General features: G+C 74.1%; 55 protein-coding genes (2 of these 55 cut by a window edge). 26 read left to right on the forward strand and 29 right to left on the reverse strand.

Features of this window, described 5'->3' with window-relative positions; translation table 11 throughout:
* A protein-coding gene (locus tag MF672_RS00260; protein WP_242371734.1) for a PP2C family protein-serine/threonine phosphatase crosses the window boundary here: on the reverse strand, positions 1-129 show its 5' end (the start). Its footprint begins 1,083 nt before the window's first position; only the first 129 of its 1,212 coding nucleotides appear in the window; it begins with the start codon at positions 127-129; its stop codon lies off the left edge, out of view.
* Positions 126-632, reverse strand: coding sequence for an alpha/beta fold hydrolase (locus tag MF672_RS00265; RefSeq protein WP_242371732.1), 507 nt, complete (start codon positions 630-632; stop codon positions 126-128). Before MF672_RS00265 ends, MF672_RS00260 begins: the two co-directional genes overlap by 4 nt.
* A 265-nt stretch (positions 633-897) precedes the next feature.
* On the opposite strand from MF672_RS00265, the gene MF672_RS00270 reads away from it, so the two are divergent.
* Together MF672_RS00270 and MF672_RS00275 are read left to right on the forward strand one after the other, a co-directional pair.
* Complete coding sequence (locus MF672_RS00270; protein ID WP_242371730.1) at positions 898-3,168, forward strand: catalase; 2,271 nt, start codon at positions 898-900, stop codon at positions 3,166-3,168.
* Between the two features lie 93 nt (positions 3,169-3,261).
* The gene (locus MF672_RS00275) at positions 3,262-3,624 is read left to right on the forward strand and encodes an STAS domain-containing protein (RefSeq protein ID WP_242371728.1); all 363 of its coding nucleotides are present in this window, start codon (positions 3,262-3,264) and stop codon (positions 3,622-3,624) included.
* Between the two features lie 13 nt (positions 3,625-3,637).
* On the opposite strand, the gene MF672_RS00280 is transcribed toward MF672_RS00275, so the two are convergent.
* On the reverse strand, positions 3,638-4,672 hold the full coding sequence (locus MF672_RS00280) for a cobalamin B12-binding domain-containing protein (protein WP_242371726.1): 1,035 nt from the start codon (positions 4,670-4,672) through the stop codon (positions 3,638-3,640).
* 90 nt (positions 4,673-4,762) lie between these two features.
* Complete coding sequence (locus MF672_RS00285; RefSeq protein ID WP_242371725.1) at positions 4,763-5,344, reverse strand: TetR/AcrR family transcriptional regulator; 582 nt, start codon at positions 5,342-5,344, stop codon at positions 4,763-4,765.
* Between the two features lie 108 nt (positions 5,345-5,452).
* Between MF672_RS00285 and MF672_RS00290 the strand changes: the two genes are divergently transcribed.
* The gene (locus MF672_RS00290; protein ID WP_242371724.1) at positions 5,453-6,526 is read left to right on the forward strand and encodes a Gfo/Idh/MocA family protein; all 1,074 of its coding nucleotides are present in this window, start codon (positions 5,453-5,455) and stop codon (positions 6,524-6,526) included.
* Positions 6,527-6,652: 126 nt separating this feature from the next.
* A complete protein-coding gene (locus MF672_RS00295) occupies positions 6,653-7,351 on the forward strand; it encodes a Rossmann-fold NAD(P)-binding domain-containing protein (protein ID WP_247815115.1) in 699 nt (232 codons plus the stop codon).
* Here the strand turns inward: MF672_RS00295 and MF672_RS00300 are convergent.
* Both MF672_RS00300 and MF672_RS00305 read right to left on the reverse strand, forming a co-directional pair.
* On the reverse strand, positions 7,327-8,532 hold the full coding sequence (locus tag MF672_RS00300; RefSeq protein WP_242371722.1) for a cytochrome P450: 1,206 nt from the start codon (positions 8,530-8,532) through the stop codon (positions 7,327-7,329). The two genes, MF672_RS00295 and MF672_RS00300, sit on opposite strands and share 25 nt — an antisense overlap.
* Complete coding sequence (locus MF672_RS00305) at positions 8,529-10,112, reverse strand: FAD-dependent oxidoreductase (protein WP_242371721.1); 1,584 nt, start codon at positions 10,110-10,112, stop codon at positions 8,529-8,531. The genes MF672_RS00300 and MF672_RS00305 overlap by 4 nt, the downstream gene beginning before the upstream one ends.
* Positions 10,113-10,242: 130 nt before the next feature.
* Here MF672_RS00305 and MF672_RS51180 point away from each other — a divergent pair, with 130 nt between their 5' ends.
* From MF672_RS51180 to MF672_RS00330, 4 genes are read left to right on the forward strand one after another with little or no spacing between them, the layout of a single operon-like run.
* Complete coding sequence (locus tag MF672_RS51180; RefSeq protein ID WP_302893135.1) at positions 10,243-11,718, forward strand: aminotransferase class I/II-fold pyridoxal phosphate-dependent enzyme; 1,476 nt, start codon at positions 10,243-10,245, stop codon at positions 11,716-11,718.
* 38 nt (positions 11,719-11,756) lie between these two features.
* Positions 11,757-12,326, forward strand: a complete 570-nt coding sequence (locus MF672_RS00320) for a DUF5709 domain-containing protein (RefSeq protein WP_242371720.1) — start codon at positions 11,757-11,759, stop codon at positions 12,324-12,326.
* A 10-nt stretch (positions 12,327-12,336) separates the two neighbouring features.
* Complete coding sequence (locus tag MF672_RS00325; protein WP_242371719.1) at positions 12,337-12,930, forward strand: hypothetical protein; 594 nt, start codon at positions 12,337-12,339, stop codon at positions 12,928-12,930.
* A 12-nt stretch (positions 12,931-12,942) separates the two neighbouring features.
* Complete coding sequence (locus MF672_RS00330) at positions 12,943-14,118, forward strand: acyl-CoA dehydrogenase family protein (protein ID WP_242371717.1); 1,176 nt, start codon at positions 12,943-12,945, stop codon at positions 14,116-14,118.
* On the opposite strand, the gene MF672_RS00335 is transcribed toward MF672_RS00330, so the two are convergent.
* The 5 genes from MF672_RS00335 to MF672_RS00355 form a co-directional block, all read right to left on the reverse strand.
* Entirely contained in the window at positions 14,046-14,354 is a 309-nt protein-coding gene (locus tag MF672_RS00335) for a DUF3040 domain-containing protein (RefSeq protein WP_242371714.1), read from the reverse strand. The two genes, MF672_RS00330 and MF672_RS00335, sit on opposite strands and share 73 nt — an antisense overlap.
* On the reverse strand, positions 14,351-16,051 hold the full coding sequence (ctaD, locus tag MF672_RS00340; protein ID WP_242371712.1) for an aa3-type cytochrome oxidase subunit I: 1,701 nt from the start codon (positions 16,049-16,051) through the stop codon (positions 14,351-14,353). Before ctaD ends, MF672_RS00335 begins: the two co-directional genes overlap by 4 nt.
* A gap of 72 nt (positions 16,052-16,123) precedes the next feature.
* Positions 16,124-18,004 (reverse strand): S9 family peptidase, encoded by a 1,881-nt coding sequence (locus MF672_RS00345; RefSeq protein ID WP_242371710.1) that lies wholly within the window; start codon positions 18,002-18,004, stop codon positions 16,124-16,126.
* An 8-nt stretch (positions 18,005-18,012) separates the two neighbouring features.
* Positions 18,013-19,800 carry an N-acetylglutaminylglutamine amidotransferase gene (locus MF672_RS00350; RefSeq protein WP_242371707.1) on the reverse strand — a complete coding sequence of 596 codons (1,788 nt, stop codon included), beginning with the start codon at positions 19,798-19,800 and terminating at the stop codon, positions 18,013-18,015.
* A gap of 67 nt (positions 19,801-19,867) precedes the next feature.
* Positions 19,868-21,010 (reverse strand): carboxylate-amine ligase, encoded by a 1,143-nt coding sequence (locus tag MF672_RS00355; RefSeq protein ID WP_247815116.1) that lies wholly within the window; start codon positions 21,008-21,010, stop codon positions 19,868-19,870.
* A 91-nt stretch (positions 21,011-21,101) separates the two neighbouring features.
* Between MF672_RS00355 and MF672_RS00360 the strand changes: the two genes are divergently transcribed.
* Genes MF672_RS00360 through MF672_RS00370 form a run of 3 tightly spaced genes read left to right on the forward strand, consistent with a single transcriptional unit; the run spans position 21,102 to position 24,339 of the window.
* Entirely contained in the window at positions 21,102-22,229 is a 1,128-nt protein-coding gene (locus tag MF672_RS00360; protein ID WP_242371703.1) for an acyltransferase family protein, read from the forward strand.
* A gap of 17 nt (positions 22,230-22,246) precedes the next feature.
* Complete coding sequence (locus MF672_RS00365) at positions 22,247-23,377, forward strand: winged helix DNA-binding domain-containing protein (RefSeq protein ID WP_242371701.1); 1,131 nt, start codon at positions 22,247-22,249, stop codon at positions 23,375-23,377.
* A 53-nt stretch (positions 23,378-23,430) separates the two neighbouring features.
* Complete coding sequence (locus MF672_RS00370) at positions 23,431-24,339, forward strand: diacylglycerol/lipid kinase family protein (protein WP_242371699.1); 909 nt, start codon at positions 23,431-23,433, stop codon at positions 24,337-24,339.
* 96 nt (positions 24,340-24,435) lie between these two features.
* Here MF672_RS00370 and MF672_RS00375 read toward each other — a convergent pair whose 3' ends face one another.
* Positions 24,436-25,647, reverse strand: a complete 1,212-nt coding sequence (locus MF672_RS00375; RefSeq protein ID WP_242371697.1) for a low temperature requirement protein A — start codon at positions 25,645-25,647, stop codon at positions 24,436-24,438.
* Positions 25,648-25,850: 203 nt separating this feature from the next.
* Between MF672_RS00375 and MF672_RS00380 the strand changes: the two genes are divergently transcribed.
* Positions 25,851-27,026 (forward strand): cytochrome P450, encoded by a 1,176-nt coding sequence (locus MF672_RS00380; protein WP_242371695.1) that lies wholly within the window; start codon positions 25,851-25,853, stop codon positions 27,024-27,026.
* A 116-nt stretch (positions 27,027-27,142) separates the two neighbouring features.
* Here MF672_RS00380 and MF672_RS00385 read toward each other — a convergent pair whose 3' ends face one another.
* Positions 27,143-27,931 (reverse strand): SDR family NAD(P)-dependent oxidoreductase, encoded by a 789-nt coding sequence (locus MF672_RS00385; RefSeq protein WP_242371694.1) that lies wholly within the window; start codon positions 27,929-27,931, stop codon positions 27,143-27,145.
* A 113-nt stretch (positions 27,932-28,044) separates the two neighbouring features.
* Between MF672_RS00385 and MF672_RS00390 the strand changes: the two genes are divergently transcribed.
* The 3 genes from MF672_RS00390 to MF672_RS00400 all read left to right on the forward strand — a co-directional run bounded on the left by MF672_RS00390 (position 28,045) and on the right by MF672_RS00400 (position 30,549).
* Positions 28,045-28,626: a TetR/AcrR family transcriptional regulator gene (locus MF672_RS00390; RefSeq protein ID WP_242371693.1), complete on the forward strand. Its 582-nt coding sequence runs from the start codon at positions 28,045-28,047 to the stop codon at positions 28,624-28,626.
* A gap of 399 nt (positions 28,627-29,025) precedes the next feature.
* Positions 29,026-29,895, forward strand: a complete 870-nt coding sequence (locus tag MF672_RS00395; RefSeq protein ID WP_302893136.1) for an SAM-dependent methyltransferase — start codon at positions 29,026-29,028, stop codon at positions 29,893-29,895.
* A gap of 60 nt (positions 29,896-29,955) precedes the next feature.
* A complete protein-coding gene (locus tag MF672_RS00400; RefSeq protein ID WP_242371691.1) occupies positions 29,956-30,549 on the forward strand; it encodes an XRE family transcriptional regulator in 594 nt (197 codons plus the stop codon).
* 15 nt (positions 30,550-30,564) lie between these two features.
* On the opposite strand, the gene MF672_RS00405 is transcribed toward MF672_RS00400, so the two are convergent.
* From MF672_RS00405 to MF672_RS00425, 5 genes are read right to left on the reverse strand one after another with little or no spacing between them, the layout of a single operon-like run.
* A complete protein-coding gene (locus tag MF672_RS00405; RefSeq protein ID WP_242371690.1) occupies positions 30,565-32,364 on the reverse strand; it encodes an ABC transporter ATP-binding protein in 1,800 nt (599 codons plus the stop codon).
* Between the two features lies 1 nt (position 32,365).
* Positions 32,366-33,253: an ABC transporter permease gene (locus MF672_RS00410; RefSeq protein WP_242371689.1), complete on the reverse strand. Its 888-nt coding sequence runs from the start codon at positions 33,251-33,253 to the stop codon at positions 32,366-32,368.
* Positions 33,250-34,227 (reverse strand): ABC transporter permease, encoded by a 978-nt coding sequence (locus MF672_RS00415; protein ID WP_242371688.1) that lies wholly within the window; start codon positions 34,225-34,227, stop codon positions 33,250-33,252. The genes MF672_RS00410 and MF672_RS00415 overlap by 4 nt, the downstream gene beginning before the upstream one ends.
* Complete coding sequence (locus MF672_RS00420; RefSeq protein ID WP_242371686.1) at positions 34,224-36,188, reverse strand: alpha/beta hydrolase family protein; 1,965 nt, start codon at positions 36,186-36,188, stop codon at positions 34,224-34,226. Before MF672_RS00420 ends, MF672_RS00415 begins: the two co-directional genes overlap by 4 nt.
* On the reverse strand, positions 36,161-37,780 hold the full coding sequence (locus MF672_RS00425) for an ABC transporter substrate-binding protein (protein WP_242371684.1): 1,620 nt from the start codon (positions 37,778-37,780) through the stop codon (positions 36,161-36,163). Before MF672_RS00425 ends, MF672_RS00420 begins: the two co-directional genes overlap by 28 nt.
* Positions 37,781-37,936: 156 nt before the next feature.
* Here MF672_RS00425 and MF672_RS51185 point away from each other — a divergent pair, with 156 nt between their 5' ends.
* The 5 genes from MF672_RS51185 to MF672_RS00445 all read left to right on the forward strand — a co-directional run bounded on the left by MF672_RS51185 (position 37,937) and on the right by MF672_RS00445 (position 41,904).
* Positions 37,937-38,071, forward strand: coding sequence for a thioredoxin domain-containing protein (locus MF672_RS51185; RefSeq protein ID WP_302893137.1), 135 nt, complete (start codon positions 37,937-37,939; stop codon positions 38,069-38,071).
* 60 nt (positions 38,072-38,131) lie between these two features.
* Positions 38,132-38,932, forward strand: a complete 801-nt coding sequence (locus tag MF672_RS00430; protein WP_242371682.1) for an N-acyl homoserine lactonase family protein — start codon at positions 38,132-38,134, stop codon at positions 38,930-38,932.
* Between the two features lie 10 nt (positions 38,933-38,942).
* Positions 38,943-40,226, forward strand: a complete 1,284-nt coding sequence (locus tag MF672_RS00435; RefSeq protein ID WP_242371680.1) for a hydroxyacid-oxoacid transhydrogenase — start codon at positions 38,943-38,945, stop codon at positions 40,224-40,226.
* Positions 40,227-40,236: 10 nt separating this feature from the next.
* Positions 40,237-40,596, forward strand: a complete 360-nt coding sequence (locus MF672_RS00440; RefSeq protein ID WP_242371678.1) for an FmdB family zinc ribbon protein — start codon at positions 40,237-40,239, stop codon at positions 40,594-40,596.
* Between the two features lie 108 nt (positions 40,597-40,704).
* Positions 40,705-41,904, forward strand: coding sequence for a hydroxymethylglutaryl-CoA reductase (locus tag MF672_RS00445; protein ID WP_242371676.1), 1,200 nt, complete (start codon positions 40,705-40,707; stop codon positions 41,902-41,904).
* Between the two features lie 62 nt (positions 41,905-41,966).
* Here MF672_RS00445 and MF672_RS00450 read toward each other — a convergent pair whose 3' ends face one another.
* Positions 41,967-42,356, reverse strand: a complete 390-nt coding sequence (locus MF672_RS00450; protein WP_242371675.1) for a hypothetical protein — start codon at positions 42,354-42,356, stop codon at positions 41,967-41,969.
* Positions 42,357-42,643: 287 nt separating this feature from the next.
* On the reverse strand, positions 42,644-43,054 hold the full coding sequence (locus MF672_RS00455) for a hypothetical protein (RefSeq protein ID WP_242371672.1): 411 nt from the start codon (positions 43,052-43,054) through the stop codon (positions 42,644-42,646).
* A gap of 149 nt (positions 43,055-43,203) precedes the next feature.
* Here MF672_RS00455 and MF672_RS00460 point away from each other — a divergent pair, with 149 nt between their 5' ends.
* On the forward strand, positions 43,204-44,424 hold the full coding sequence (locus tag MF672_RS00460; RefSeq protein ID WP_242371670.1) for an FAD-dependent monooxygenase: 1,221 nt from the start codon (positions 43,204-43,206) through the stop codon (positions 44,422-44,424).
* 72 nt (positions 44,425-44,496) lie between these two features.
* On the forward strand, positions 44,497-44,970 hold the full coding sequence (locus tag MF672_RS00465; RefSeq protein ID WP_242371668.1) for a proteasome activator: 474 nt from the start codon (positions 44,497-44,499) through the stop codon (positions 44,968-44,970).
* Positions 44,971-44,983: 13 nt separating this feature from the next.
* Here the strand turns inward: MF672_RS00465 and MF672_RS00470 are convergent, their stop codons facing one another.
* Together MF672_RS00470 and MF672_RS00475 are read right to left on the reverse strand one after the other, a co-directional pair.
* Positions 44,984-45,409, reverse strand: a complete 426-nt coding sequence (locus tag MF672_RS00470; protein ID WP_242371666.1) for a nuclear transport factor 2 family protein — start codon at positions 45,407-45,409, stop codon at positions 44,984-44,986.
* A 124-nt stretch (positions 45,410-45,533) separates the two neighbouring features.
* Positions 45,534-45,947, reverse strand: coding sequence for a peptidase inhibitor family I36 protein (locus MF672_RS00475; RefSeq protein WP_242371664.1), 414 nt, complete (start codon positions 45,945-45,947; stop codon positions 45,534-45,536).
* Positions 45,948-46,093: 146 nt separating this feature from the next.
* Between MF672_RS00475 and MF672_RS00480 the strand changes: the two genes are divergently transcribed.
* Positions 46,094-46,561: a hypothetical protein gene (locus MF672_RS00480; protein WP_242371662.1), complete on the forward strand. Its 468-nt coding sequence runs from the start codon at positions 46,094-46,096 to the stop codon at positions 46,559-46,561.
* Between the two features lie 8 nt (positions 46,562-46,569).
* Here MF672_RS00480 and MF672_RS00485 read toward each other — a convergent pair whose 3' ends face one another.
* The 4 genes from MF672_RS00485 to MF672_RS00500 all read right to left on the reverse strand — a co-directional run bounded on the left by MF672_RS00485 (position 46,570) and on the right by MF672_RS00500 (position 49,439).
* On the reverse strand, positions 46,570-47,775 hold the full coding sequence (locus tag MF672_RS00485) for a S8 family peptidase (protein WP_242371660.1): 1,206 nt from the start codon (positions 47,773-47,775) through the stop codon (positions 46,570-46,572).
* A gap of 75 nt (positions 47,776-47,850) precedes the next feature.
* Positions 47,851-48,183, reverse strand: coding sequence for a chorismate mutase (locus MF672_RS00490; protein ID WP_242371658.1), 333 nt, complete (start codon positions 48,181-48,183; stop codon positions 47,851-47,853).
* Between the two features lie 49 nt (positions 48,184-48,232).
* The gene (locus MF672_RS00495) at positions 48,233-48,415 is read right to left on the reverse strand and encodes a hypothetical protein (RefSeq protein WP_242371656.1); all 183 of its coding nucleotides are present in this window, start codon (positions 48,413-48,415) and stop codon (positions 48,233-48,235) included.
* Between the two features lie 184 nt (positions 48,416-48,599).
* Positions 48,600-49,439, reverse strand: a complete 840-nt coding sequence (locus MF672_RS00500) for an oxidoreductase (protein ID WP_242371654.1) — start codon at positions 49,437-49,439, stop codon at positions 48,600-48,602.
* A gap of 101 nt (positions 49,440-49,540) precedes the next feature.
* Between MF672_RS00500 and MF672_RS00505 the strand changes: the two genes are divergently transcribed.
* Positions 49,541-50,125 (forward strand): TetR/AcrR family transcriptional regulator, encoded by a 585-nt coding sequence (locus MF672_RS00505; RefSeq protein ID WP_242371653.1) that lies wholly within the window; start codon positions 49,541-49,543, stop codon positions 50,123-50,125.
* A 35-nt stretch (positions 50,126-50,160) separates the two neighbouring features.
* Here the strand turns inward: MF672_RS00505 and MF672_RS00510 are convergent, their stop codons facing one another.
* The gene (locus MF672_RS00510) at positions 50,161-51,702 is read right to left on the reverse strand and encodes a glycoside hydrolase family 43 protein (protein ID WP_242371652.1); all 1,542 of its coding nucleotides are present in this window, start codon (positions 51,700-51,702) and stop codon (positions 50,161-50,163) included.
* Positions 51,703-51,986: 284 nt separating this feature from the next.
* Between MF672_RS00510 and MF672_RS00515 the strand changes: the two genes are divergently transcribed.
* The gene (locus tag MF672_RS00515) at positions 51,987-52,271 is read left to right on the forward strand and encodes a WGxxGxxG family protein (RefSeq protein WP_242371651.1); all 285 of its coding nucleotides are present in this window, start codon (positions 51,987-51,989) and stop codon (positions 52,269-52,271) included.
* Between the two features lie 230 nt (positions 52,272-52,501).
* Entirely contained in the window at positions 52,502-53,446 is a 945-nt protein-coding gene (locus MF672_RS00520; protein ID WP_242371650.1) for a DUF2382 domain-containing protein, read from the forward strand.
* 72 nt (positions 53,447-53,518) lie between these two features.
* On the opposite strand, the gene MF672_RS00525 is transcribed toward MF672_RS00520, so the two are convergent.
* Complete coding sequence (locus MF672_RS00525) at positions 53,519-54,790, reverse strand: glycosyltransferase (protein WP_242371649.1); 1,272 nt, start codon at positions 54,788-54,790, stop codon at positions 53,519-53,521.
* 4 nt (positions 54,791-54,794) lie between these two features.
* Positions 54,795-55,598, reverse strand: partial view of a GH92 family glycosyl hydrolase gene (locus MF672_RS00530; protein ID WP_308210524.1) — the 3' portion only. Its footprint extends 1,437 nt past the window's final position; 804 of the gene's 2,241 nt are visible here — the last part of the coding sequence; its start codon lies off the right edge, out of view — the gene reads right to left on this strand; the stop codon is at positions 54,795-54,797.

Consider the following 55,598-nt stretch of genomic DNA (forward strand, 5'->3'; position numbering starts at 1 on the left):
GGCCCTGAGGACGGAGCCGTCGAGGAGGGTGGACAGGTAGCCGCAGGGGGCGTGCTCGTAGAGGTCCTCGGCGCTGTCCTCCAGCAGCGACGGGTACGTGAGGTCCGCCGGCCGGCGCTCGTCCGTCATCGCCCGGCGAAGGCCGCGATCGCCACGGCCGTGGCGTCGGGGGCGCTGAGCTGCGGGCAGTGGCCGCTCGCGGGCAGCGTGACCAGGCGGCTGCCGGGGATGGCGGCCCGCACGTACGCCCCCACCTCGCGTGGCGCGATCATGTCGCGCTCGCACTCCAGGATGAGGGTCGGGACGGCGACCGTGCCGAGCTCGCCCCGGCTGTCGGACAGGAACGTGACCCGGGCGAAGGCGCGGGCGATCGCCGGGTCGGTGCGGCAGAAGGCGTTGGTCAGCTCCGCGGCCAGCTCGGGCCGCTCCGGGTTGCCCATGATGGCCGGGGCCATGGCGGCCGACCAGCCGAGGTAGTTGTCCTCCAGCGACTCCAGCAGCTCGTCGATGTCGGCCGCGGTGAAGCCGCCGCGGTAGCCGTCCTCGTCGTCGATGTAGCGGGGCGAGGGCACCAGCAGCACCAGCTTGGCGAACCGCTCGGGCGCGCGAGCGGCGGCCAGCACGCCGACCATGGCGCGCCAGCATGATCACGGGCGCGCCGTCCGGGCCGAGGACCTGGACGTTGTTGCGCTGCCGCACGTCCCCCATAGGGAACAGTGTCGCACTTGACCGGCAAAGCCCAGGCAAGGCCGAGTGACCGGGATCACCCTTATGGGGAGGACTGGACCGACTGGCGTCCTCTGACCTGGGTAGCGGGCGACGCCTGACAGTAGTCGCACATGTCATGCCGCATATCTCATGCCGCCTGTGTCACGGCGGGTGCCGAGGAGTTTCACCATGAGCGAGCCCAACCCGATCAAGTCCGCGGTCGACAAGGTCGTGGACGCCGTCACCGAGCACGGCCACCCGCCGAAGGCCGAGATCCCCGGCGTGCCGAACAGCGAGCCGCCGTCCCTCGATCAGCCCACGGAGCCGCGCGAGCCCCTGCCGCCCAAGCCCGACCAGACGGGCCCGGACACCTTCTCCCCGACCGGTCAGCCGACCGGCGCGGACCAGGCCGCGATGGCGCAGGGCGGAGCGTTCCTGACCAGCGCCCAGGGCGTGCGGCTGCGCGACACCGACCACTCGCTCAAGGCCGGCCCGCGCGGGCCGGTGCTCCTGCAGGACTTCCACCTGCGCGAGAAGATCATGCACTTCGACCACGAGCGCATCCCCGAGCGCGTGGTGCACGCCCGCGGCGCCGCCGCCCACGGCGTCTTCCGCTCCTACGGCACGGCCGCGAACATCACCAGGGCCGCGTTCCTCGCCGAAGGGGTCGAGACGCCGGTCTTCGTGCGCTTCTCCACGGTGCTGGGCTCGCGCGGCTCGGCCGACACCGTACGCGACACGCGCGGGTTCGCGACCAAGTTCTACACCAGCGAAGGCGTGTACGACCTGGTCGGCAACAACATCCCGGTCTTCTTCATCCAGGACGGCATCAAGTTCCCCGACGTCATCCACGCCGGCAAGCCGCACCCGGACCGGGAGATCCCGCAGGCCCAGAGCGCCCACGACACGTTCTGGGACTTCGTCTCCCTGCACACCGAGGCCACCCACCACACGCTGTGGAACATGTCGGACCGGGGCATCCCCCGCTCCTACCGGATGATGGAGGGCTTCGGCGTCCACACCTTCCGCCTGGTGAACGCCGAGGGCGCGACCACGCTGGTGAAGTTCCACTGGAAGCCCAAGCTCGGCGTGCACTCCCTGACGTGGGAGGAGGCGCAGATGATCAGCGGCGTGGACCCGGACTACCACCGCCGCGACCTCGCCGACGCGATCGAGGCGGGCGCGTACCCGCAGTGGGAGCTGGGCGTCCAGGTCTTCCCCGACACCCCTGACCAGATGTTCGAGGGCATCGACCTGCTGGACCCGACGAAGATCGTCCCCGAGGAGCTGGCGCCGGTCCAGCCCATCGGCCTGATGGAGCTCAACCGCAACCCCTCCAACTACTTCGCCGAGACCGAGCAGGTCGCCTTCCACGCCGGGCACCTGGTGCCGGGCATCGACGTCACCGACGACCCGCTGCTGGCCGCCCGGCTGTTCTCCTACCTCGACACCCAGCTCACCCGGCTGGGCGGGCCCAACTTCCCGCAGATCCCCATCAACCGGCCGCACGCCCCGGTCAACGACATGTTGCGGGACGGCTTCCACCAGGACGCGGTGCACCGGGGGGTGGCGCCGTACAAGCCGAACTCGCTGGACGGCGGCTGCCCGTTCCACGCGGGCGCGGGCGAGGGCGCCTACGTCGAGGTGCCGGCGGAGGTGGCGGGGCGCAAGGTGCGCGAGGCGCCCGCCTCCTACGCCGACCACTTCAGCCAGGCGCGGCTGTTCTGGCTGAGCATGTCGCCCGTCGAGCGCGAGCACATCATCGACGCCTACACCTTCGAGCTGGGCAAGTGCTACGAGCAGGCGGTCAAGGAACGGCAGCTCCGGGTGCTGGCCAACATCGACCCGGTGTTGTGCCGGGAGGTGGCCCAAGGGCTCGGGCTGCCCGCGCCTGAGCCGTCCGAGCCGCTGGCCGAGCCGATGCCGAGCCGGGCGCTGTCGCAGGTCGGCCGGGAGTGGCCCGGCGACGGGCGCATCATCGGCATCGTCGCCGACGACTCGTGCGACCTCGCCTCCGTGGGCGCGGTGCGGCAGGCGGTGCTGGCCGCCGGCATGGTGCCGCTGATCATCGCGCCGAAGGGCGGCATGCTGGGGACGCTGCCGGTGCAGCGGACGTTCCTGACCGCCCGCTCGGTCGAGTTCGACGCCCTGCTGCTGGCGGGCGCGCCGATGCCGGGCAAGGACGCCTACGGCGCGCGCGACGCCAAGGCCGGCAACCGCCTGGCGGACGAGGTCGTGGACCCGCGCGTGGTGCTCATGGTCATGGAGGTCTACCGGCACGCCAAGGCCATCGGCGGCTGGGGGACGGCCGTGCGGGCGCTCGCCCAGGCGGGCGTGCCCGAGCAGGCCCCCGGCGTGGTCGTCGGCGACGACGGCGAGGGCGTCCTGCGGGGGGTGATGGGGCTGATGTCCCTGCACCGCGCCTGGGACCGGTTCCCGCCGGCCGCCGACGTGGCCTGACCGCCGCCGGTTCGTCACCATGCGAGGGGCCGCGTGATCCACGCGGCCCCTCGTCGCGCGATTAAGGATCACTGGGGCCGGTAGTCACAGGGCGTGGCGTCGCAAGGAGGTGTTCCGGACTTCTCCCGGGTCTGGGCGATCATCGCTCTGCACGAGAGCTTCGACGAGGCCACGGTGGCCGATCTCGAACGGGAGATCCGGCTCCTCTCCGGGCAGCGGGGGGCACGGCTGATCATCGAGGTGAGCGGGCTGCACTTCCTCGACGGCTACGGCATCGACGTGTTAGTGCTGCTGGCGCACCACATGCGGCGGCAGGGCGGGCTGATGGCCGTGGTCGACGGCCGCGGCCACGCCCGGCACGTGCTGGGCGAGGCCGGCCTGGAGGACCTGCTGCCGCTGTTCCCCAGCGTGTCCGAGGCCATGCTCGCGCTGAGCGGCGGCGAGCCTCCCGCCTGAGCACGGGGCGCGCTCACCCGGCCAGCGCCCGCCTGCCGTACTCCAGCGTGGCCAGCGCCTGAGGGACGTCGCCGAGCTGCCCGGCGAGCAGGTCCAGGGCCGGCAGGAGGGTGGCGGCGGGGACTCCGCGGGCGCTCAGCACGCCCGCCGTCCAGCGCAGGAAGCGGGCGAACAGCTCGGGGTCGCGCACGTACAGCGACATCGCGAGGAAGTCGATGATGTACCCGATGTCCTCCTTGGTGTGCTGGAGCTGCTTCTGGCTGTAGGCGGCCAGCTCGGGGATGCGCTCCCCGAGCTTCCACATCACCGCGCCGGCGAGCTCCTCGGCCGTCGCCCTGACGCGCTCGTACGCCTTGCCGGCCGGCTCCCCGCCGGCCCGCTCCCCTTCGGCCGGTCCGGTCACCGGCGGGCCGGCGGCCAGGAGCCGCGCGGCGGCCCGGCCGTCGGGCGCCCAGCCGTCCGCGCCGAGCAGGCGCGCGTAGCGGCCGTCCGCGCCGAAGGCGGCGCCGCCCGCCAGCACCGGCCGGCCCGCCTCGCGGCAGGCCGCGATGGCCTCGTACGCGGCGGGCAGCCGGGTGGGCAGCGAGGCCGACAGCGTGACCACGTCCGCCTCGGCCTCGTGGGCGTGGATCCGCAGGTACGCCGCCGGCACGTGCGGGCCCAGGTAGGCGACGCGCCAGCCGTCCAGGCGCAGCAGCTCGGCCAGCAGCCGCGCGGGGAAGGCGTGCCACTCGCCGGCCACGCAGGCCACCGCGACGCGGCCCCGCTCGCCGGTGTGCCGGGCGCGGGCGGCCGGATGGCGGACCGCGGCGGCGAGCACCCGCTCGCTGACCCCGGTGACCAGGTGCTCCTGCGCCACGGTCGCGAGGTTGGCCTCCCAGGCGTCGCCGACGCGGGCCTGGACGCCGGCCAGCACGCCGAGCAGCAGGTCCTCGACGGGCAGTCCCGCGTCGAGGGCGGCCAGCGCGACGTCGGACGCGCCGTGGTCGTCGCCGTCCATGGCCGCCGCCCACATGCGGTCGACGAGGTCGGCGTAGTCGTCAGCCATGTGGCCCAACATGACGCGGCGGCGGAGGCGGGTCAAGCCGTTGCCCGGCTTGCCCGCCGATGACCGGATGCCGCGGAATGCCCCGCCGGGTCAGCCCGGGAGTAGCGCGCTGAGCGCGAGGTCGGCGATCCGGGTCAGCTCCTCGTGCGTGCGCCCGCTCGCGGCCTGCACCGCGATCCCGTCGGTGATCGTGTGGACCAGCCGGGCGAGGACCTCGGGGTCCTGGCCGGGGGGCAGGTCGGCGGCCTGCTCGAAGCGCCGCCGCAGCGCGACCTCCCCCGCCTGGCGGCAGGCCAGCGCGGCCCGCCGCGCGGGGGCGGCGTCGGGTCCGCAGGCGTGCACGGTGTTGACGTTGAGGCAGCCGCCGGGGGCGCCGGGGCCGGCGGTCAGCTCGACCGCGCCGCGCACCAGCCGCTCGACGACCTCGCGCGCGGTGGGCGCGTCCAGGGCCTCCGCGGCGAACGCGCCGGGGCCGCCGACGTAGCGCTCCAGCACCTTGGCGAACAGCTCCTCCTTGTTGCCGAACGTCCCGTACAGGCTGGGGCGGTTGATGCCCATCGCCGCGGTCAGGTCCGACAGCGACGTGCCCTCGTAGCCCTGCCGCCAGAAGACCTCCAGCGCCCGGTCGAGTGCGGCGTCGGGGTCGAAGGCCCGGGGCCGGCCGCCTGGCATGCGCGCCTCCTCCGCGAGAATTTTTTACCTATCGGTACGTTACCCCTTGATTCCCGCCCTGTCGCACCCTAGTTTCATACCGGTCGATAAAAAACTCAGGGAGGGCACGTGATCGGAGTCGGAGTGATCGGCGCGAGCGGGTGGGCCGCCGGGTCCCACCTGCCCGCGCTGGCCGGGCTGCCGGAGTACCGGATCGCCGCGGTCGCCACCACCCGGCGGGAGAGCGCGGAGCGGGCTGCCGCCCGGTTCGGCGGGGACGCCTTCGCGGACGCCGCGGAGCTGATCGGCCATCCCGGCGTGGACCTGGTCGTCGTCTCGGTCCGCGCCCCGCTGCACGCCGGGCTGATCAGGGCCGCGCTCGCAGCCGGCCGGCACGTGCTGTCGGAGTGGCCGCTCACCGTGGACCCCGCCGAGGCGACCGCCCTGGCGGAGACCGCCGAGGCGGCCGGCGTGGCACACGCGGTCGCCCTCCAGGGGCACCACTCGCCGGACGCCCGCTTCGTCGCCGACCTCGTGGCCGGCGGGCGGCTCGGCCGGCTGGAGTCGGCCGTCCTGGTGGCCTCGGGCGGGCCGCTCGGCGGCGCGGCCATCGCGCCGGAGCACGCCTGGGGCGCGGACCCGGCGGGCGGCACGAACGTCCTGACCGTCATGGCCGGCCACTTCCTCGCCACGCTGGAGCGCATGGCCGGCCGCCTGACGGAGGTGTCGGCCCGGCTGCCCCGCCTGTACGACGAGGTCGAGGTCGCCGGCGAGGGCCGGACCGTGCCGAACCGGGTGCCGAACCAGGTGCTCCTGCACGGCACGCTCGACGGCGGCGGCACGGCCTCCGTCACGGTGCACGGCTCGTCCGCCGCGCCCGACGGGTTCCTCGTCAAGCTCGTCGGCTCGCGGGCCGTGCTGACCGCCACGCCCGCCCGGCCGGGCTCGTACCTGCACTGGTGCGACTGGGACCTGCGGGTGGACGGGCGGCCGGTCGAGGTGCCCGCCGCCTACCGGACCGTCCCGTTCCACCCGAAGGACGGCCCCGTCGCCAACGTCGCGGCCCTCTACCGCGACCTGGCCGCGGCCGTCGCCGAAGGGCGCGGCCCGCGCCCCGGCTTCCATGACGCGGCCCGCCACCACCGGCTGCTCGCCGCCGTCGAACGCGCCGCCGGACACGGCGGCAAGGAGGAGATCAGATGAACATCCTGCTCATCGGGGCCACCGGCTACATCGGCACGGCGGTGGCCGCCGCCGCCACGGGCGCCGGGCACGCTGGTCGCCGCGCTGGCCCGGCCGGGCGGGCGGGCGCCCGCCGGCCTGCGGTCCGTGCCGGGCGACCTGACCGACCCTGCGTCGCTGACGCGGGCCGCCGCGGGCTTCGACCGCGTGGTCCACGCCGGGCCGCCGCTCGGCGCGGAGACCGACCTCGCGGCCGTGGACGCCCTGGTCGCGGCCGGGGTCCCGGTGGTCTGCACGACCGGCGCGGCCGTGCTCGGCGGCGGGCGGGCCGACGAGGACAGCGTCCCCGACCCGCATCCGCTGGTGTCGTGGCGGGCCGAGGCGGAGCGCCGGGTGCTCGACGCGGGCGGCCAGGTGATCCGGCCCGGCATGGTGTACGGCGACGGCGGCGGCCTCGTCCCCGGCCTGCTGGCCCGCAAGGCCGCCGAGCGCGGCGCCGGGGTCTACATCGGCCCGCCCGGCGTGCGCTGGCCGGTGGTGCACGTCGCGGACCTGGCCGGGCTGTACCTCGCCGTGCTGGAGCGGGCCGCGCCCGGCACCGTCTGGCACGGCGTCGCCGAGACCGTCCGCCTGGACGCGGTGGCGACCGCCCTCGGCGGGGGCCGGGCCGTCTCCTGGCCGCTGGAGGAGGCGCGGGCCGAGCTGGGCGCGCTCGCCGACCTGTTCACCCGCGACCAGGACGTCTCCGCCGAGCGCACGCGGGAGGCGCTCGGCTGGCGTCCGGCGCACACCTCGCTGCTGGACTGGCTGCGCACGCCCGCTCAGGCCGGGTCCACGCCCGCGTAGTCGATCACCAGGTGGCGGGGGCCGCGCAGCACCGCGCTCGGCCGGTACGGCGGCGGGTCGGCGACCAGCCGGGGCGCGCGCAGCCGCCGGACCAGCTCGCCGAGCACGATCTGGGTCTCCAGCCGGGCCAGCGGCGCGCCGAAGCAGTAGTGCGCGCCGCCGCCGAAGCCCAGGTGCTCGTTGCGCGGCCGGTCCAGCAGGAACAGGCCGGGGTCCGGCGTGTGGGCGGGGTCGCGGCTCCCCGCGGCCACGGCCAGCACGACGGGCGAGCCGGCCGGGATCGTGGTGCCGCCCACCTCGATGTCGGCGAGCGCGATCCGCGAGGAGATGAGCTGCACCGGCGGCTCGTAGCGCAGCAGCTCCTCGACCGCCGGGACGATCAGCCCCGGCTCGGCGCGGACCCGGTCCAGCAGGCCGGGGTGGCGCAGGAACGTGAGCAGCCCGTTGGCGATGAGGTTGATCGTCGTCTCGTGCCCGGCGATCAGCAGCAGCACCGCCGTCGCCACGACCTCGCGGTGCGTCATCCCGCCCTCGGGCCCGTGGTAGGTGACGAAACCGGACAACATGTCCGTGCCGGGGGCGCGGCGGCGGTCCTCGGCCAGGCCGGCGAGGTAGTTCTCCAGCTCGGTCAGCACCTCGCGGCGCGCCCGCTCGCGCTCGGCGCGGTCCTGCTCGCCGGGGCCCAGCGTCTCGATGGCCTGGTCGGCCCAGGCGTGGAAGCGCGGCTCGTCCTCCTCGGGCACGCCGAGCAGCCGGCAGATGACCGCGACCGGCAGCGGGTAGGCGACCTCGTCCACGATGTCGGCGCGGCTCCGGCCGGCCAGCCCGTCGATCAGCCGGGTGGCGATGGCCAGCATCTCCGGGCGCAGTTCCTCGACCGTGCGGGCGGCGTGCGGCGGGCCGAAGTGCCGCATCGCCAGGCGGCGCAGCCGGTCGTGCTCGGGCGGGTCGAGGCCGATGAAGGACGGGTCGCGCGGCGCCTCGCCGGCGTCGGAGCCGAGGTTGCGGCGGTCGGAGCTGACCCGGGGGTCGTGCAGCAGCGACACGATCTCCCGGTAGGTGCTGACGACGTACGTGCCGTCCGGCTGCCGCGCGACCGGCGTGTCCCGCAGCCGGTCGAACAGCGGGTACGGGTCGGCGCGCCGCGCCGGGTCGAGGATCTGCTCGAACGGCGAGCTCATGCGGTCCCTCCGGAGTGCAGCAGCGAGGCCCGCCGCTCGGCGGGGTCGTGCCCGGTCACCACGACGGTCGCGCCGGCGGTCGGCACCACCCGCTCGGGCACGCGGGCGGACACCGGCCCGTCGCCGGCCCGCCGGTCCACGTGCCGGAAGTCCGGCGGGAACGGCGCGGCGCCCTCGATGAGGCGCTGGTAGAACTCCAGCCACATGGCCTGGTCGAAGGTGACGGCGGCGGTGACGCGGCCCCGGTAGCCGTAGACGGCGACGAAGCGGCGCTCGGCCGCCGAGCCCTGCGTGATCATGATCTCGTCGGCGAACGTGGGCACCCCCGCCGACTTGATGTTGACCCCGAACTGGCTGGACCAGAACACCGGCGCGGCCAGGTACGGCCAGCGGTGCGCCTGGTCGCTGACCATGTTGTGGGCGGCGATCTCGGCCTGGTCGACCGCGTTGCCCCAGTGCTCCAGGGACATGAACTGGTACTCGTACAGCGGGTGCGGGAAGCGCGCGATGTCGCCGGCGACGAAGACGTCGTCGGTGACCAGGCCGTTGAGGTCCACCGCGCGGCAGCCGGCGTCGCAGGTGACGCCCCACGGGCCGGCGGCCAGGCCGGAGCCCTGCAGCCACTCGACGTTGCGGACCGAGCCGAGCGCGACGACCGCCACGTCGGCCTCGACGGTGGAGCCGTCCGACAGGCGGGCCCCGCGCAGCCGCCCGGCGGGGTCGCCCTCCAGCGCGGCGACGGTGACGCCGCAGCGCAGGTCCACGCCGTGCGCGCGCTGCAGGCCGGCCGCGACCTCGCCGATGACGCCGCCGAGGGCGCTCATGAGCGGGGTGGCGGCGCGCTCGACGACGGTGACGGGCAGGTCCAGCTCGCGGCAGACGGAGGCGATCTCGGAGCCGGTGAACCCGGCGCCGAGGATCAGCACCCGGCGGGGCCCGGCGGCCAGCGCGGCCCGCAGCCGGGCGGCGTCCGCGACGGTGCGGAGCGTGTGCACGCCCTCCAGCGCCGCCTCGGCGGGCTCCGGCCAGGGACGGGCCCGGGTGCCGGTGGCCAGCAGGACGCGGTCGAAGGGCACCTCGCGGCCGTCGGCGAGCAGCACCCGCTTGCCGGCGACGTCGAGGGCGGCGGCCGGGACGCCGCACAACCACTCGGCGCCGGTGTCGCGCAGCCGGGGCAGCAGCGTGTGCCCGGCGGCCACCTGCCCGGTCAGGACCTGCTTGGACAGGGGCGGCCGGTCGTACGGCTCGCCCGCCTCGTCCCCGATGAGGGTGATCGTGCCCTCGAAGCCCTCGCGGCGCAGCACCTCGGCCGCCCGCGCCCCCGCCAGCGAGGCGCCGACGACGACGATCCGGCCCTCCCGCCGGGCCGGCCGCCCCGACGGCGGGCGCCGGGCGGCCCAGTCGAGGTGGATGGCCTGCACGGGGCAGGCGGCCGCGGCCCGCCGGACGTGGTCGTCCTGGTCGGCGGCCGGGTCGAGGTCGTAGAGCAGCGCCTCCTCGCGCATGGTGAAGACGTCAGGGGCGAGGAACACGCACTGCCCGTACCCCTGGCAGCGGGTCAGATCGACGACGACTCTCACGAAGCGGGGACCTACCCGGCGGTTCAGGCGCGGCCCCGGCCCCTTTCCAGGTCTTTGCCGGTCGTGCGGGCAATCGTGGCGTGGGCCACTCCGGCGTTTCCGTCCTGCCCGTCAGGGCACGTGCGGACCCATGGATCATTCGCAGGCGCCGATCTTGCAGGCGCTGGAGGCCTATCACGACAGCGGGCAGCTCCCCTTCACCCCGCCCGGCCACAAGCAGGCCAGAGGCGCCGATCCGAGGGTCGCCGCGGTGCTGGGCGAGGCGGTCTTCCGCGACGACGTCCTGGCGACGGGCGGCCTGGACGACCGCTCGTCCTCGGGCGGCGTCCTGGAGCGGGCCGAGGAGCTGATGGCCGACGCGGTGGGCGCGAAGCAGACGTTCTTCTCCACCTGCGGCAGCTCCCTGTCGGTCAAGGCCGCGATGATGTCGGTGGCCGGGCCGGGCGAGAAGCTGCTCATCGGCAGGGACGCGCACAAGTCGGTGGTGGCGGAGCTGGTGCTGTCCGGCAGCATTCCGGTGTGGGTCGAGTCCCAGTGGGACGAGGACCTGCACCTGGCTCACGCCCCCGCGCCGGGGGCGTTCGCCGCCGCCTTCGACCGGCATCCCGACGCGAAGGGCGCGCTGGTGGTGACGCCCACCCCGTACGGGACGTGCACCGACCTCGCCGCCCTCGCCCGCGTGTGCCACGAGCGCGGCAAGCCGCTGCTGGTGGACGAGGCGTGGGGCGCCCACCTGCCCTTCCACCCCGACCTGCCGACGTGGGCCATGGACGCGGGCGCCGACGTCTGCGTCACCAGCATCCACAAGATGGGCTCGGGCCTGGAGCAGAGCTCGGTCTTCCACCTCCAGGGCGACCTGGTCGCGCCGGAGCTGCTGAAGGAGCGCGCCGACCTGTTCAGCACCACCAGCCCCTCGGTGCTCATCTACGCGGCCCTGGACGGCTGGCGCCGCCAGATGGTCGAGCACGGCCGCGACCTCTACGACCGCGCGCTGAAGCTGGCCGGGCGGGTGCGGGACGAGATCGAGGCCATCGACGGCCTGCACGTGCACGGCCGCGCCGACCTGTGCGGCGAGGGCCGCGCCTGCACCGCCGACCCGATGCAGCTCCTGGTGGACGTCACCGGTCTCGGCACCGGCGGCTACCAGGTCACCGACTGGCTGCGCGAGCACCACCGGATCAACCTCGGCCACTCCGACCACCGCCGGGTCGGCGTGCAGCTCACGCACGCCGACGACGAGGAGACCACCGGCCGGCTGCTGGCCGCGCTGCGGGACCTGAGCGAGCGCGCCGCCGAGCTGCCGCCCGCGCCCCGGATCGAGCTTCCGTCCCCGTCGGAGCTGCGGATGGAGCAGGCCATGCGGCCCCGCGACGCCTTCTTCGCGCGGGTCGAGCACGTGCCCTGGCGGCAGGCCGCCGGCCGGGTCACGGCGGAGATGATCACGCCGTACCCGCCGGGCATCCCCGCCGCGATCCCCGGCGAGCGCCTGACCGAAGAGGTGCTGCGGTACCTGCGGAGCGGGCTGGCGGGCGGGATGGTCATCCCGGACGCGGCCGACACGTCCCTGGACACGGTCCGGGTCGTGGCCGAAGACGATAAGTCCTGATAAGTGGCCTTTTGTGACGTATGGGTAGGGGCGGAGTCATGAGCCATCACACACCCGAGCACGACCCTCGCTCCCGTTTCGAGGACGAGGGCATCCCGGACCTCCAGGACGGCACGCCCGAGCAGCAGTGGGCGGTGGACCCGCAGGAGGCCCCGCTGCCGGCCGACCACCCGGTGGCGGTGAACGACTTCGGCACCACGATCGACGAGCAGATCCAGGGCGAGTCGCTGGACGGCCGCCTCCAGCGCGAGGTGCCAGAGGAGCAGCCGGCGTTCGGGGTGGAGGAGTCCGCCACCGCTGACCGGCTGCCCACCGACCAGGACGACGCGCCCGAGGTCGAGCGGGTCACCGAGGAGAGCGGCCTCGGCGTGGGGTCCGACCTGGACACGAGCTACGAGCGCGACGACGACGTGGACCCGGGGTGGGGCGCGCAGCCCGAGGAGCCGTCCGGCCAGGTGTGGGACGAGCCGCGGCGGGCCGGCCGGCTGGTCGCCCCCGACGAGGGGGCGCACGGCGACACCGAGCCCGACGAGGTCGCGACGGAGGTCGGCCCCGACATGGGCGGCTACAGCGCGGAAGAGGCCGCCATGCGGGTCGAGCCCGAGTAAGGAGGGGGACATGTCCGACGAGGAGCACGAGACGCGCGAGGAGCGCGACAAGCGCCGTGAGCAGGACAAGGGCACGACGTTCGACGCGGAGCTGCACAACATGGGCGGCGACGTCGGCCCGGCCTCGATCCGCGGCTCCAACCCGAGCCCCGGCTCCAAGCCGCGCGACGACGCCGAGCCGAAGGGCGGCTACGCCACGCCCATGGGGTACGTGACCGGCCGCGACGACGAGTGGTCCGCCACGGCGGGCTCCGACGAGAAGGCGGTCGCCGCCCGTACCGACGAGATCGACGACCACGTGGCCACCTACGGCCCGAGCCCGCACCCGATGCCGCCGGACCAGCTCGAACCGCAGGGCGAGGGCGGCGACCCCGGCTTCCGCGTGCGGGGGCCGGTGGACGAGGCCGAGCACGGCATGATCATCGACGACGAGGGCGAGGAGCCCGGCGAGGCGGCCGAGGGGCTGCCCGGCGGCGAGCACATCGGCGCGGGCGTCGACTGGGTGGCCTCCGACGAGGAGGACGACCCGGACGGCGGCTCGGGCCGCACCGACGAGGGCGACGGCGGCTACCTGCCCGGCGAGGGCACCGGAAGGCCGTTCTGAGAAGGGAAGGACATGGCGGACCTGCTGACCGGGGACTTCTACGGGTTCGAGGAGCTGCTCGCCGACGACGAGCGCAAGACGCTGCTGCGGGTGCGGGAGTTCCTGCGCGAGAAGGTCGTGCCCATCGCCAACGACTACTGGGCCCGCGCCGAGTTCCCGACGCACCTGGTGCAGGGGTACGCCGACCTGGGCATCGCCGGGCTCGCCTACGACGAGGTGCCGGGGCCGCGGCCGAGCAGCCTGCTCAGCGGCTTCCTGGCGATGGAGATGGCGCACGCCGACCCGTCGATGGCGACCTTCTTCGGCGTGCACACCGGCCTCGCCATGGGCAGCGTCGCCGCCTGCGGCTCGGCCGAGCAGCGGGAGCGCTGGCTGCCCGCGATGAGCAGGATGGAGAAGATCGGCGCGTTCGCGCTGACCGAGCCGGACGGCGGCTCGGACGTCTCCGGCGGCATGCGCACCACGGCCCGCCGCGAGGGCGACACCTGGGTGCTGGACGGCGCCAAGCGCTGGATCGGCAACGCCACGTTCGCCGACCTCGTCGTGGTGTGGGCCCGCGACCCCGAGGACAAGCACGTCAAGGGGTTCGTGGTGGAGAAGGGCACGCCCGGCTTCACCGCCACCAAGATCGAGAACAAGATGGCGCTGCGCTCGGTGCAGAACGCCGACATCACGCTCGACGGCTGCCGCGTTCCCGAGGCGAACCGGCTGCAGAACGCGCACTCCTTCCGCGACACGGCCGGCATCCTGCGCCGCACCCGCAGCGGCGTCGCCTGGCAGGCGGTCGGCGTGATGCTGGCCGCCTACGAGATCGCCCTCGACTACGCCAAGGAGCGCGAGCAGTTCGGCCGGCCCATCGGCAAGTTCCAGCTCGTGCAGGACCTGCTGGTGCGGATGCTGGGCAACGCCACGGCCTCGCTCGGCATGGTGGTGCGGCTGGCCCAGCTCCAGGACGCCGGCACCTACCGGGACGAGCACTCGGCGCTGGCCAAGGCGTACTGCACGACGCGGATGCGCGAGGTCGTCGGCTGGGCGCGCGAGCTACTGGCGGGCAACGGCATCGTGCTCGACTACGACATCGGCCGCTTCGTGGCCGACGCCGAGGCCCTCTACTCCTACGAGGGCACCCGCGAGATCAACACGCTCATCGTGGGCCGCGCGGTGACGGGGCTGAGCGCCTTCGTCTGATGCGCGGGCGGCCGGCCCTGCGGGGCGGTCAGCACCAGGATGGCCGCCGACAGGAAGGTCAGCGCCACCACCACGAGCAGGACGCAGACCACCTGGCGGGTGCTCACGTGGCAGGCGAAGCGCTGCGGCCCCTGCCGGTTGAGCGCGTCGATGCGGCGGGTGAAGCGGGGATCGCGGCAGCGCAGGTTGCGCTCGATCTCGGCCAGCAGGCGCCGCTCGCGATCGGAGAGGCTCACCGCTCGCTGTCCGCCGGGCCCGTCAGCTCGTCGTCGTCGCGGCGGTGGCGGGTGTGCGGGTAGTGCAGGTCGAAGGCGGGCCGCTCGGAGCGGATCATCGGCATGCTGACGAAGTTGTGCCGGGGCGGCGGGCACGAGGTGGCCCACTCCAGGGAGTTGCCGTAGCCCCAGGGGTCGTCCAGCTCGACGCGGGGCGAGTGCCGGGCGGTCCACCAGACGTTGTAGAGGAACGGCAGCGTCGAGACGCCCAGGACGAACGCGCCGACCGAGGAGATCAGGTGCAGGTCGGTGAAGCCGTCGGCGGCGCTGTAGTCGGCGTAGCGGCGCGGCATCCCGGCCACGCCCAGCCAGTGCTGCACCAGGAACGTGGTGTGGAAACCGATGAACAGCAGCCAGAAGTGCCACTTGCCGATGTGGTCGTTGAGCATCCGGCCGGTCATCTTCGGCCACCAGAAGTAGAACCCGGCGAACATGGCGAACACCACGGTCCCGAACACCACGTAGTGGAAGTGCGCGACGACGAAGTAGGAGTCGTGCAGGTGGAAGTCGAGCGGCGGCGAGCCGAGGATCACCCCGGTCAGGCCGCCGAGCAGGAACGTGATGAGGAACCCGATCGCGAACATCATCGGCGTCTGGAACGTCAGGTGCCCCCGCCACATGGTGCCGATCCAGTTGAAGAACTTCACGCCCGTCGGCACCGCGATGAGGAACGTCAGGAACGAGAAGAACGGCAGCAGCACCTGCCCGGTGGCGAACATGTGGTGCGCCCACACCGTCATCGACAGCCCCGAGATGGCCACGGTCGCGCCCACGAGCCCTATGTAGCCGAAGATCGGCTTGCGGCTGAAGACCGGGATCACCTCGGTGATGATGCCGAAGAACGGCAGCGCGATGATGTAGACCTCGGGGTGCCCGAAGAACCAGAACAGGTGCTGGTAGAGCATGGGGCCGCCGTTGGCGGCGTCGTAGACGTGCGTGCCGAGCTTGCGGTCGGCCTCCAGCGCGAGCAGCGCCGCGGTCAGCACCGGGAACGCCATCAGCACGAGCATGCTGGTCAGCAGCACGTTCCAGGTGAAGATCGACATGCGGAACATGCTGAGCCCGGGCGCGCGCATGCAGATGATCGTGGTGAAGAAGTTGACCGCGCCGAGGATCGTGCCGAGGCCCGACATCGCCAGGCCCATCACCCACAGGTCGCCGCCCTGGCCGACGCTGAACGTGGAGTGCGACAGCGGCGTGTACGCCGTCCAGCCGAAGTCGGGCATGCCGAGGTTGGTGAAGATCGCGCTGAACACGATCAGGCCGCCGAACAGGAACAGCCAGTAGCTGATCGCGTTCAGCCGGGGGAAGGCCACGTCGGGCGAGCCGATCTGCAGCGGCATGATGACGTTGGCGAACCCGGCGAACAGCGGCGTCGCGAACAGCAGCATCATGATCGTGCCGTGCATGGTGAAGAGCTGGTTGTAGGCCTGCTGGCTGACCACCTGCAGCCCCGGCTGGGCCAGCTCGGCGCGGATGATCAGCGCCATGACCCCGGCCAGGGAGAAGAACAGGAACGAGGTGATCAGGTACAGGTAGCCGATCACCTTGTGGTCGGTGGAGGACATCCACCTCGCGATCACCGCCCCCTTGCGGGGGTGACGCGCGGGCGCCAGCGGTGAGGTCAGCGGCTCCTCGCCGGACTTGTACGTCGTCATGGGTGCTCTCCGTCATCCGCGCGCCACGGGTCGAGCATCCGGTACCCGGGCCCCTGGCCGGGAACCTCCTGGTCACCCGGCCTGGCCGAAGTCCTTACGACCGGTTGAGGAGTGCTCGACCGTTTGCAGCTGATGGGAAAGCCAATCCACCACTTTCGCCACGAAACTGATCCGGTTGGCGACCTGGCGGATCTCGTGACCCTCGTCGTCGAAGATCAGCGCCTCGCACGGCAGGCCGAGCGCGCGGGCGGCGGCGAGCACCTGCTCGGCCTCGTACAGGGGGACGTTGGTGTCCGCCGCGCCGTGCACGACCAGGAGCGGGGCCGCCAGCCGGTCGAGGGAGCGCAGCGGCGACAGGGCGCGCAGCAGGTCGCGGTCGGTCTCCGGGTGGCCGTACTCGCCGACGGCGGCCTCGGCGATCCACGGCTCGGTGCGGGCGTAGAAGGTCTCGAAGTCGGCGATGCCGGCCACGTCCACGCCCGCGCGGAACAGGCCCGGGTGGGTGACCAGGGCGGCCAGGGTGAGGTAACCGCCGTACGACCAGCCCGTGCAGGCCAGCCGGCCCGGGTCGGCGAGGCCGCGCGCGACCAGCTCGGCCGCGCAGTCGGCGACGTCCTCGACGGCGCGGAAGCGCAGCGGGCCGTCGTCGGCGCGGCGGAAGGCGCGGCCGTGGCCGCCGGAGCCGCGCACGTTGGGGGCGAACACCCCGATCCCGGCCGCCACCAGGTTCTGGAACAGCGGGTTGAAGGTCGGCCGCTCCTCGTCCTCGGGGCCGCCGTGCAGGTAGAGCGCGTACGGGGCGGGCCCGCTGACGTGCGGCGGCCGGTAGAGCCAGCCGGTCAGCTCCAGCCCGTCGCGGGCGCGGAAGCGCAGGTGCTCGGCCCCGGCCGCGTGCGGCGACGGGCCCGACCCGGCGACCCGCCGGTAGCGGCCCGCCTCCAGGTCGCACACCAGCACGTGGGAGGGCTCCTCTGGGCTCTCCGCGGCGAGCGCGGCCAGGGTGCCGTGCCAGGCGATGCGGGCGGAGGTGACGACGGCGGCGGGCGGCGGCGGCAGCGGGCGCAGCTCGCCCGCCTCCAGGTCGAGGACGTCGAGCTCGCTGCGGCCCGCCCGGTTCCAGACCAGCAGCGCGCGGCGGCCGTCGGCGCTGAGCGCGAACCGGTCCAGCTCGGCGTCCGGCCGCTCGGCCAGCACCTCCGCCTCGCCGGCCCGCCCGTCGAGGGCGGCGTCGAGGGTGACCAGGGCGTCCCGCCGCACGGCCAGCAGGGCGGCGCGGTCACGGCCGGCGTCGGTGAGCAGGTACGCGGTGCGGCCGTCCGGCGACAGCGCGCCGGTGTCCGTCGTGCCGGGCAGGCCGGGCAGCAGCCGCCGCTCCTCGCCGTGCGCCAGGTCCGCCAGGTACATGTGGCGGGCGCCGCGCGGGCCGCGCCGCAGCAGCATCGTCGCGTGGTCGCGGCTGACCCCGGCCGGCCACAGCAGGTGGCCCGCCGCGATCGGCCGGCGCGCCCCAGTGACGGCGTCCACGAGCACGGCGCTGGTCAGGCCGTCGGCGGCGGTCTCGGCGACGAGCAGCGTCTCGCCGCGGCCGGTCCAGCGCACCATCGAGGCACTGCCGCCCGGCGGGGCGGCCAGCGTGCGCAGGTCGCCCCCGTGCGTCTGGACCGCCTCCACCTGCGTGTGCTCGCCGCCGCCCGGCGCGACCAGCACCGCCAGGTGGCCGCCGGTGGGCGCCCAGCTCACGTCCACGACCGGCTGCGGCCCGGTGTCCACCGGCCAGGGCTCGGCGTCCTCGCCGAGCGGCTGGACCCAGACGCGGGGGCTGCCGTCCCGGTCGCTGACGTAGGCGACGGCGCTGTCGTCCGGGGCGAGGGCCGGGGCCAGGCAGCTCTCGGCGGTGAGTCCGGCGGGCGCGGGCAGGCGCGCGAGCCCGCCGAGGTCCGGCGTCGGCGTCATGCGCCGGGTCATACCCCGTGGGCCTGCATCCACAGTTCGAGCAGGCCGAGCTGCCAGAGCGTGTTCACGCCGGTCGTGGTGCGGTCGGCCTCCGGGTCGGCCAGCAGGCGCTCGACGTACTCGGGGCGGAACAGGCCGCGCTCGCGGGCCGCCCGGCTGGTCAGCGCGTCGCGCACCAGCTCCAGGACGGGGCCGTCCACGTGCCGGATGGCGGGCACCGGGAAGTAGCCCTTGGGCCGGTCGATGACGTCGGCGGGCAGCAGGCGGCGGGCGGCGTCCTTCAGCACGCCCTTGCCGCCGTGGGCCAGCTTCAGCTCGGCGGGGCAGGCCGCGGCCAGCTCGACCAGCTCGTGGTCGAGGAACGGCGTGCGGGCCTCCAGGCCGTGGGCCATGGTCATGTTGTCCACCCGTTTGACCGGGTCGTCCACCAGCATGGCGGTGGTCTCCAGGCGCAGCACGGCGTCCAGCGCGGTCTCCGCGCCGGGCCTGGCCAGGTGGGCGCGGACGTAGTCGCCGCTGGCGTCGTGGTCCAGCAGGTGCCCGGGCGCGAGGATGCGGGCCAGCTCGCCGTGCGGGCGGTCGAAGAACTCGCGGGCGTAGACCTCGGCGGCCTGCTCGCGCGGCACGTCCGCGAGCGGCGGGAACCAGCGGTAGCCGGCGAACACCTCGTCGGCCCCCTGCCCGGACTGCACCACCTTGACGTATTTGGCGACCTCCTGCGACAGCAGGTGGAAGGCCACGCAGTCGTGGCTGACCATCGGCTCCGCCATCGCCCGCACCGCCTGCTCCAGGCCGTCCACGAGCCGGCTGTCGGGGATGCGGATGCGGTGGTGGTCGGTGCCGAAGCGCTCGGCGATCAGGTCGGAGTAGGCGAACTCGTCGCCCTTCTCGCCGCCCGCCGGCTCGAAGCCGATGCTGAACGTGGCCAGCCCCTCCTGCCCCTCCTCGGCGAGCAGCGCCACGATCAGGCTGGAGTCCAGGCCGCCGGACAGCAGCACGCCCACCGGCACGTCGGCCACCATGCGGCGGCGCACCGCCGTGCGCAGCGCGTCGAGGACCGCCTGCCGCCACTCGCCGGCGGTGAGGCCGGCGTGCTCGGGCAGCGCGCCGCGGGTGTAGGACGGGTCCCAGTAGCGGTGCTCGCGGCTCGTGCCGTCGGCGTCCACCACCCGTACGGTTGCGGCGGGCAGCTTGCGCACCCCGGCGAGGATGGTCCGCTCCCCCGGCACCAGCGAGTGGAAGGTCATGTAGTGGTGCAGGGCCACCGGGTCCACGGAGGTGTCCACGTCGCCGGCCGCCAGCAGGGCGGGCATGGTCGAGGCGAAGCGCAGCCGGCGGCCGTCCTCGGCCAGGTACATCGGCTTGATGCCGAGCCGGTCGCGGCCGAGCACCAGCCGGCCGGTGTCACGCTCGGCGACGGCGAAGGCGAACATGCCCTTGAAGTGCTCGACGCACGCCGGGCCCCACCGGTGGTAGGCCTTCATCAGCACCTCGGTGTCGGAGGTGGAGAAGAAGGAGTAGCCCTCGCGGCGCAGCTCGTCGCGCAGCTCGCCGTAGTTGTACAGGCAGCCGTTGAAGACCACCGCGAGGCCCAGCTCGCCGTCCACCATCGGCTGGGCCGCCTTCTCCGACAGATCGATGATCTTCAGGCGGCGGTGGCCCAGGGCGATCGGGCCCTGCGACCACAATCCCGAGCCGTCCGGCCCGCGGTCGTGCATCGCCTCCGTCATCCGGTCCACCGCGGCGATGTCCGCCTCGACGCCATCGAAGCGGATCTCGCCGCTCAGCCCGCACATCTACAGGTCCTCCTCGTCGTCAGCACTTGTCGTTCTCAGTACTCGTCGCTCTCGGCACTTGTCGCTCTCAGGCCGCGGGGCGCAGGTCCCGGTCCCAGTCCAGGGCCCGGGTCTCGGCCAGCAGCAGGTCCACCACGTCGCTCAGGCGGCCGCGCCGGGCGTGGGCGGCCCGCTGCCGCGCCGCCGAGCTGCCCCGCGCCAGCGCCCGCCGGGCCAGCGCCGTCACCAGCTCCTGGTCCCCCGCCGCGCGCAGGTGCGGGGCCGCCCGGTCGAGCAGGAGCGCGATCACCTCGGCCGCCGGGCGCGGCACCCCCTTGACCGGATCGACCAGCTCGCCCTCCAGGCCCGAGCGCGCCGCCTGCCAGGTGGCCGCCCGCACCGTGCCCAGGTGCACCCCGGGCTCGCGGCCCGGCTCGCGTTCGAGCTCCGCCAGCTCGGCCAGCTCGGCGGCGACCAGCGCCCGGTACAGGCCGGCGATCAGCACGATGTCCGCCACGCTCGGGCAGGAGTCGCAGATGCGCATCTCGACCGTCGGCAGGTGCTGCGACGGCCGGATGTCGAAGTAGATCATCCCGGCGTCGCTGATGACCCCGGACCGGACCAGCTCCTCGATCATCTCCTGGTACTCGGCGGCCGAGCCGAAGTGCGGGATCGGGCCCGCCGTGGGCCAGCGCTGCCACACCAGGGTGCGGTAGCTGGCGTAGCCGGTGTCGGCGGCGTACCAGAACGGGGAGCTGGCGCTCAGCGCCAGCAGCGGCGGCAGCCACGGCGCGAGCCGGTGCGCGACGGCCACCGCCAGCTCCCGGTCGCGCACCTCGGCGTGCACGTGCATGCCGCAGATGAGCTGCTCGCGGGTGAGCACCTGGAAGTCGGTGAGCATGCGCTCGTAGCGCGCGTCGGGGAAGATCTTGAGCTGGCCCTCGGCCACGAGCTGGGGGCTGCCCGCGGCCATGACGCCGAGGCCGAGCGCGTCGGCCTCGCGGATCAGCGCGGCGCGCATGCCGCACAGGTCCCCGGCCAGCTCGCGGAGGTCGCGGAAGGGCAGGCTGTTGGACTCCACCATCGAGCGCTGCAGCTCGTGCGTGAAGCGGGCAGCGGGCAGCGCCTCCAGCAGCAGCCCCGAGCGGGCGGCCACGTGGCGCGTCCTCAGGTCCACGATGTGGAACTCCTCCTCCACCCCGACTTTGATCGGCCTCCCCCGCTCCGGCACGGTCACCACCCCCGACATACCGCCCCAGAAACGGACACTCCCCCAAAAAAGCCAGGTTTAGCATCGTCCTTTATGGCCTAGACTCCGACGAATGTCCCTGCCCGCTGCCCGGCTGGCCTGGCTGGACGCCCTGCGGGGGCCGGCGGCGCTGGCCGTCACCGCGCACCACGCCGGCTGGACCTTCGTGCCCGCCCTGTACGCCGTCGTGGACGCGCGCATCGACCTCGGCACCTGGGGCGTGTTCGTGTTCTTCCTGGTGAGCGGGTACATCATCCCGGCCTCGCTGGAGCGGCACGGCGACCTGCGGGCCTTCTGGACCGGCCGGGCCTTCCGCCTGCTGCCGCTCCTGCTGGCCGCCTTCTGCGCCGTGCTCCTGCTGGCCGCCGCCGGGCTGCTGCCGCTCGCGCCGGGGCTCGGCTCGCGCCCGCTCCCCCTCGTCGCGCTCGGCAACGTGACGATGCTCCAGGAGCTGCTCGACCTGCCCGCCGTGGTCAACGTGACCTGGACGCTGTCGTACGAGATGGCGTTCTACCTGATGAGCGTGGCCCTGTACGCGCTGGGCCAGGCGCGCAGGTCGGCGCCGATCGCGCTGGCCCTGGCGGTGCTCGCCGTGCCCCTCGGCCTGCTCTTACCACGCGCCGTCGTCGGCCACCGCGACCTGGTCGCGGCGCTGCTCGGCCTGGCCGTGACCGCCGCCGTCGCGGTCACCGCGCTCGGCCGCGGCCGGGCCAGGACGGCGGCCGCCGCCGCGGGCGGGCTGCTCGGTTTGGCGCTGGTGCTCCTCGGCAGCCGGGGCGGCACCTGGCAGGGCGTCATCATCCTGGCGGCCATGTTCGCGGGCACCGCCGTGTACCGGGCCGAGCGCGGCGAGATCCGGTGGCGGGCGGCGGCCGTCGCCGTGGCGGCCGTGGTGGGCTGTGGGATCCCTGCCAAGGACGACCCCGGCTGGGCGCCGGCGCTCGTGCTGGCCTTCGCGGTGTTCGGGCTGGCGTTCGCGCTCCGCGCGCGGGCCTTCCCGCGCTGGCTGACCTGGCTCGGCGTGGTCAGCTTCTCCCTCTACCTGCTGCACCCGATCCTGCTGCGCCTGGTGCCCGCGCTGTGGCTGTACTACCTGGTGCTCATCCCGTTGTGCGCGGTGACGTACCACGTGATCGAGGCCCCGGCGCAGCGCGCGGGCCGCCGCCTGCGCGGGCCGGGACAGCGGGAACTGTCGCCGTGACCTCCTAGATTGTGCCCATGGCCCTCTCCCTCCGCGAGCTGAACCGCGCCACGCTGGCCCGCCAGCTCCTGCTGCGCCGCGAGCCCCTCGACGCCGGCGCCGCGGTCCGCCGCCTGGTCGCGCTCCAGGCGCAGCAGCCCGCCTCGCCCTACCTCGCGCTGTGGAACCGGCTGTCCGGCTTCGACCCGGCCGGGCTCGACGCCGCGTTCGCGGACGGCTCGCTGGTCAAGGCCACGCTCATGCGCATCACCCTGCACGTCGTGCACGCCGACGACCACACCGTCCTGCGCCTCGCCATGCGCGAGACGTTGCGCGCCTCGCGGCTCGGCGACCGGCGCTTCGCCGCGACCGGGCTCACGCCCGAGCAGGCCGACGCGCTGGTGCCCGAGCTGCTGGCCTTCGCCGACCGGCCGCGTACGGGGGCCGAGATCGAGGCGTGGGCCGCGGAGCGGGCGCCGCGGTCGCCGAAGGGCGTGCTGCGGGTGATGCGCTCCATCGCGCCGCTGCTGCATGCGCCGACCGGCGGGGCGTGGTCGTTCGGCCCGCGGCCCTCCTACCTGGCCGCGTCCCCTGACGACAAGCCCGGCGACACCGACGCCTGCCTCCAGGAGCTGGTCCTGCGCTACCTGGAGGCGTTCGGGCCCGCGTCGGTCCTCGACGTGGCCCAGTACGCCATGGTCTACCGGCCCCGGGCGCGGGCCGCCCTGGCGGCGCTGGCCGACCGGCTGGAGCGCCTGGAGGGGCCCGGCGGCACGGAGCTGTTCGACGTCCCCGGGGCGCCGCGCCCGCCCGCCGGCGCCCCCGCGCCGCCCCGGCTCATGGCGATGTGGGACAACGTGCTGCTGGCCTACGCCGACCGCGCCCGCGTCATCCCGCCCGGCTACCGCCAGCTGGTCATCCGCGCCAACGGCGACGTCCTGCCGACGCTCCTCGTCGACGGCCACGTGGCCGGGGTGTGGCGGCCCGTGCCCGACGGCATCGAGGCCACCGCCTTCCACCGCCTGCCCGGCGAGGCGTGGCACGGGCTCGCCGCCGAGGCCAAGGAGCTGCTGGCGCTGCTGGCCGGCCGCGAGCCCGCCGTCTACAGCCGCTACGGCCGCTGGTGGGACGGCCTCCCGGCGGCCGAGGTCCGCGTCCTGCCCGGCTGAGCACGTTTGATCGGGCCGCGGCGGGGCATCGGGCGATCTCCGGGAGGGGTGGGATGGCACGCAGGCTGCTGGCGATGGGCAACCCGGCCGCGGGCGGGGACGACGAGGAGACCCGGCGGGCGGTGCTCGACGTGCTCGCCGACGGGGCCGACGTGGTGTCCCGCGTTCTCGACGGGCCCGGCGACCTGGACCGGGCGCTGGCCGAGCACCCCGACCGCGACCCGGTGGTGCTCGGCGGCGACGGCACCCTGCACCGCGTGGTCGCCGCGCTGCTGGCCCGCGGCGAGCTGGAGCGCCGGCCGGTGGGCCTGATCCCGATGGGCACCGGCAACGACCTGGCCCGCACGCTCGGCATCCCGCTCGACCCGGCCGAGGCCGCGCGGGTGGTGCTGACCGGCGTCGAACGCCCGCTGGACCTGCTCGTCGCCCACGAAGGCGGCGGTGGTGGCGGTGCCGGCATCGTGCTCAACGCCGTGCACGTCGGCGTCGGCGCGGAGGCCAGCCGGCAGGCGACCCCGCTCAAGCCCGTCCTGCGCCGCGCCGCCTACGCCGCCGGCGCCCTGCTCGCGGGGGTGCGCAGCAGGGGCTGGCGGCTGCGGGTGCGGGTGGACGGCCGGCCGGTCGCCGACGGCCGGCGGCGCGTCCTCATGGTGGGGATCGGCAACGGCGCCTCCATCGGCGGCGGCACGCCGCTCGCCCCCGACGCGCGGCCGGACGACGGGCTGGCGGACGTCATCGTCTCCTACGCCGTCTCGCCCGGGGCGCGGCTGGCGTACGGGGTGCTGCTGCGGCTCGGACGGCACCCGCGGCGCGAGGACGTGGCGACGTTCCGCGGGCGCGAGGTGGTGATCGAGGGCGAGCCGGTGCCCGCCAACGCCGACGGCGAGCTGCACCCGCCCGCCGCCCGCCGCTCCTGGACCCTGCGCCCGGCCGCCTGGCGGATCATCGCGCCGCCCCCGTGACCCCTCCCCGCCGCCCTCGTGACTTCTTGCGGGCCGCCCTCGTGACTCCTTGCGGGCCGCCCCCGTAACCCCGTCCGGCCTCGTGGTCGTTGCCGGTCAGACCTCACGCAGGTCGCGGCGCTGCTCGGCGTACCGGGTGGTCTCCACGGCGACCAGCGCGACGAGGACGAGCACCAGCCCCGCCAGCCCGGCCAGCGGCGGCATCATGATCGCCACGGGCAGGCCCACGAGCAGCGCCGCCACGGCGACCAGCCGCGGCAGGCTGAGCACGGCGTGCACCCGCGCCCCGAACAGCACGTGCCCGCCCAGGTACAGCGCGGCCCCGCCGTACAACGCCGGCGCGTAGAAGCCGCCGAGCGCCGCGCCCTCCCCCGCGTGGGCCAGCACGCCCTCCACACCGAGCGCGGTGACGACGATCCCGGCCACGATCGGGAAGTGCCCGTAGGTGTAGGCCTCCACGACCATCTTGACGCGGATCGCGCCGAGCGTGCGCACCAGCCGGTGCTCGGCCGCGAGCGCCACCACGTCGAAGTACAGCCACCACAGGCACAGCGCCACCGCCATGCCGAGGACGGCCGCGGCCAGCAGCGGAGCGCCGATCGCGCTCCCGGCCGCGCCGACCCCGATGGCCGCCACCGACTCCCCGATGGCCAGCAGCACGAACAGCCCGTGCCGCTCGCACCAGTGCGCCGCGCTGTGCACCCGCCAGTTGCCGCGCCGCGAGGTCAGGTACGTGCCCGCCCAGTCCACCCCGAGCGCCGCCGCGAACAGCAGCGTCTGCGTCCAGCCGCCGAGCAGCGCCCCCGCCACCAGCGGCGGCACGCCGGCCAGCAGGGTGGCCCACGACAGCGCGAGCTGGCGCCGCAACCCCTGGTCCTCGCCCGCCGCCACCCCGTAGACGGCGAGGTGCACGACGCGCACCAGCAGGTACGCGCCCACCAGCACGAGCGGCCCGGACAGCCCGCCCGGCGCGTCGTGCCACGCCTCGGGGACGGTCAGCGCGACCACGAACACCGCCGCGGTCGCCACCGCCATCCCCGCCCGGACCACGCCTTCGTCGGCGCGCGCCTGGTTGCCGAGCCAGGTGTAGGCCTCCCACGTCCACCACAGCAGCGCGAGCAGCAGCAAGCCCTGCAGCAGGCCATGGGCGCTGTGCTCGTGCGCCATGAGGGCGGTGACCCGGGTCGCCGCGAAGACGAAGACCAGGTCGAAGAAGAGCTCGAAGGTCGTCGCCCGGTGGTTCTCGCCGGTCGGGCGCGCCGTGCCCGCGAGGCGTGGGCGGCGCCGCGGGTCCCCCTGGTCGGCCATGGCCGGACACTCCTTCCCCCAGATCATCTTGCCGACGGGAAAGGTTATAGGTGCTTATAGGGGGACGTCTTCGCCATTACCCGTTTTCACACGATTCCTTGGCCGCCGTGCGGCTCTTGCCCTCGCCGCCGCTTCGCACGACGATCGTGATCGGCAGACCGGCGCCGGGTCCCCCGGCGGCGAGGGACGGAGGACCGCCCGGCGTGAACGACCACCACGGCGACGCCCGCAAGATCCGGCGCGGGACCTTCCGCGCCACCTGCCCGGTCACCCACGACGCCGACGGCCTGTGGCGGGTCACCGGCTACGCGGCGGCCAGGGCCCTGCTGCGCAGCGACGCCACCGTCCAGGCCGGGCTGGGCGTCGAGACGGTGGCCAGGCTGCCCGCCCGCATCCGCCGCCCCGTCCTCTACCGGGACGGCCCCGAGCACCGCGAGGACCGCCGGCAGACCGCCCGGTTCTTCACCCCCCGCCGGGTGGACGAGCACTACCGCGGCCTCATGACCGAGGCCGCCGAGCGGCAGCTCGCCCGGCTGCGCGCCACGGGCGAGGCGCACCTGTCGGAGCTGAGCTTCGGCGTGGCGATCGAGGTGGCCGCCGCGATCATCGGGCTCACCGCGAGCAGCGCGTCCGGCCTGCGCGAGCGGCTGGAGCGCTTCTTCCCGGAGAAGTTCGGCAGGCCCGGCCTGACCAGCCCGCACGGCCTCTACTGGCTCGTCCGGCAGAACGTCAACTGGCTGCGCGTCTACCTGGCCGACGTCCGCCCGGCGATCCGGGACCACCGCCGCGAGCCGCGCGACGACCTCATCTCGCACCTGCTCGCCGAGGGCTGCAACGACGCCGAGATCCTCGGCGAGTGCCTGACGTTCGCCGCCGCCGGGATGGTGACCACCCGCGAGTTCATGGGCGCCGCGGCCTGGCACCTGTTCACCGACGACGCGCTGCTGGCCCGCTACCGGGCCGCCGCCGAGCCGGAGCGCCTGGCCGTGCTGCGCGAGCTGCTGCGGCTCGAACCCGTGGTGGGCCGGCTGCGCCGCCGCACCACGGCCGCCCTCGACCTGCCCGGCCCGGACGGCACCACGTCCCTGCCGCCGGGGGCCGTGGTCGAGGTGCTGGTGGACGCCGTGAACACCGACGCCCGCGCCGTCGGCGAGCGGCCGCTGTCGGTGTGCCCGGGCCGGGACGTGGACGCGGCACTCTCCTTCGGCGACGGCGCGCACCGCTGCCCGGGCGCGGGGGTCGCGATCCTGGAGACCGACGTGTTCCTGAGCCGCCTGTTCGCGCTGGAGGGGGTGCGGATGGCGGGGCCGCCGCGGGTCACGTTCGCCAACGACATCGGCGGCTACGAGGTCCGCGACCTGCGCGTCACGCTCGGCTGAGGCCACGGGCGAAATGTCCGCCCAGTGTCCGCCCGCCGTCCTGTCCCCGCCCCTTGACCGGGGCGAGAATCGAAGCCGGGAGACGCGCGAACGCGGCGGTGCGGCCGGGTCCGCGGTCAGACCGTCTTGATCGCGCCGCCGTCGATGACGTAGTCGGCGCCGCTGACGCTGGCGGCGTGCGGCGAGGCCAGCCACGTCACCAGGGCGGCGACCTCGTCCGGCTCGATCAGCCTGCCGGTGGTCATGCCGGTGCCGGCCGGCAGGCCGGCCAGGAGCTGCTGCTGGTCCACGCCGAGCGCGGCGGCCAGGGCGGCGCCGTACCCGTCCGGGGACTCCCACAGGGAGGTGCGGATCGCACCGGGGGAGATCGTGTTGACCCGCACCCCCTGTGGGCCGAACTCCTCGGCCAGCGCCTTGCCGAACGCGGTCAGCGCCGCCTTGGCGGTGCTGTAGGTGATCGGCCCGGCGTGCGGCAGGCGGGCGCTGTTGGACGAGATGTTGATCACGTTGCCGCGCCTGCGCAGCAGGCTGGGCAGGGCGGCCCTGGTGGCGCGGACGGCGCTCAGCAGGTTCAGGTCGTGGTCGCGCCGCCAGTGCTCGTCGGTGGAGGTGAGGAACCCGCCGATCCGGCCCTCGCCGCCGTCGCCGCCGCCCACGTTGTTGACCAGCAGGTCGAGCTCGCCCAGCTCGGCCAGGGCCCGCTCGATCATCGCGCCGGGGCCGTCCGGGGTGGACAGGTCGGCGGTCAGCGCGATCGCGCCGGTCTCCTTCAGCTCGGGCGAGACCGTCCGGGCGGCGGCCACCACCCGGACGCCCTCCGCCGCCAGGGCCCGCACGACGGCCAGCCCCAGCCCCCTGCTCGCGCCGGTCACCACAGCGGTCGTGCCGTCGAGTCGCATGTCCATGGTCGTCCCAACTCCTTCGTCAACTGCGTCTTCATCGACACTGGAACCATAAGACCTGCAACACTAATGACGCAAGTCCGTGTGTAGCGGTGACGGTGTCGTATCCTTGTCCAGTGACGAAGGAGACGCCGCCCCGCGCGCTGAGGTCCGACGCCGAACGAACGGTCCGCACGATCCTGGAGGCCGCCGAGCGGGTGCTCAGCAGGAACCCGGCGGCCAGCATGGAGCAGATCGCCGAGGCGGCCGGGGTCGCGCGCACGACCGTGCACCGCCGTTTCGCCTCGCGGGACGCGCTGGTGTCCGCGCTCGCGTCCTGGGCGACCCGCCGCTTCGCCGAGGCCGTGGACGCCGCCAACCCCGAGTCCACGCCGCCGCTCGTCGCGCTCTACCAGATCACCGCGAACGTGCTCCGCGTCAAGATCGACTGGTCGTTCGCCATGGGCCTGGCCCCGGTCGCCGACGAGGCCGTCGCCCGCGTGCACGCCGACATCGAGGAACGCTGCGAGCGACTGTTCGCCAAGGCGCGCGAGGCCGGTGTGCTGCGCGCCGACGTCGATCCCTCCTGGGCCAGGCGCGTCTACTACGCGCTGATCCACGAGGCGGCGCAGTCGCGCGACGGCGACCCCGACGCGCTCGCCACCCGCCTCGTCGACACGCTGCTGCGCGGCGTGGGCACCGGCCAGGCCCTCACGTAGCGCGGCGGCTCACGACCGCCCGGCCGAATGCCCCGGCGGAATGGCCGTAACTCGAACCCCCACTCACCCCCGCACCACACCCGTATCAGCTGGATCAGCAGCCCGAAATATCACAGCCCGCCGATCTCCCCGTGAACGACCCGATCAAGAAGCCCTTCAGCCCCCTCAACCCGATCAACAAAACCGCCCTCCACCTGCACGGACAGCGCAATTCTTCTTGATCGGATTACCCCTCGAACCCCCTCCCGCAAAGATTCTGGTCACAAACATTTCCCGAAATAACCGGTCTATCGCATTGCCATTGACTGGAATTGTTGGAACATATGGGCAGAGTCACTGAGTGAGGTCCAGAGATCGTCAACCGCGAACGGGTTGCGGCGAGGGAAAGGGGCAACGCTCATGCACCAAAGGGCTGTCCGAAACCTGGCCAAGCTCGACACGACGCAGGCGAGAATGACGCGCATTTTCGACGCGGCGGCGGGCGGGAAGAACAACTTCCAGGCGGACAAGGACATGGTGCGCCACTTCGAGCAAGCCGCTCCCGTCCTCACCACCGCCGCTCGCGCCGTCCTGCAGTTCCTGGCCCGGGTCGTCCACCATCTGGCCGCCGTCGAGGGCGTCGACCAGTTCATGATCATCGGCAGCGGCGTGCCCAGCGGCCTCCCGGCCGGCCGCCGCCTGCACGACATCGCCCGCCAGGCCTCGCCCAGCCCCGCCGTCCGCGTCGTGTACGTCGAGAACAACCCCATGGTCGTCACCATGGCCCAGGCCACCATCGAACCGTTCTCCGACCTGGTGCGCGTCGTGGACGGCGACGCCCGCGAGATCGACGACATGCTCGGCGACCGGGTCGTGCAGACCTTCCTGGACTGGGACAGCCCCATAGCGGTGCTCCTGCTGTCCGCCCAGAGCCTGGACGACGAGGAGTACGCGCACTACGTCATCAAGCGGCTGCGCCACACCGCCCCGGCCGGCAGCTTCCTCGCCCTGGTCCACACCACGTTCGACGCCGTGCCCCCGGAGCTGCTCCCCGCCGTCCGCGACGTGCTCGCCATGACGCTCCCGCACCTCGCCATCCGGACGAAGGAGGAGGTCGAGGGTCTGCTGGACGGCCTGGACCTGGTGGACCCCGGCCTGGTCTGGGTCCCCCAGTGGCACCCCGGCACCGGCGACCCCGGCACCGGCGACCCCGGCACCGGCGACGACCTCGCCTGCGCCGACCAGCCGCCCACCTCCGGCAACTACGGCGCGGTGGCCCACATCCCGTGACCCGCCCGGGCGGCCGTCCGGCATGATGGGGTGGGAATTCGGGAGGAAGGAAGCCACCAGGTGCGGCACGAGAAGAATCCCGTGCTCGCGGTGAGCCCAGGGCCGGCGGCGGGCGTGCGCGGGGCGATCGCGGCGAACCTGCGGCGCACCCGGCTGGCGCGCGGGTTCAGCGTCCGGGAGCTGGCCGAGCTGACCGGGGTCAGCAAGGCGCTCATCTCGCAGGTCGAGCGAGGGGTGGCCAATCCCACGATCGAGGTGCTGACGCGGCTGGCCGACGCGCTCGGGCTGACGTTCGCCGAGCTGACGCGGGTGCACCTGGCCGGGCCCGAGGTGATCAGGCGCGGCGAGGGCACGCCGGTGGCGGTGGGCGACACGGTGGTGCGCAGCCTGTTCGCGGCGCCGGACCGGCGGCGGTTCGAGCTGGCCGAGGGCGACCTGCCGCCGCACACGCGCAGCGCCAGGAGCGCGCACGGGCTCGGCTCGGTGGAGCACGCGTACGTGGTGGCGGGCGAGGTCACGGTCGAGACCGCCGACTGGTCGGCGCGCCTCGGCGAGGGCGACGCGATCCGGTTCGCCGCCGAGCTCGACCACGTCTACGTCACCGGCGAGGCGGGTTGCCGGGTGCTGACCCTGCTGTCGTTCAGCGAGGACTGAGGCGGAGGGTCGCCGTCAGCCCGGCCAGCCGGACGAGCCGTCAGGGACGCTGGCCAGCAGCTCCCGCGTGTACGGGTGGGCCGGGTCGTCCAGGACGCGCGCCACCGGCCCGCTCTCGACGCACTCCCCCGCGCGCAGCACGTAGAGGCGGTCGGCGAGCTGCCGCACCACGGCCAGGTCGTGCGTGATGAACAACATGCCCATCGACAGCCGTTCGCGCAGCCCCGCCAGCAGGGTGAGGATCTGGGCCTGGACGGAGACGTCCAGCGCGGAGACCGGCTCGTCGCAGACCAGCAGCCGGGGCTCGCCGGCCACGGCGCGGGCGACGGCGACCCGCTGGCGCTCGCCGCCGGAGAGCTGGGCCGGACGCAGCCCGGCCATGGCCGGGTCCAGGCCGACCAGCTCCAGCAGCGCGGCCACGTCGGGCGGGCGGCCGTCGGCGATCAGGGCCTCCTTGAGCGTCGCGCCGACCGTGCGGGCCGGGTTGAGGGTCGCGTACGGGTCCTGGAAGATCATCTGGGCGGTGCGGCGGGCCTGCCGGACCGCCTCGCGCGGCAGGCGGGCGTAGTCGGAGCAGTCGGCGCCGGCCAGCAGGATCGTGCCGGCGTCCGGGCGTTCCAGGCCGGTGACGCAGCGGGCGAGCGTGGTCTTGCCGGAGCCGGACTCGCCCACCACGGCCACGATCTCGCCGGGGGCCACCGTCAGCCCCACTCCGGCGAGCGCGGGGCGGGCCGCGCCGGGGTAGGTCTTGCGCAGGTCGCGGACGTCGAGCACCGACGCCCTCGGCACGGCGTCCGGGGCGGGCGGGACGACGCCGGGCGGCGGCGGGGGCGCGGCGGGCAGCTCGGCCGCCCGCAGGCACGCCGACGACCGCGTGGCGGTGGAGGGCAGCGGGAGGAGGGCGGGCTCGGTGGTGTGGCACCGCGGCAGCGCGTACGCGCACCGCTCGGCGAAGGCGCACCGGCCGGCGACCGCGTCGTGGGCCGGCACCGTGCCGGGCACGGACGGCACGGCGGCGAGCCGCCGGTCGGCGGGCGGCTCGGCGGCGAGCAGCGCCCGCGTGTACGGATGCCGCTGCTCCACCCGCAGCTCCTCGGCGCGCCCGGTCTCCACCACCCGTCCCGCGTACATGACGACGACCCGCTCGCACATCGAGAACGCCACCCGCAGGTCGTGCGTGATCAGCAGGAACGTCATGCCCCGCTCGCGCTGGATGCGGCGCACGAGCGCGAGCACGTCCCGCTGCGTGGTGGCGTCGAGCGCGGTCGTGGGCTCGTCGGCGAGCAGCACGCGCGGCGCGGCGGCGAGCGCGGCGGCCAGTCCGGCCCGCTGCCGCTGCCCGCCGGAGAGCTGGAACGGGTACCGCCCGGCCGGTTCGCCGTCCAGCCCCACCTCGGCCAGCAGCCGGGGCACCTCCACGCGCCGGTCGGCGCCGCGCGGCAGCCCGTCGGCGATCTGCCTGCCGACCTTGCGCAGGGGGTTGAGCAGCGTGAACGGGTCCTGCATGAGCAGCGAGACGGTGCCGCCGCGCAGCCGCCGCAGCGCCCGCGGGTCGCCGTCCACGCGCTGCCCGGCGAGGCGCACCTCGCCCTCGGCGCTCAGCCCGGCGGGCAGCAGCCCCAGCAGCGCCCGCACGGTCAGCGACTTGCCCGACCCGGACTCGCCGACGACGGCCACCGACTCGCCCGCGCCGGCCGCGAACGACACCCCGGACAGCAGCGTCCGCCCGGTGGCGGGCTGGCGCACGGTGAGGCCGTCCACCCGCAGCATCTCGGCAGGCTCCGTCAGCTCGCGCAGGTCGGCTGTCCCGTGCATGTCAGCGTGCCCTTCCCCGCCGGTCGACGCGCTCGTGCAGCCAGTCGCCGACGACGTTGAGCGCGGCCGCGGTGGCGATGATCGCCAGCCCGGGGGCGATGGCCGCCCACGGGTTGGCGAGGAGCTGGGAGCGGTTGTCGGCGAGGGTCCGGCCCCAGTCCGGCGAGCCGGCGGGCACCCCTAGCCCCAGGAACGACAGCGACGACAGCGACACCAGCGCGTAGGCGAAGTTGACGAAGGCGGCGGCGAGGGTGACCGGGGCCACGTTCGGCCAGATGTGCCTGGTCATGATCCGCCAGGAGGACAGGTTCTTGAGCAGCGCCGCCTCCACGTACGGCCGGTGCCGCTGCTCCAGCACCGCGCCGCGCACGGCCCGCGTGTCGGTGGGCGCGAACAGCACCACGAGCACCGCGACGGCGAGCCCGTACCCGCCGCCCAGCACCCCGGCGACGACGATGGCGACCAGCAGCGCGGGCAGCGAGAACATCAGGTCCGCCCACCGCATGGCGAGCGTGTCCACCCAGCCGCCGAAGTAGCCGGCGACGAGGCCGACGAGGTTGCCGATCAGCAGGGAGCCGGCGGCGACGGCGAGCGCGCCGGGCACGGCGGTGCGGGCGCCCGCGACGAGCAGCTTGAGCACGTCCCGGCCGAGGTCGTCGGTGCCGAGCGGGTGGCCGGGGGCGGGCCCGCCGATGCCGGTCATGAGGTCCTGCGCGGTGGCGTCGGGCACCAGCCAGGGCGCGAACGCGGCGGCGACGCCGACGGCGGCCAGCACGACCAGCGCCACGGCCACGAGCACCGGGACCCGGCGGCGGGCGGTGGGAGACCTGCGGCCGGCCGGGGGCGGGTTCACGCCAGGGTCCACGCCGGGGTTCACGCCGGGGTTCATGCCGGGGCTCCCGAGCCGAGCCGCACCCGCGGGTCCACGAGCGAGTAGCCGACGTCCACCAGCAGGTTGACGGCCGCGATGAGCAGGGTGAGCAGCAGCGCGAGCGCCTGCACGACCGGCACGTCCTTGAACGTCACCGAGTCCACCAGCAGCGACCCCAGCCCCGGCACCGCGAACGTGACCTCGACCAGCACCGTCCCGGCCAGCATGCCGGTGACGACGAGCCCGGCCGCGGTGAGGATCGGCACGAGCGCGTTGCGGAGGGCGTAGCGGAGCACGAGGAGGCCGGACAGGCCGCGGGCCCGCGCGAAGACGACGTAGTCCTGCTCCAGCTCGCGCACCAGCGCGGCCCTGCTGAAGCGGACCAGCAGGCCCACGGCGCCGACGGCGAGCGCGGCGGCGGGCAGCGTGAGGTGCCACACCTGGTCGGCGAGCCCTTCGCCGGTGCCGTAGACGGGGAACCAGCCGAGCCCCAGCGCGAACACGACGAGCAGCAGCAGCCCCACGGCGAACGGCGGCGCCGACAGCCCGGCCACCCCGGCGCTCACCACCAGCCGGTCGAGGGCGCGGCCGCGGCGCAGCGCCCCCAGCACGCCGAGCGGGATGCCGGCGAGGGCCGCGAGCGCGGTGCCGTAGCCGGTGAGGGCGAGCGTGAGCGGCAGCCGCTGCCCGAGCATGCCGGCGACGGGGACGCCGGTCCTGATCGAGGTGCCGAGGTCGCCGCCGAGCACGCCGCCGAGCCAGCGGAGGTACTGGACGGCGACGGGCTCGTTCAGGTGGTAGCGGGCCTGGATGGCGGCGATGGTGTCGGGGGTGGCCGGACGGGTGCCGAGGAGGGTCTGCTGGATCGAGCCGGGGGCCAGGTAGAGCAGCCCGAACACGCCGACGGACAGCAGGAGCACGACGGCGGCCGTGCCGGCGAGCCGCCGCAGCAGGAAGGCTCCCCAGGCGCCGGCGAGGGCCCTGCCCTTCACAACACCCCGCTCTCCGTCAGCCAGCCGATCACGCGCTCGGCCGCGTCCCTGCGGTGGGCGGGTTCGGCCAGCTCGTGGCCCTCCCGAGGGTAGACGACGAGCCGGGTGCGCACGCCCGCCGCCGTGTAGCAGCGGTAGAGCTGTTCTGCCTGGCCGAGGGGGGTGGTGCGGTCGCGTTCGCCGTGCAGGATGAGGGTCGGGGTGGTGCCGCCGGCCGCGTGGTAGACGGGCGAGCGGGCGGCCAGGCGCTCGCGTCCCTGCGGGGTGAACGGGGTGGCGGCGTCGTGGTAGAGCGGGTCGAAACCGGTGGCGAGGTTGCTGGACGTGGCGAAACTCACCCAGTCCGACACTCCGGACATGACGATCGCGGAGCGGAACCTCCGGGTGCGTACCGAGGCCCAGGCGGTGAGGTAGCCGCCGTAGCTGAGACCCATCATCGCCAGCCGGGTGGGGTCGGCGACGCCGGTCCCGATCAGGTGGTCCACGCCGGCGAGCAGGTCCGTCAGGTCCGCCTCGCCGACCTGGCCGATGACGGCGCGGGCGTAGTCCTGGCCGCGTCCGCTGCTGCCGCGCGGGTTGGGCAGCAGGACGGCGGCGCCGGCGTGCGCGAGCGGCACGGCGAGCTGGTTGGACTCGGCGGGCGCGAACGCGCTGGACCACAGCCAGGTCGGCCCGCCGTGCGCGATCACGACCAGCGGCCCGGCCTCCCCGGCAGAGCGCGGCGAGGCGCCCGGGTTCGGCGGGGCGCCTGGGTTCGGCGGGGCGCCCGGGTTCGCCGGGGCGCCCGGGTTCGGCGGGGTGAGGAGGAGGCCGGAGACCTGGAGGCCGTCCGGGGCCGTCCAGGTCAGCTCGCGCTGCGCGACCGCGAGCCGGGCGAGCCCGGCGTTGAGCGCGGTGACCGGCCGCCAGTCGCCCTCCCGCACGTCGGCGACGGCGACCTCGGGCGGCTGGCCGGGCGTCTCCCAGCAGGCGGCGGCCCGCGAGCCGGTCACCGACAACGACGGCTGGCCGTCGCGCCCGCCCAGCGTGCCCCGGGCGGTCCAGCGGGCGAGCACCCGCCCGTCGGCCGCGCCGAGCAGCCCGCCGTGCACGCCGGTGCCGGACCAGCCGGTGAACCAGAGCGTGTCGTCGTCGAGCCAGCCGAGGTCGGTGACGTCGTCCAGGTCGCCCAGCGGCTCGACCGCGCCGGTCGCCAGGTCGGCGCGCAGGACCCGGCCCGAGACGATGGACAGGCCCTCGACGGCGACCGCGTACCGGCCGCCGGGGGCCAGGCGCGGCCGGGCGAGCTGCCACCGGGTCCGGTACACCGTGCGCGGCCCGCTCTCGTCCACCAGGTCGAGGCGGGGGTGGTAGTACCCGGCGGGGGTCTCGTCGTCGGAGGTCACGGCCAGCACGCGCCCCGCGCGCCCGTCGGCGTCCCACACCGTGCGCCCGGGCAGCTCGACGGGGCGCGGCCCGCCGTCGCCGCCGACCGTGAGCCAGGCGAGCCGCCGCAGCCGCTCCCCCGGCCCGAGCACGAACGGGTCCGCCGGGTCCGGCACGCGCAGCCCCAGGTGGCTGCCGTCGCGCTCGCTGCCCGGGTCGGCGGTGCGGACCAGGACCAGGTCGTCGCCGGCGGGCACGAGGTCCTCGATCTCGCCGCGCACCCGGGCCTGCCAGGCGAGCCCGAGGTCGTCGTCCCTGACCTCGACCCGGTCGCCGCCCGCCGCCAGCAGCAGCCGCCCGCCGGGCAGCCACCGGGTCAGCGCGTGCGGGCCCGCGCCGGGCACCGGCCGCAGCGCGCCGTCCGCGTCGCGGACGTGCGCGACGCCGTCGAGGACGCAGGCGACGCGCCGCCCGTCCGGGTGCAGCGCCACCGACTCGGGGAAGCGCATCCCGGCCAGCAGCTCGTGCACCTCCAGCGGCCCGGCCGTGCCCTCCGGCAGCCCCGCCATCAGCGCGCCGTGACCTTGGTCGCCCACGGGCCGACGAAGAAGTACGGCCCGAAGCCCTCGGCGGTGACCCCGGGCCCGAACGCGGTGGCCGCCTCGCCCCACCACAGCGGCTGGTACGGCACGTCGGCGGCGGCCCTGACCAGCGCCTGCCCAAGCAGCTTGCCCCGGGCCGCGTCGTCGGTGCTCGCCTTGGCCTCGTCGAGCAGCCGGGTGACCTCGGGGTTGTCGTACTCGGCGATGTTCGTGCCGTTCTCGCCGGTGGCCGAGCCGTGCAGGAGCTGCTGGGTGTACTCGGCGGGGTCGCCGGTGGTGGCGAAGTACCAGCCGAGGTAGATGCCGGAGGCGTGCTTGCCGAGGTCGGCGATCCACTGCTCCAGCGGCACCTCCTTGACCTCCAGGGCGATGCCGATCTGCTTGAGGTTCTGGGCGAGGGTGAGCGCGGCCCGGCCGAGCTGGGGGCCGCTGCCGGGGTAGGTGAGGGTGTCGCTGAAGCCCTGCGGGGTGGCCGAGCGCGCCAGCTCGGCCTTGGCCTGGGCGAGGTCGAAGCCGACCTGGGGGATGCTCGCGTACAGGCTGCCGACGGCCGCCTGGTCGAGCACGCCGCCCCACTGCGCCGGGTCGGGGATGGTCGCGGCGACCGTGCCGTGGCCGCGCAGCACGCTGCGCACGATGCCCTCGCGGTCCACGGCGTGGGCGACGGCCCGGCGCACGTGCACGTCGTCCCAGGGCTTCTTCGCGGTGTTGAAGGCGAGCGTGACGAGGGAGCGGTCGGCGGCGGTCCTGAGCTGGACGCCGGTGACGGCCTTCCACTGGTCGAGCTGCTCGGCGGGGACGTTGAGCGCGACGTCGGCGGAGCCGCCGCGCATGGCGAGCAGCCGGGTGGACCCCTCGGGAACGAAGTCGATCCTGAGCTGCCGGTACGGGGCCTTGCCGCCCCACCAGCCGTCGTTGCGCTCCAGCGTGACGTGCGAGTCGGGGGCGAACTCGGCCACCTTGTACGGCCCCGTGCCGAGCAGCTTCCCCTCCGGCGTGCCGATCTTCTCGCCGGTCGCCTCGATGAACGCCCGGCTGGTCACCAGCAGGGTGCCGGGCGAGGGCGTCCAGGCGAAGGACGCGTCCGGGCTCTTCAGCCGGATCGTGACCTCGGCGGGGCCGGTGGCCTCGACCGCCCGCACGCCCGCGTAGGCGTAGGCGAAGGCCGTGGTGGAGCCCTTCCTGGCGTGCAGGTTCACGCTGGCGACGACGTCGGCGGCGGTGAGCGGGCTGCCGTCGGAGAAGGTGACGCCGGGGCGGAGCGTGTAGACGTAGGTGGTGGCGTCCTTCCTGGTCCAGGACTCGGCGAGCGACGGCTGGAGGCTGCCGTCCTGGCCGACGCCGACCAGCGCCTCCTGGACGAGCAGGGCCACCACGTAGTTCATGATCCCGGCCTCCTTGCTCGCGTCCAGCGAGGCGATGGAGGAGGGCAGCGCGACGCGCAGCACGTCGGGGGTCCTGGCCTGGCCGCCGCCGCTCTGCGGGGTCTGCCCGCAGGCGGCGAGCAGCCCGGGCAGCGCGGCGAGCCCGCCCGCGAGGACGGACGAGCGCAGGAGGGAACGCCGGGAAACAGGGAGATCGGCCACCCCTGGACCTACTTTCACGTGCACTGTCTACTAGTAGACTCCAATTGGCTCACGAGAGTATTCAATGAGGCCGCCACCCGTCAAACCCCTCAAACCAAAGGGGAAATACATGATCAAGGTCTACAGCGCGCCGGCATCGCGTACGCGGAGGTGGACGTGGACACCGCGCCCGGCGCCACCGACCTCATCGGCGAGCTGAACGGCGGCTCCTGGCTCATCCCCACCGTGGTCTTCCCCGACGGCTCGGCCCTGGTCAACCCGAGCCTGGAGGAGGTCCGCGCCCGCCTCTAGTGATAAAGCCGTCGGCGTGTTACATATCGGACATCAGGCACTCCTGATGGAGGAACACGCATGAAACTCCACATCCTTGACTGCGGAGCGATGAGCTGTGACCTGACCTGGCTGCTTCTCAAGCCGGGCCGCACCATCCGGCCCAGGGACGAGCGCGAGCGTCCCGTCGAGTGGTACCCCTGCACCACGCACGCCGTCCTCGTCGAGACCGCCGAGGGCACCCTGCTCTGGGACACGAGCTGCCCGCGCGACTGGGAGACCCGCTGGAAGCCCACCGGCCTCCAGGAGTTCTTCCCCTACGACCAGGTCACCGAGGAGCAGTACCTCGACGCCCAGCTCGGCCGCCTCGGCGTCGACCCGGCGAACCTCGACTACGTGGTCCTGTCCCACCTGCACTTCGACCACGCCGGCAACGTGCGCCTGTTCGAGGGCACCGGCGCCCGCCTGGTCTGCAACGACAAGGAGAAGGAGTTCGCGCTCGGCTACGCCGGCGCCTTCAACGGCGCGCACCTCAAGGCCGACTACGAGGGCCTCGACTTCGCGACGGTCTCCGGCGACACCGAGATCCTGCCCGGCGTGACGCTCATCGAGGCCCCCGGCCACACGGTGGGCACGATGGCGATGCGGGTGGACCTGCCCGAGACCGGCACCATGATCTTCACCTCCGACGCGGTCTACATGGGCGACTCCTACGGCCCGCCCGCCACCCCGGCCGCCATCGTCAGCGACCTCAGCGCCTGGTACGCCTCCGTCGAGAAGATCCGCACGCTCGCCGAGCGCACCCAGGCCCAGGTGGTCTTCGGCCACGACGCCGCCCAGCTCCGCTCCCTGCGCACCGCGCCCGACGGCTTCTACCGGTGAGGAGAGCCCGATGACCTTCGCCGTTCCCGCCGACCCCGAGTCGGTCTTCACCTACGGCGCCCCCGCGCTGAAGTTCGGCGCGGGCGCCGCCGCCGAGATCGGCTTCGACCTCGCCCAGTACGGCGCCCGCCGGGTCCTGGTCGTCACCGACGCCCGGGTCGCCGCCACCGGCGCGCCCGCCCGCGTCGCCGAGCAGCTCGCCGGCTACGGCATGGAGGCGCACGTCTACGACGGCGTGCACGTCGAGCCCACCGACGAGAGCCTGGAGGCGGCGGCCGCGCACGCCCGCGCGAGCGGCCCCTGGGACGCGTTCGTGGCCGTCGGCGGCGGCTCCAGCATCGACACCGCCAAGGCCGTCAACCTGCTCACCACCAACCCCGGCGCGCTCATCGACTACGTCAACGTGCCCGTCGGCGGCGGCCGGGCCCCGTCCCAGCCGCTCAAGCCGCTGGTGGCGGTGCCGACGACCACCGGCACCGGCTCGGAGTCCACCACGATCTGCGTGCTGGACGTGCTGGAGCTGAAGGTCAAGACCGGCATCAGCCACCCGCGGCTGCGCCCGGCGCTGGCCGTCGTGGACCCCGACCTGACCATGACCCAGCCGGCGGGCGTGACGGCCGCGGCCGGCATGGACATCCTCTGCCACGCCCTGGAGAGCTACACCGCCCGCCCCTACACCTCCTTCGAGCGCAAGCGGCCGGAGCAGCGGGTGCCCTACTGCGGGGCCAACCCCGTCTCCGACATGTGGTCGGAGCAGGCCCTGCGGCTGCTGGCCGGCTCGTTCCGGACTGCGGTGCGCGACGGCGACGACGCGGAGGCGCGGGCCGGGATGGCGATGGCGGCCACGTTCGCCGGGCTCGGCTTCGGCAACGCCGGCGTGCACATCCCGCACGCCAACGCCTACCCCATCGCCGGCCGGGTCAGGGACTTCCACCCCGACGGCTACCCGAAGGACGAGCCGCTGGTGCCGCACGGCATGGCGGTGGCGCTGACCGCGCCGGAGGCGTTCCGGTTCACCTTCGAGGCGTGCCCCGACCGCCATCTGCGGGCGGCCGGGCTCCTCGACCCGGCCGCCGGGGGCGACCCGGCCGGGCGGCTGCCCGCCGTGCTGACGGCGCTCATGCGCGACATCGGCCTGCCGAACGGCATCGGCGGCGTCGGCTACACGGAGGCGGACGTCCCGGACCTGGTGGAGGGGGCGGCGAAGCAGCAGCGGCTGCTGGCCACCGCCCCGCGCCCGGTCGGCGAGGACGACCTCGCCGCCATCCTGACCCGCTCCGTCGAGCTGTGGTGAGGGGACGGCGATGGCGATCTACGAGCTGCGCTGCCCGGACGGGCACCGCTTCGAGGTGATCCAGTCCTTCACCGCGCCGCTGCCGCCCTGCCGGGAGTGCGGCGGCGCGACCGCCAAGGTGCCCTCCCGCTTCGGGGTCCGCGGCCGGGCGGGCGCCCCGCCGCCGCCCGAGCTGATGCCGCAGACCTGGCGCGGCACCTACGACGGGAACCGCGAGTACGTCACCGAGCTGCGCCGCACCGCCGAGGCCCGCCGCGCGCTGGAGGAGCGCCATCCCGAGCTGGCCGGCGACCGGCGGCCCGTGCTGGCCCACGAGGGCCGCTACGAGTCCGCGCCGCTCCGCGCCGGCGACCCTCCCGTCCAGCCGTAGCCTCCTGGGCCGAAGTCCCCGCGGCCAGGGGGCCAAGGACCCTTACCTCCGTCCGGGACGCGTGCCGACGATGGGAGCACGCGCCCCGGCCAGAACGAGGTGAGCCGCATGACCACGACAGCCCGTCCCGGCGACCGGAGGCGCCCGCACGTCCCCCGCGACCCCGTCGAGGACCACACCCTGCGCATGGCCCAGGCCCGCCGCGAGGTGCTGGCCGAGCACACCGGGGTGGTGCCGCGGCACGTCACCGGGCACACGTTCGACCCGGCGGTGCTGAAGGGCAACATCGAGAACTTCATCGGCGTCGCCCAGGTGCCCATCGGCCTGGCCGGCCCGCTGCGGGTCAACGGCGAGCACGCCCGCGGCGACTTCCTGGTGCCGCTCGCGACCACCGAGGGCACGCTCGTGGCCAGCTACAACCGCGGCATGCGGCTGCTGACCGAGAGCGGCGGCGTCACCACGACCGTGGTCGAGGAGTCGATGCAGCGCGGCCCGGTGTTCTCCTTCGCCGACGCCAGGCAGGCGCGGGACTTCGGCGGCTGGGTCGAGGAGCACTTCGAGGACATCAGGCGCGCCGCCGAGGCCACGACCCGGCACGGCCGGCTGCTCGGCATCGGCCAGTACCAGGTGGGCCCGCTCCGCTACCTGCGCTTCAACTACGCCACCGGCGACGCGGCCGGCCAGAACCTGACCGGCCGGGCCACCAGGGCCGCCTGCGAGTGGATCAGGACGGCCTGCCCGGGCGGGCCGGCGTACCTGCTGTCGGGCAACGTCGACACCGACAAGAAGCACTCGCAGATCAACACGCTGCTCACCCGGGGCCGCCGGGTGGTCGCCGAGGCGGTGCTGGACCGGCACGCGCTGCGCGAGCTGATGGGGGTGGAGGCCGCCGAGCTGTACCGCTGGCGGCAGGTCACGATGACCGGCGCGGCGCTGGCCGGCGCGGCGGGCAACGGCGCGCACGCCGCCAACGGGCTGGCCGCGCTGTTCATCGCCACCGGTCAGGACGTCGCCGACGTGGCCGAGTCGCACGCCTCGTTCAGCTACACCCGGCTGCTCGACTCCGGCGACTACTACTGGTCGATCACGCTGCCCGCGCTGATCGTGGCCACCCGCGGCGGCGGCACCGGCCTGCCCACCCAGCGCGAGTGCCTGGAGCTGCTGGGCTGCCTCGGCGACGGCAAGGCGGGGCGGCTCGCGGAGATCTGCGCGGCGACCGTGCTGGCCGGGGAGGTGTCGCTGGCCGCCGCCGTGGTCGGCGACGACTGGGTGGACGCCCACGAACGCCTGGGCCGCAACCGCGCCTGACCCGGAACACGGCGAGGCCGCGCGTACGAGAGGCACGCGCGGCCGTCAGGAGCTACGGGACGTTACGAGATGAGCAGGTCGAAGCCACCGTCAGCGAGGTGGCCCGAGTGGGTGCTCGTGACGTTGACGGCGACCGTGTTGGTCTGGTTGCTGCACTGCGCCGACGGGAAGCGGTAGGCGATGTGCGGCAGCCGGCCCGCGTGGCGCGGCGTGATCTGGATCAGCGCCTCCATCGTGTCCACGTAGTGCGCGACCTGGACGCAGTACTGACCGGTGCCTGAGCGCCAGGACCGGTAGACGTTCTTGCCGTCGACCAGGGAGCCGTCCGGGTCCACGATCGCCGCGGCCCGGGCGAACGGCGCCCTGAGGTCGGCATGCGCGGCGGTGCCGGCGGCGGTGACGAGACCGGCGGCGGCCAGCGCGAGGCAGCCAGCCAGAGCACGACGAAGCATTCGGTTTCCCCCCTTGGGTAACACACGGATAGGAGCCATGACAGAAAGTAGGTTCACCGGGGTGTCCTGGGCGCGAGCCACCCCGCAGCGCAGCGCCAAGGTTTCTTGGCCGAGGCCACATGAACTCGTGGTGGGCTCCCGGCGTCCCCGCTCCCGGCGGATCGCCGTGGTCCGGGCACGCGCGACCGGGGAAATGAGGACGGCGGCCGGTCCTCGCGCGCGCCCTGCTCCCCCGCCGACCGCGCGGCACAGCAACGCGATGGTCAAAGCGGCCGGGCGAGGGGCCCTCAGGCGCCCGGCAGACCCACCCGGACGGGCGCGGCTCCGGCCAGCACCCCGAGCCACCAGTGCCGCCAGGTCTCCGTCAGGCCGTCGGGGGCGAGCACCAGGTAGTAGTCCGGGAGCACGAGCCGGTCCGCGCGCAGGTCGCCGAGCGCGGCCTCGATGGCCACCTCCAGGGCGCCGGTCACGCCCGTGCCGTCGAACCACGCCGTCCAGGCCGCCGCCACGCCGGCCAGGGGGTCGGCGTCGTGCACGACGTACGTGGCCGCGGACCGGGTCGCGATTGCGGCCACCTCGGCCGCCGAGCGCTCGCCGCGGGTGATCGCGCGCACGTTGTGCAGCCCGTCCAGGCCCGCGATCAGCTCGCCGGCCCCCTCGCCCGCCACCACGACCACCGTACTGGTCAATCGCCGCATATCGGGCAGTCTACGACCGGTGGCGGAGGCGGAATGCCCTGCCATGGCCATGTCATGACCAGTGGCTCGAAGGAGCAAGACCTCCCCCTGTAACCGGCCTGCTACGTTCTGCTACATACCGGTCACAGTATGCGCTATTGGGAGTTCCTGTGAAGGTCGCCTGCGTCGGCGGAGGCCCCGCCAGCCTGTACTTCTCGATCGTCATGAAGCGGATGAACCCGTCTCATGAGCTGACCGTGTACGAGCGCAACCCGGCCGGCTCGACCTACGGCTGGGGCGTGACGTACTGGATGCAGCTCCTGGAGAACCTGTACGCCATCGACCCCGACTCCGCCCAGGCCATCCAGGACGACTCCGTCCACTGGAACGACTGGGTGGTCCACATCCACGACCAGGCCACGCTCACCATGGAGCACGGCGACGACGGCTTCGGCATCGGCCGCCGCCGCCTGCTCGACATCCTCACCGAGCGGGCCCGCGACCTCGGCGTGCGCGTGGAGTTCGAGCACGACGTCCCCGGCGAGGACGCGCCCGAGCTGTCCGGGGCCGACCTCGTCGTCGCCGGCGACGGGATCAACAGCGCGCTGCGCGAGCGCCACGCCGGCCACTTCGGCTCGCAGGTCACGCTCGGCCGCAACGTCTACATGTGGCTCGGCACCACCAAGATCTTCGAGTCGTTCGTCTTCTCCTTCGTCGAGACCGCGCACGGCTGGATCTGGTGCTACGGCTACCCGTACGGCAACGAGCACAGCACCTGCGTGGTCGAGTGCGCGCCCGCCACCTGGAGCGGTCTCGGCCTCGACGCGACCGGCGAGGCCGACAGCCTGGCCGTGCTGGAGAAGCTGTTCGCCGACGTGCTCGACGGGCACGCGCTGATCGGCCGCGCGCAGCCCGACGGCAGCGCCCACTGGCTGAACTTCCGCACCCTCACCAACCGCACCTGGCACCGCGGCAACCTGGTCCTGCTCGGCGACGCCGCCCACACCACGCACTACTCCATCGGCGCCGGCACCGCGCTCGCGCTCGGCGACGCCGCCGTCCTCGCCGAGGCCCTGCACACCGAGGCCGACCTGGAGGCGGCGCTCACCCTGTACGAGCGCAGGCGCATCCAGGGCATCCGGCCCACGCAGCGCTCGGCGCGCAACAGCGCCCGCTGGTACGAGGACCTGCCCCGCTACCTGAGCCTGCCGCCCCGGCAGATGGTCGCGCTGCTCGGCCAGCGGCACTCCGGCGCGCTCCCGCACCTCCCGCCGAAGCTCTACTACCGCTACGGCCGGACCGTCGAGGCGCTGCAGGACGGCCTGCACTGGCTGGGCGGCAAGCTCGGCCGCACCCCGACGTGCGACTGCTGCCGCCCCGCGCCGGAGTGACCACGCCGGTCCGTGGGCAGGGGAGGGTGGACCGAGATCGAGAAGCACACCAGCACCCCTGGAGGACGGCCGATGATGTCGACACCTGGCCCGTTCCGTCCCGAAGACCGCAACCGGCCGCCCGTCGTCCCGCAGCGGACGGCCGCCGAACGCGAGATCGCCCGCGTCACCGAGCCGGCCCGGCTGCTGCGGATGAGCGACATGGTCCGCACGCTGCTGGACGAGGCTCAGGGCATGCCCCTGGACGCCGAGGCCCGCGGCCGGCTCAGGCACATCCACCTGCGGGCGGTCGAGGAGGTCGGCGAGTCCGTCGCGCCGGAGCTGCGCGAGGAGCTGGAACGGCTCATGCCCGAGCCGTCCGGCTCGCCCAGCGAGGCGGAGCTGCGCATCCTGCAGGGCCAGCTCGTCGGCTGGCTCGACGGCGTCTTCCAGGGCATCAAGGCGGGGCTGGCGCTCCAGCAGGCGTCCGGCGGGCTGCCCGGCCCGGCGGAGGCGCCCGGCCGCACCCTGCCGGAACGGCCGCCGGGGTCCGGCCCCTATCTGTGACGCGGTCGCGGGGTCAGCCGCGCTCGGCGGCGGGCCAGCCGTGCCCCCAGCCGCCCTGGATCATCGTCTGGAAGGCCCAGCCTGCCTCGGTGCGCACCAGCAGGTCGGCGTAGTGCATCTCCTGCTCCTGCCCCTCGACGGTCATGGTCGCCTCCGTCTCGACCACCACGAGGTTCGGGCTCAGGAAGTGCGGGGTCCTGCGCGAGCGGAGGTCCAGCCCGGCGGTGCCGCCGCCCATGGCCTCCCGCATCGCCTCCAGGTACTCCTCGCGGGTCCACTGGCGGACCGCCGCGTAGCCGCCGGGCACGTCGGTGGCCAGGTTCATCGGGAAGACGGCCAGGTCGGCGAGCCGGTCGAGCGCGCCCTGCTCGGCCAGCGCGTCGTACTCGGCGAACCACGCCTCGACGCTCTTCAGTTCCTCGTCGCTCGGCTGATACATGCGGCCTCCTCCGTCGTTGTCGTACGCCGTACCGTACAGCATACGGCGACGGTGGGCAAAACGAAGGGCGGCGCTCGGCCCTGGAGGATGGGCCGGAGCGCCGCCCGGTTCGGGGGCTTTCAGGTCAGACGTGCGCCTTGACGCGGAACTCGGTCGAGGTGCCGCAGGAGGGGCCGTTCGGGCCGCCGATGCGCACGCCGTTGAAGAAGTCGCGGTAGGCGCTGTAGAAGTTGCCCTTGCCGCGTGGCGCGGTCACCGCCGTGCAGCCGCCCCAGTCGGGCTCCGAGTAGAGGTGGACGTAGGAGTCGGTGCGGTTCCAGTCGGACTTGGCGCGGTCGGCCATGCCGTAGACCGCGAGGTCGGGGGTGTTGGCGTTGATCTCGACGATGTCGCCGGTGCCGTCGAGGCCCGAGAACAGGCAGTAGTAGCCCTCGTGGCAGCGGTCGTAGCCGTCGGCGGCGTGCGCCGGGACGGACAGGAGAGGCAGCGCGAGGGCCGCGATCGGCAGAGTCAGAAGCGGGTGTAACTTCTTGCCCATTTCACCTCATCGGATGAAAGTTTCTTTCGCCGGTGGGGCGAACATACCTGCGGATCTTGCCCGAGAAAAGTCTTGACCTCCGCCCGATTTCGTGCCGCCGCGCGCCCGGCAGGCGTCGCGGCGCCGGCCGGGGGCAGGATGGAGACATGGCGACGCAGAACGGTCCCCATGACGAATGGACCCGCGCGCGGCGAGCGGACGAGGCGCGGGCGCGGGCCCGGCTGGCGGCCGAACGGGCGAGATCCATCGGCGAGCGCATCGCGGAGCTGCGGGCCGCCGCGGTGGCCGGCTGGCTCCAGGGCTCCACCCCCGAGCAGGTGCAGAAGGCCGGTGAGCACGCCGACGAGGCGGCCCGGCACGCCGAGCGCGCCCGGCTGAGCGCCCTCGCCCAGCGCGCCCGCACCACCGCCCCCCACCGGCCCGAGGCCCATCGGCCCGACACCCACGGACCCGAAGGCCACCGGCCTGACGCTCACCGGCCTGACGCTCACCGGCCTGACGCTCACCGGCCTGACGCTCACCGGCCTGACGCTCACCGGCCTGACGCTCACTCGCCTGAGGCTCGTCGGGCGGGCGAGGCGCCCCAGCGGGCCGACGAGCCCCGTCAGGAGTGAGCGGCCGGTCAGCGGGGCGCCTGGGCGAGGCCCGCGCCCAGGTCCTCCTCGTCCGCGTTGTCGTCGAACACCTTGTCCGTCGCGTTCATCAGCAGCGCCCCCGTGACGGCCGCCGCCCTGGCCCCGCCGTCGGCGCGGGCCCGCAGCTCCTCCCACCACAGCGCCGTCACGCCCGCCACGTGCGGGGCCGCCATGCTGGTGCCGCTCTTGGAGGTCAGCCCGCCGCCCGCGCGCGCCGACACCACGTCCACGCCCGGCCCGCTGATCTGCGCGAACGTGTTGGAGAAGTCGGCGACCGCCAGCACCCCCGACTGCTTGCGCCGCACGGCGGCGACGCCGAGCACGCCCTCGGCCGCCGCGGGCAGCTCCGGGCCGACCTCGAAGTCGGGATCCAGCTCGCGATGGCTGGCGTTGCCGTTGGCGGCGAGGACGACCGTGCCCGGCCCGGTGGCCGCCTGGGAGGCCGCCATCCGCATGAGGGCGTCGTACATGCGCAGCGTCGCCCGGTACGCCTGCAGCGCCCGCGACATGGCCAGGAACTCCGGCAGGTCCTGTTCGTCCGCGAGCGTGCGCCAGTAGCGGAAGAAGTCGACGCCGATCGACATCGTGATGAGGTCCGCGCCGTGCTCCAGCGCCCACACCAGGCCCTGGACGATGCCGGTGGTCGAGCCCTTGCCGTCGTCGCCCAGCACCTTGCCGACCAGCGCCCGCTCCACGCCGGGCGCGACGCCGATGCGCATGCCCTCCGTCGTCCGGCCGAAGATCGTGCCCGCGCAGTGGGTGCCGTGGCCGTTCTTGTCGCCCGGGCCGTCACCGGTGAAATCCTGCTCGGTGAGCGTCATCCCGGTGAAGGCGGGATGGGTGGCGTCGATGCCGGTGTCGAGGACGGCGACCAGCGTGCCGGCCCCCGTACGCGAGGACTGCGGCGCGCCGACCGCCTTGACCCCCCAGGTGACCGGCGCGCCCGCCTCCGACTCCGGCAGCGGCGCGGCCGTGGCCTCGGGGCCCTCCGGCAGCACGGTCGGCATCGGCGGGGCCAGCGCGGCCACGGCCGGGTCGCGGCGGAGCCCGGCGAGGTCCTGCTTGGTCAGCTCGGCGACCTCGACGTGCGGCAGGCTCACCGGGCCGGGCTCGCCGAAGCCGGCGCGCTCCTCGAACGGCGCCGCGGTCCTGGTCCTGCCGAGGTCGCGCAGGACGATGAACGTCTCTCTCATGGCCTCCCCCTCTCGTCTTCCTCCGAGAGTGGGGCCGGGGGACGGGACGCGCCTGAGCATCCCCCTACTCAGGTGTCAGCGCCCGCGGGTCTCCGACATGCTGTTGGCGATCAGCTCGTGGTGGCGGACCACCTCGGCGATGATGAAGTTCAGGAACCGCTCGGCGAAGACCGGGTCGAGCCGCGACTCCTCAGCCAGGCTGCGCAGGCGGCGGATCTGCTGCGCCTCACGCTCGGGGTCCGCCGGCGGCAGCCGGTGCTCGGCCTTGAGCCGCCCGACCTCCTGCGTGCACTTGAACCGCTCCGCCAGCAGATGGACCAGGGCGGCGTCCAGGTTGTCGATGCTGGCACGGAGCCGCTGAAGCTCCTCGACGACGGACGCCTCCGGGCGGGGCTGGGAGTTTTCCATGCGCACAGCCTGCCATCACCCGGACGTGACGATCACACCAGGTTCGCGATCAGCCGAAGTCGGTGACGCCGCAGACCTCGCAGCGGTAGAGGGTGCCCCGATGGTCCTCGCCGAACTCGCTCCACCAGTGAGCGTTGCCGGCCAGGTTGGACGGGTCGCCGGAGCAGTACGTCCGGGACCCGATGGGATCGGCGGGGTGGTCGGCGGGAGCCGGGGCGGCAGCCGTGGGCATGGGCGTCTCCAAAGCGAGGGGGCGAAGCCGGGGGCGGCTTCTCAGGGCCGCGTTGACAGGCGTACTTCTGCCCTCAGGAAGACGTTCGAAACCTTTCGAAACATGAGGAGACGCAGGTCACGTTGGTGGCCGTGCGCCACGGACGAGCGCGCCGCCCGGCCTGCCCGCGAGCAGGGCGGCGGGCTCACTCGCCGGGCGGGAAGTCGGCCGAGCGGCTGACCTCGGCCCACTGCTCGGCCTCGGCGGCGCGCCTGTCGGACGAGGCCCGCGCCATCTCGACCGCCTGGACGCCCAGCAGCAGGCGCAGCGGCGGCTCGTCCTCGTCGGCGACGCGGGTGATGATCCGCGCCGCGCGGACCGGGTCGCCGCGCCAGGTGGCGACGGTGCTCTCGCGGTAGCGGTTCATCTCGCCGACCGTCGCCTCGTAGTCCTCGCCCACGGGCAGTGCGGTCATGGACGAGCCGCCCCAGTCGGTGCGGAACCCGCCGGGCTCGATGATGGTGACCTTGACGCCGAGCGGCTTGACCTCGGCGTTCAGCACCTCGGAGAAGCCCTCGACGGCGAACTTGGCGCTCTGGTAGGCGCTCATGCCCGGCGAGCCGCCGACGCGCCCGCCGATGGAGGAGAACTGGATGAAGTGGCCGGAGCGCTGGCGGCGCAGGACCGGCAGGGCCGCCTTGGTGACGTTGACGACGCCGAAGAAGTTCGTCTCGAACTGGGCGCGGAACTCCTCCTCCGGCATCTCCTCGATGCTGGCGCTGGTGGCGTAGCCGGCGTTGTTGACGACGACGTCGAGGCGGCCGAACGCGTCGAGCGCCTGCCGGACGGCGTCCTCGGCGGCCTTGACGTCGGTGACGTCGAGCGCGGCCACGCGGACGCGGTCGCCGTAGCGGCTGACGAGGCCGGCGAGCTGCTCGGGGCGGCGCGCGGTGACGACGGCCCGCCCGCCGCCGTCGAGCACGGCGTGGGCGAGGGCGAGGCCGAAGCCGCGCGAGCTGCCGGTGATGAGCCAGACCTTGGACATGGGACGTCCCCGCTTCCGTGAGCTAACTAAACAGTCATTTAGATGCTGCACCCAGCAGTCGCGGTTGTCAAATAAACGGTTAGTTGGTTTAGGCTGGGGGCATGTCGCAGCAATCCCGGCCGACCAGACCCCGTGACGCCGAGGCGACGCGCGCCCGGCTGCTCCAGGCGGCCACCGAGGAGTTCGCCGCCCACGGCATCGCGGGCGCCCGCGTCGACCGCATCGGCGCGGCGGCCGGCGCCAACAAGGCCCTCATCTACACCTATTTCGGCAACAAGGAGCAGCTCTTCGACGCGGTCATGGACGTGCACGTCACCCGCGTCCTCGACCAGGTGCCCTTCACCCCCGAGGACCTGCCGGGCTACGCGGGCCGCCTGTTCGACTTCCTCCTCGCCAACCCCCACCAGCTCCGCCTGGCCACCTGGCACCGCCTCGAACGCTCCGGCACCGGCCACGAGCCCGGCGGCCTCCGCGACTCCATGCGGCAGAAGACCGAGGCGGTCGCCGCCGCCCAGGCCGGCGGGCAGGTGCCGGACACCCTGGGCCCCGAGGACCTGCTGACCTTCACCCTGGCGCTGGCCAGTGCGTGGACGCCGACCAGCCCGATGGCCCCCGCGTCCGGCCGCGACGCGCGCGAGCACCGCGACGCGGTCGTCGAGGCCGTCCGCCGGCTCGTCGCCGGCTGAAGCCGCCTCCGGCACGCCACCGGGCGGCCGGCCGGCTACAGCCCGCCGGCGCGCGACCCGTCGCCGGGCGCGCGGTAGGCGATCCGCTCGAAGCGCGCCGAGCAGCCCTCCCCCGCCAGGTCCTGCACCCAGAGGCCGACGAAGGCGCCGGTGAAGCCGAAGGCGCGGATCTGGCCGTCGATCCGCTCGTCGGCGTACTCGTCGGACAGGATCGTGGCGTCCAGGTCGGGGCCGTACGCGTCGCCGTGGCCGAAGCGCACCACGGGCCCGTCGAGCTCCACCCGCAGCCGCACCTCGGCCGCGGCCGGCCCGAGCAGCCGCTCGGTGCGCACGCCCCGGTCGCTCGTGGTCAGCACCAGGCCCTCGGTGGTCAGGGCGAGGTAGTGCCAGTTGCGCGAGTTGTAGTAGGCGGTGATGCCCGCCGACTGGTGGACGCCGTCCGGTGTGAACCGCAGGACCGTCTCCAGCGAGCACGTCCGGTCCGTGACGCGTCGGGCGACCAGGCTGGGGGCGCGCAGCCCGTACGGCGACTGCCCGCCGCGGACGGTGAGGCCGTCGGCGTCGGCGCTCACCCAGTCGGGCGAGGCGGGCCGCCGCAGGGTGCTCCAGTTCCTGCTGAAGTCGCTGCTGAAGTCACTGCTGAAGTCACTGCCGGACGCGTCGTCGTCCTCCCACGGGTGCGCGGGCAGCGCGGGCGGCTGCACCTCCACGGCGGGCACGCCGCCCGCGACGCGCGGCCAGCCGTCCTCCCAGACCACGCGCTGCAACGCCGTCTCGCGGCCGAGCACGCACCTGCGGCCCGGGTACGGCCGGGCCACCAGGTGGGCGAGGTACCACTCGCCGTCCTGCGTCCGCACCAGGCAGCCGTGCCCCGCTTTCTGCAGCTCCAGGCCGGGGTCGTGGCGGGAGGTCAGCATCGGGCCGGCGGGGTCCTCCTCGTACGGGCCGGACATCGTGCGGGACCGCAGCACCGTGACCTGGTGGGTGTAGCCGGTGCCGCCCTCGGCCACCATCAGGTAGTACCAGCCGTCGACGTGGTAGAGGTGCGGGCCCTCGGTGGTGTCGCGCTCGGGCAGGATCAGCTCGGGCTTGCCGCCGTGCAGGGGTCGCAGCTCGATGCCGGAGAAGCCGCGGCCGGGCCGGGAGTCGAAGACCATGTAGAGCAGGAAGCTGCGGTCGTCCTCGTGGTAGAGCGCGGCGTCGAAGCCGCGGCCGGTCAGCCGGACCGGGTCGGACCAGGGGCCGTCGATCGCGGGGGCGGTGACCAGGTAGTTGGCGACGTCCTTGTAGCCGAGGGCGTAGTTGTCGCTGACGCTGTAGACGAGGTGGAACAGCCCGTCGTGGTAGGTGAGGTCGGGCGCCCAGACGCCGCCGGAGTCGGGAACGCCGGACAGGTCGAGCAGCCTGCGCTCGGTGAGGATGCCGCCCAGCGGACGCCAGTGCACGAGGTCGCGCGAGTGGTGGACGCGCACGCCGGGATACCACTCGAAGGTCGAGGTGGCGAGGTAGTGGTCCGCGCCCACCCGCAGGATGGACGGGTCGGGGTGGAAGCCGGGCAGGACGGGGTTGCGGATCACGTGGTCTCCTCGGGGCGGGGTGGGCGGTCAGAGGTGGGCGACCGGGATCGCCAGGACGGCATGTTCCCGATCTTTCCGCACATTCCGAGCCCCGGTGGGGGTGCGGGTCGCGGCGGCCTGCCCGGGGTGGGGCCGGAGCAGAAGGCGTTTGAGACTGATTGATGACGGTATGGACTCTTGAGCAGGGAAAATGGAGATCGCCCCGCTTTGGGGGCCTTCCTTCCGGGGGAGGCGAAACAGGCGGTCTCGGCAATCCACGGGGCCGCCGGATCGGGGGAACCCACATGCGCAAGACACTCACCGGACTGGGCCTGGCGTTCTTTCTGACGCTCGCACCGGCCGCCGCGGCCACGGCCGAGACGCCGGTCGCGCCCGTCGCGCACAGCCAGGTCACTCCTGCGCCGCAGGACAACAACAACCGCGCCAACGACGACGGAGGCGGCAAGGCCGGCCTGTGGGGCCTGCTGGGCCTGCTCGGGCTCCTCGGCTTCGCCGGCATGAAGCGCAACCACGAGCGCCACGAGGTCGGCACCGCCGAGAACGTGGGCAACCGCAACATGCGCCGGTAGAGCACCGGCCACGAGGCGAGCCGGCGACGAGGCCGGCGCCCGCCTCCACCCTTCGGGGCCCGCCGTCCGCGGCGGGCCCCGACCCATGTCCCCGGCAGGCCCCTTTGCCGGGACCGACCCGTCTCCCGGGCCGAATTTGGCCGAGCGAAATGTCCTTATTGTGATACTTCGCGGCTTTTGAGGGTATTCGTCTCTTTTGAAGCAAGACGAACAATTCGGGGGAAATCGTCGTGGCACTGCAGACAGAGATCCGTAGCCTGTTCGACTGCCACCTCGTGGGATCGGACGGGCAGTCCATCGGCCAGGTAGGCCAGGTATACCTCAACGACCGCACCGGCGAGCCGGAGTGGGTCACCGTCCGGACCGGTCTGTTCGGCATGAAGCAGACCTTCGTGCCCCTGACCGGCTCGCACCGCAACGGGGAGGAGATCCGCGTCCCCTTCGACAAGGAGAGGATCAAGGACGCGCCGAACATCGACGTGGACGGTCACCTGTCCGTCGAGGAGGAGGCCCAGCTCTACCGGCACTACGGCCTCCAGCCGCCGGGCGCCGTCCCGCAGCAGCGCAGCACCTCGCCCACCGGCGAACGCCGTCCGGACGACGCCAAGGCCCGCGGGATGACCACGCCCGTCACGCCGCCGCCCGCGACCGGGGGCATGGCCGGCACCGGCCCGACCGGCCACCGGCGGGACATGGGCGACATGGAGCGCATGCGCCCCAAGGACGAGATGGGCCGCACCCGCGACATGGGCCGCATGGGGGACATGGGCGATCGCGAGATCGACATGACCACGTCCGAGGAGCAGCTCCGCATCGGCAAGGAGACGGTCGAGACCGGCCGGGTCCGGCTCCGCAAGTACGTCGAGACCGAGAACGTCCAGGAGACGGTGCCGCTCAGCCACGAGGAGGTCGTCATCGAGCGCGAGCCGATCCGCGACGGCGACGTGACCGGCGGCCCGTACGAGATCGGCGAGGACGAGCAGAGCATCACGCTGCACGAGGAGCGCGCGGTGGTCGGCAAGGAGACCCGGCCCGTCGAGCACGTCCACGTGCGCAAGGAGTCCGTCCAGCACGAGGAGACCGTGGGCGGCCAGGTGCGCAAGGAGCACATCGAGGTCGACGAGGACGGCACGACCCGCGACCGCCGGCGGGGCGACGACCGCCCGCCGCTGTAACCGCGCTCGCGCCCAGCGGCACCACGGGCGGGCCTCGCACCCGAGGCCCGCCCGTCGGCGTGCCCGCCGGCGCTAGGCGACCTCGACGATCGGCGCCGGGGGGAAGAGGTCGTCGAACACCACCGCCCGGTCGAAGCGGAGCGCGCGGGCGCGGGCCCGCAGCTCCAGGTCCTGCCGCTCGGCGGCGGACATCTCCAGCACCACCCGGTCGAGGGCGGCGGCCAGGCCCAGGACGTCGCCGGGCGCGACGATGACGGCCGTGTCGCCGACCGCCTCGGCGGTGCCCCCGGTCGTGGTGGTGATGATCGGCCCGCCCCCGGCCAGCATCTTCTCGGCCAGCGCGATGCCGAAGGTCTCCACGAAGTCGGGCTCGGGCTTGGTGGGCAGCGCGTAGGCCGCGCAGCCGTGCATGAGCAGCGCCTTCTCCTGGTCGTCGACGTCGCTGAGGAAGACCACCCGGTCGTCCTCCTCGGCGAGGGCCTGGACGTGCTCCAGCGCCGGGCCGGTGCCCGCGACCACCAGCTTGACCCGTTCGCGGCAGCGCGCCTGGGCGAAGGCCGTGACCAGCTCGTAGACGCCCTTGGCCCGGGTCACCCTGGACAGGAACAGCACGTAGCCGTCGCGTTCCAGCCCGCGGCGGGCCAGCGCCGCGTCCACGTCGTTCTGGTCGAGGTCGAGGAAGGCGGTGGAGTCGATGGGCGGGTAGCTGACGCTGACCCGGCGGCGGCACTGCTCGGCGAAGGAGGTGCCGCAGTGCGCGTCGACCTGCCCGGCCGCGGCGACGATCTCGTCCCTGGTGTAGTCGGAGACCGCCACGACCTCGTCGTTGGCGAGGAACGTGGTGAACAGCGCGGTCGCCGCGCCGAACCGGCCGTCGCGCAGGCACGAGGCGATCACGTTGGTCACGTCGGAGCCGACCGCCTTGGCGACGGTGTGCACGTCGGGCGCGAACCCGGCCGCGCGGGCCGCCGCGACCGCGTCCACGACGACCGAGGTGTGCGGCGCGAGGTACATCGACAGGCACGTGGTCGGCACGCCCTCGGCGAGCAGCTCGACCAGCCGGCCGGTGAGCCCGGCCTGGAAGCGCCCGTCGGGCACCCGGTAGTCGCCGACCGGCTCCGGCCGCTCCACGGTGATGCCGGGGCTGTAGGGCAGCAGCCGGTCCAGCGGCTTGAGCGGCAGCCCGGCCGCCTGCAGCGCCGGGATCGGCCAGGTCAGCAGCCGTACGTCGGTGAACCCACGGGTCAGCGCCACCTCGGCGAGGTTGCGCGCTTCGCCGGAATGGCCGCAGATGACCGGGTCGGCCCTGACCACGATGACGAGACGGCGATGCGGGTGGTTCATCGCGCTACCTCCGGTGAGGCGGTGTTTCGGAAAGGGACGGCGGCCGGATCTCCCGGCCCCAGTCCGACGGCTCCGGGCCGAGCCGGAGCCGGAGGACGCCGCCGCGGTGCACGGTGGCGGCGTCGAGGTGCGTCGCGTGCAGGGGCTCGCCGTCGAGGGTCGCCGACTGCACGTACTGCGGGGGCGGGTCGTGGTCGGGTCCGTCCACGCCGATCGGGGTCTCGCGGTGGCCGCTGGTCTCGACGACGAACTCGCCCTCGCCGGTGCGGAGCACGGCCCGTTCGAACGCGGGCGCGTTGACGAGGAACAGGCTCTGCCCGGCGACCGGGAACAGCCCGATCGAGGCCCACACGTACCAGGAGCTGAGGCCGCCGGAGTCGTCGTTGCCCGGCAGCCCGCCGGGCCCGGTGCCGAACTGCCAGGTCAGCGCCGCGTGCACCACCTCGGCCGTGCGGTCGGGGCGGCCCGCGTAGTGATAGGCCCAGGGCGCCTCCATGTCGGGCTCGTTGTTCAGCCCCTCGAACCGGTTGAGCGCGTAGCCGGCCGCCATCTCCACCGGGTGCGGGCACCGGCCCGGCTGCCGCACCGGCCGCGCGCCGAAGCCGAAGAACCGGTCGAGCTTGTCGACGAACTCCTTGTCGCCGCCCGCCAGGGCGATCCTGGCGGCCATGTCGTGCAGCAGGCGGAAGGAGTAGTTCCACTTGCCGCCCTCGTAGAACTCCGAGTCCCGCAGCAGGCCGGTGTCGCGGTCGAAGGCGTTGGTCCACTGCCGGCCGCGGCGCTCCAGGTCGTCGGCCAGGCGGCGGTC

The sequence above is a fragment of the Actinomadura luzonensis genome, from assembly GCF_022664455.2.
Taxonomy (GTDB): domain Bacteria; phylum Actinomycetota; class Actinomycetes; order Streptosporangiales; family Streptosporangiaceae; genus Nonomuraea; species Nonomuraea luzonensis.

Coding starts and splice junctions, on each gene's coding strand:
- MF672_RS00265 (WP_242371732.1), bottom strand. CDS start 632: ATGGTCGGCGTGCTGGCCGCCGCTCGCGCGCCCGAGCGGTTCGCCAAG.
- MF672_RS00270 (WP_242371730.1), top strand. CDS start 898: ATGAGCGAGCCCAACCCGATCAAGTCCGCGGTCGACAAGGTCGTGGAC.
- MF672_RS00280 (WP_242371726.1), bottom strand. CDS start 4,672: ATGGCTGACGACTACGCCGACCTCGTCGACCGCATGTGGGCGGCGGCC.
- MF672_RS00285 (WP_242371725.1), bottom strand. CDS start 5,344: ATGCCAGGCGGCCGGCCCCGGGCCTTCGACCCCGACGCCGCACTCGAC.
- MF672_RS00300 (WP_242371722.1), bottom strand. CDS start 8,532: ATGAGCTCGCCGTTCGAGCAGATCCTCGACCCGGCGCGGCGCGCCGAC.
- MF672_RS51180 (WP_302893135.1), top strand. CDS start 10,243: ATGGATCATTCGCAGGCGCCGATCTTGCAGGCGCTGGAGGCCTATCAC.
- MF672_RS00320 (WP_242371720.1), top strand. CDS start 11,757: ATGAGCCATCACACACCCGAGCACGACCCTCGCTCCCGTTTCGAGGAC.
- MF672_RS00325 (WP_242371719.1), top strand. CDS start 12,337: ATGTCCGACGAGGAGCACGAGACGCGCGAGGAGCGCGACAAGCGCCGT.
- MF672_RS00330 (WP_242371717.1), top strand. CDS start 12,943: ATGGCGGACCTGCTGACCGGGGACTTCTACGGGTTCGAGGAGCTGCTC.
- ctaD (WP_242371712.1), bottom strand. CDS start 16,051: ATGACGACGTACAAGTCCGGCGAGGAGCCGCTGACCTCACCGCTGGCG.
- MF672_RS00345 (WP_242371710.1), bottom strand. CDS start 18,004: ATGACGCCGACGCCGGACCTCGGCGGGCTCGCGCGCCTGCCCGCGCCC.
- MF672_RS00350 (WP_242371707.1), bottom strand. CDS start 19,800: ATGTGCGGGCTGAGCGGCGAGATCCGCTTCGATGGCGTCGAGGCGGAC.
- MF672_RS00360 (WP_242371703.1), top strand. CDS start 21,102: ATGTCCCTGCCCGCTGCCCGGCTGGCCTGGCTGGACGCCCTGCGGGGG.
- MF672_RS00365 (WP_242371701.1), top strand. CDS start 22,247: ATGGCCCTCTCCCTCCGCGAGCTGAACCGCGCCACGCTGGCCCGCCAG.
- MF672_RS00370 (WP_242371699.1), top strand. CDS start 23,431: ATGGCACGCAGGCTGCTGGCGATGGGCAACCCGGCCGCGGGCGGGGAC.
- MF672_RS00375 (WP_242371697.1), bottom strand. CDS start 25,647: ATGGCCGACCAGGGGGACCCGCGGCGCCGCCCACGCCTCGCGGGCACG.
- MF672_RS00385 (WP_242371694.1), bottom strand. CDS start 27,931: ATGGACATGCGACTCGACGGCACGACCGCTGTGGTGACCGGCGCGAGC.
- MF672_RS00395 (WP_302893136.1), top strand. CDS start 29,026: ATGCACCAAAGGGCTGTCCGAAACCTGGCCAAGCTCGACACGACGCAG.
- MF672_RS00405 (WP_242371690.1), bottom strand. CDS start 32,364: ATGCACGGGACAGCCGACCTGCGCGAGCTGACGGAGCCTGCCGAGATG.
- MF672_RS00410 (WP_242371689.1), bottom strand. CDS start 33,253: ATGAACCCCGGCGTGAACCCCGGCGTGGACCCTGGCGTGAACCCGCCC.
- MF672_RS00430 (WP_242371682.1), top strand. CDS start 38,132: ATGAAACTCCACATCCTTGACTGCGGAGCGATGAGCTGTGACCTGACC.
- MF672_RS00435 (WP_242371680.1), top strand. CDS start 38,943: ATGACCTTCGCCGTTCCCGCCGACCCCGAGTCGGTCTTCACCTACGGC.
- MF672_RS00440 (WP_242371678.1), top strand. CDS start 40,237: ATGGCGATCTACGAGCTGCGCTGCCCGGACGGGCACCGCTTCGAGGTG.
- MF672_RS00445 (WP_242371676.1), top strand. CDS start 40,705: ATGACCACGACAGCCCGTCCCGGCGACCGGAGGCGCCCGCACGTCCCC.
- MF672_RS00450 (WP_242371675.1), bottom strand. CDS start 42,356: ATGCTTCGTCGTGCTCTGGCTGGCTGCCTCGCGCTGGCCGCCGCCGGT.
- MF672_RS00455 (WP_242371672.1), bottom strand. CDS start 43,054: ATGCGGCGATTGACCAGTACGGTGGTCGTGGTGGCGGGCGAGGGGGCC.
- MF672_RS00465 (WP_242371668.1), top strand. CDS start 44,497: ATGATGTCGACACCTGGCCCGTTCCGTCCCGAAGACCGCAACCGGCCG.
- MF672_RS00470 (WP_242371666.1), bottom strand. CDS start 45,409: ATGTATCAGCCGAGCGACGAGGAACTGAAGAGCGTCGAGGCGTGGTTC.
- MF672_RS00475 (WP_242371664.1), bottom strand. CDS start 45,947: ATGGGCAAGAAGTTACACCCGCTTCTGACTCTGCCGATCGCGGCCCTC.
- MF672_RS00480 (WP_242371662.1), top strand. CDS start 46,094: ATGGCGACGCAGAACGGTCCCCATGACGAATGGACCCGCGCGCGGCGA.
- MF672_RS00485 (WP_242371660.1), bottom strand. CDS start 47,775: ATGAGAGAGACGTTCATCGTCCTGCGCGACCTCGGCAGGACCAGGACC.
- MF672_RS00490 (WP_242371658.1), bottom strand. CDS start 48,183: ATGGAAAACTCCCAGCCCCGCCCGGAGGCGTCCGTCGTCGAGGAGCTT.
- MF672_RS00495 (WP_242371656.1), bottom strand. CDS start 48,415: ATGCCCACGGCTGCCGCCCCGGCTCCCGCCGACCACCCCGCCGATCCC.
- MF672_RS00500 (WP_242371654.1), bottom strand. CDS start 49,439: ATGTCCAAGGTCTGGCTCATCACCGGCAGCTCGCGCGGCTTCGGCCTC.
- MF672_RS00505 (WP_242371653.1), top strand. CDS start 49,541: ATGTCGCAGCAATCCCGGCCGACCAGACCCCGTGACGCCGAGGCGACG.
- MF672_RS00515 (WP_242371651.1), top strand. CDS start 51,987: ATGCGCAAGACACTCACCGGACTGGGCCTGGCGTTCTTTCTGACGCTC.
- MF672_RS00525 (WP_242371649.1), bottom strand. CDS start 54,790: ATGAACCACCCGCATCGCCGTCTCGTCATCGTGGTCAGGGCCGACCCG.